The organism is Pseudomonas yamanorum (assembly GCF_013386765.1).
Taxonomy (GTDB): domain Bacteria; phylum Pseudomonadota; class Gammaproteobacteria; order Pseudomonadales; family Pseudomonadaceae; genus Aquipseudomonas; species Aquipseudomonas yamanorum_A.
Genome location: NZ_JACARE010000033.1, coordinates 1 through 56,168 on the forward strand (window position 1 = coordinate 1; position 56,168 = coordinate 56,168).

The following is a 56,168-nucleotide window of genomic DNA, read 5'->3' on the forward strand; positions in this document are numbered from 1 at the left end:
GCCGCCGTTACCTAAATAACAGATATTCACCCATACCACAGGGGTATCAAACCATACCAACCCGATATTAGACGAAAGCAAAACCACCAGAGGAAACTACCCACAATTACAAAAATACCTAAAGAGTATAAAAATGCCCACCCACTCCTCCTGGATCGTACTGTCCATCACCGGTCTCTACATGCTGAGCCTGGCACTGATCAGCTACGGCGTTCGCCGCCACTCCCGCAGCGCCAATAACTACACAACGGGCGGGGGCCACTTCCCGGCGTTCCTGATCGGCTTCCTGATGCTCTCGGAATTCATCGGCACCGCAGTCAGTATCGGCACCGCCCAAACCGGCTTCAAGGTAGGCATCTCCGCCGCATGGAACCTGTTCGCCCTGGCCCTCGGTTTCGTGCTGTTCGCCTGGCTACTGGCGCGCAAGTACAAGGACCTGGGCGACAACACCATCTCCGGCGTACTCGCGCGCAACTACGGCCAGCGCACCCGCTTCGCCACCTCGATCATCACTATCTTTGCCCTGGAGATCGTCGCCGTGTCGATCTACGCCAGCGGCGGCGCGGTGTTGGCCAGCGTGATGCAAGTGGACCGAACCCTGGCGATCGTGATCGTCGGCGTGGTCTCGGTCGCGTACGTCAGCATCGGCGGCATGCGCTCAGTGATCTACACCAACTTCGTCCACGCCGCCTTGAAGTACCTGGGCGTAGGCCTGGCATTGTGGTTCGGCTTGAAGCAGGTCGGCGGCATCAGCCAGTTGCAGGCGCAATTGCCCGCCAGCATGTTTGACTGGACCACCGTGGGCTGGGGCCAGATCATCGCCTGGATGATCGCCGGTATTGGCTCGATATTTTCCACTCAATACGTAATCCAGGCAGTAAACACCGTGAGCCATGCGGGCAAAGCCCAGCGTGCGTGTTTCTACGTGGCCGTGCTGATGGTGCCGTTCGGCATCGGCGCAGCATTGATCGGGATGTGCAGCGCGGTGCTGTTCCCCAACGTTGACTCCCTGCAAGCCTTCCCCACCCTGATCGCCAGCATGGACCAACTGACCGCCGGGCTGGTGGTCGCAGGCCTTGCCGGGTCGCTGTTCGGCACCATCTCGGCAGTAAGCATGGGCTCGGCGACGCTGCTGCTGCGGGACTTCTACGAACCGTGGTTCAACCCGGAAAAAAGCGACGCCAAGTCCCTGCGCTTTGTGCGCCTGGCGACAATCGCCGTCGGCCTGTTGCCGATTGCCCTGGCGCTGACCTCGGACAAGGTGCTGATGATCGCCTTCCTCGGCAAGGCGTTGCGCGCCTCCCTCGCGGTACTGGTGTTGATGGTGTTCTATGCACCGAAATTCGGCACCGCAGCCGGGGCATTCCTGAGCATCATTGCCTCGTTGCTGGCCACCGTGGGCTGGTTCCTCGCCGGTAATCCGTGGGGCATCGACAACGCTTACATCGCCCTGTTTACCCCGCTGATCATCATGGGCATCAGCCATGTGACACGCCGCAAGACTCCGGCAGAACCACTGGTGGCGGCCACCAGCTGAGGTAGGATGGCAGCCCCACCAATAAGGAAGTTGTGAAATGCTGCCGATTCGCACCCCGCTGATCCTGCACCCCGGCCTGTCCACCCCTACCCGGCGCATCTGGCTGAAGCTTGAGAACCTGCAACCCTGTGGCTCGTTCAAGTTGCGCGGGATGACCACGCTGTGCGCCTACGCGGCGAGCCAGGGCAAGACCACCGTGGTGTGCCCCTCCGGCGGCAATGCCGGGCTGGCCACGGCCTTTGCAGCAAGAGGCTTGGGGTTGCAGGCGCGGATCGTGGTGCCCTCCACCACCCCCGAAGCCACCCGCGCGCGTATCCGCCAGGCGGGCGCCGAAGTGGTGGTGCACGGTGATCTGTGGGATCAATCCAACGAGCTGGCGCTGCAACTTTCCGAAGCGCCTGAAGCCCTGTATGTGCCGGCTTTTGACCATCCGTTGTTGTGGGAAGGCCACAGCAGCATGATCGATGAAATTCTCGAAGACTGCCCGCAGGTGGGCGCCATCGTGACCTCCGTGGGTGGCGGTGGATTGCTCGCGGGCGTGCTGACGGGGCTGGAGCGTCATGGACGGTTCGACTGCAAGGTGATTGCCTGTGAAACGGCAGGCGCGGCGTCGTTTGCCGCCGCCGTGGAAGCTGGAAAACCGGTGCGCCTGGCGAAGATCGACACTGTGGCCAAATCGTTGGCGGCCACTCAGGTGGCGGCGTGGCCGGTTGAACATATCGGCCAGTTTGCCCATCAGTGCGTGGTGTTGACTGATGCCGAGGCGATGATGGGCGTGGTGCGGTATGCCGATGATTTACGGCAGTTGGTGGAGCCGGCGTGCGGGGTTTCGTTGGCGGTGGCTTATCTGGAACATGCCGCGATTGCCGGCGTTGAGGATGTGGTGGTGATTGTGTGTGGCGGGGTGAGCATCAGCGCCCAAACGGTTGCTCAGTGGCAAGCACAGCAGCCCTTGTAGGAGCTGGCTTGCCAGCGATGGCGGAGTATCAGTCACATCATTGCTGAATGTGCTGCAGCCATCGCCGGCAAGCCGGCTCCTACAGCTGATGGGGCGCCCTCAGGCATCCTGCAGGATCAGGTCCGCGCCCTTCTCCGCCACCATCAGCACCGCCGCATGGGTATTGCCCGAGGTCACGTTCGGGAAAATCGACGCATCGACAATCCGCAGCCCCTGCAGCCCATGCACCTTCAAGCGCTTGTCCACCACCGACACCTGCGGGTCCGAACCCATGGCGCACGACCCGCACAGGTGATAGATCGAGCCGCTGTTCTCGCGGAAGTACTGCAGCATCTGCTCGTCGGTTTCCACCGCAGCCCCCGGCAACACCTCAGCCACGGTCACGCCCTTGAGCGCCGGGGCCTGCATGATCTTGCGCATCAGCCGGCTTCCCTGGATCACCTCGTCGATGTCCTTCTGGGTGCTCAGGTAGTTGGGGTCGATCAAGGCCGCATCCCGTGGGTTTTTCGAGGCGATGCGGATCGTCCCGCGGCTGGTGGGCCGGCACGGGTTGAAGCACAGCAAAAAGCCTGAATACGGCTCGGGCTTGAGGCTGGCCTTGTTGTTTTTCGGGATCTGGTACGACAGCGGGTTGAAGTACAGCTGCAAGTTCGGATGCGCCTGCTCCGCGTTGCCACGGAAGAACCCGCCGGCCTGGTTGACGCTCATGGCCAGCGCGCCCTTGCGGGTCAGCAGGTACTTGAGCCCCAGCTTGAACTGGCCGAACAGCGAGCTGAGCTGGTCATTCAGGGTCGGGATATTGGCCTTGTAGTAATAGCTGGCGCACAGGTGGTCCTGCAGGTTCTGCCCCACCGCCGGCAGGTCCTTGACCAGCGGGATGTTGTGTTCGGCGAGCAGTTGCTTGTCCGCCACACCCGACAGTTGCAGGATCTTCGGCGTGTCCACCGCGCCCGCACACAGGATCACTTCCTTGCGCGCGGTGAACGTGCGGACCACGCCGTGCTGGGTCACGCTGATGCCGGTGGCGCGCTGCTGGTCGTCGAACAGCACGCGGTCTACCAGCGCATGCAGTTCCACGCTCAGGTTGGGTCGCGCCAACGCCGGATGCAGGTGCGCAAAGCTGCTGGAGCAACGCTCGCCGTTGCGGGTGTTGACGTCGTAGAGGCCCGCGCCTTCGAAGTTCGGCCCGTTGAAGTCATCGCTCAGGCCGTAGCCCAACTGCTCGCAGCCCTTGAGGAACACATCGCAGATGGCGTGGGTCTGGCCTTTCATCGGGGTGATGCTGATGGGGCCGCTGCCGCCGTGGTATTCGGTGTCACCCAGCGGGTGGTTTTCCAGCTTGCGGAAGTACGGCAGCACGTCCTTGAAGCCCCAGCCGTCGTTGCCGTTGGCGGCCCAGTCATTGAAGTCATGGGCCTGGCCGCGCACGTAGATCATGGCGTTGATCGAGCCGGAACCGCCCTGCACTTTGCCGCGCGGGGCGTAGATTTCACGGCCAGCCAGCTGTTTTTGCGGCTGGCTGTAGTACATCCAGTTGAAGGTCGGGTTGTAGTACATCTTGGCAAAACCGACCGGGATCTTGAACCACCAGGAGCTGTCCTTGCCGCCGGCTTCCAGCAGCAACACCGAATGCTCGCCCGAGGCGGAGAGTCGGTTGGCCAGGACGCAACCTGCGGCGCCGGCGCCGGCGATGATGTAGTCGTATGTCATTCACGGTTACCGCATAAGTCGTTTTTTTTAGCCCTTGGCGGGCGAAGTGTCTTTCACGTCAGCCGGCGTAGGCGCCATTTGCAGGTGCAGGCGTTCGCCGGTGTACGGCGTGTGCTTGCGCACCACGTCCATGTTCAGCTCCACCCCAAGGCCCGGCTCGGTGGACGGGATGATGTAGCCGTCCTCCCATTGCAGCGGCTTGGTCAGCACTTCGGCGTGGAAGCCGCCCCAGGTCATGATGCTTTCCTGGATCAGGAAGTTCGGCGTGCACGTGGCCAGCTGGAAACTCGCCGCTGCGCCAATCGGCCCGTTGTACAGGTGCGGGGCGATTTGCGCGTAGTAGGCCTCGGCCATGCTGGCGATTTTCTTGGCTTCCAGCAGGCCGCCGCAGCGGGCCACGTTCATTTGCAGGATCGATGCACCACCGGCCTGCAACAGCTTGAAGAACTCGTACTTGGTGGTCAGCCGCTCGCCGGTGGCGATGGGGATGGTGGTCTTGGCCGCGACCTGGGCCATGGCGTCTTCCTGGCCCGGTGGCACCGGTTCTTCGAACCACAGCGGGTCGTATTTCTCCAGGCGCTTGGCCAGGCGGATTGCCGATGACGGCACCATCTGCCCGTGGGTGCCGAACAGCAGGTCGCACTTGTCTCCCACCGCTTCGCGGATCTTGCGGCAGAAGGTTTCGCAGCGCTCCAGCACTTCCAGGGAAATCTGGTGGCCGGAGTACGCGGTGTACGGGCCTGCCGGGTCGAATTTGACCGCGGTGAAGCCCTTGTTCATGTTCTCGATGGCGCACTCGGCGGCCAGGTCCGGGTCGTCGTAGTCGTACTCGCCCTTGCTGTTGACCGGGTACAGGTAGGTGTAGGAACGCAGGCGTTCGTTGACCTTGCCCCCCAGCAACTCATAGACCGGCTTGTTGGCGGCCTTGCCGATGATGTCCCAGCAGGCCATTTCCAGGCCGCTGACCACGCCCATCATGGTCAGGTCGGGACGCTGGGTGAAACCGCTGGAATACGCCTGGCGGAAGAAACGCTCGATGTGGTGCGGGTCGTGGTTGAGCAGGTAGCGCTCGAACACGTCCTCGATGATCGGCAGCATGGCCTTGGGGCCGAAGGTGGCGGCGTAGATCTCGCCCACGCCTTCGATGCCGCAGTCGGTTTTCAGTTTGACGAACAGCCAGTACATGCCGCCGATGTGCGGTGGCGGTACGGCGACAATATGGGTTTCAAGGGCGACGATTTTCATCTCAGGCACCTGTCTGGTTGAATTTTTTACGATTGATCCGGGCGCGCAAGGTCAGGGCCGCAAGGGTCCCGAGCACGCCGATGAAGGCGATGTAGCCGAAGTACAGGTTGTAGCCGACCTGCCCCGGGTAGGTGTCGGTGAGGTAGCCATTGATCAGCGGGATAAAGGTGTCCGGCAGGTAACCCACCACCGAGACGATGCCGATGGCCAGGCCGGTGATGCGCAGCGGGATGGCGCAGCTGTCGAGGATCGCCCAGTACAGGCCGCGAATCGCGTAGGTCATCAGGCCGATAAAGATCACCGTGCCGATCAGCAAGCCGAGACTGCCGATGGCCGGGAACACGATCAGGCCGACCATCGCCAGAGTCACCAGCACCAGCGCGACGATCAGCACCGAGATATTCGAGAACTTGTCCCCCAGCCAGCCGCCGCCGATCCCGCCGATAGGCCGCATCCACAGTTTGATGGTAGTGATGGTGCCGGCCATCACGGCGGTCATGCCGCTGCCTTGCAGGTAGTCAGAGAAACTGTAGGTGGCCCAGAACATGTGATAACCGCAGAACACAATGGCGGTCACCAGCCACAGCTCGGGGATTTTTACCAGGGTGGCGAGGTCGGTGATCAGGTTGAACTTGCCCTTCTCCACCGCCGCGGTTTCGGCCATGGACTTGGGGTCCTTGAGCAGCACCAGCACACACCCGATGGCGATGCACACGAACGAATACAGGTACACCACATGCTTGAACCCTTCGGCCGCCGTCTGGCTGCGGGTTTCGGTGGCATAGGCGAACAGCCCCAGGGCCACGGTTGCCAGCAAGGCTTCCACCAGGCCACGGCCACCGTCGAGGATGCCGAAGAAACGGCCCTGCTCGCTGTGATGGGCAATCATCTTCACCCGCTTGAGCACCGAGGCCCAGAAGGTCAGGCCGGTGGTCAGGCCCCAGCAGCCGAAGATGATCATCAGGCCGGTCATCGACGGCACGGTGGAGTACCAGATGCCCAGGGCACCGGTGGCTACCAGCGAGAAAAAGATCAGGAAGCGCGGCGGCAGGCGATCGGCCAACCAGCCGCTGGGCAGATAGCTGAGGAGGAAGATCGTACCGAGCATCGAATACAGATAACCCAGCTGGCTGTGGTTGATCTGGAACACCTCGAGCATGGTGGTCTGGTAGACCTGGCGCAGGTAGAGGATCGGGTAGATCGCCCCGGCGGCCAGCACCAGCAACATCAATTGGAAGTAGCGACTGGCTTTGTCGCTTTTGGCCGCGGACACGGCATCGAAACCCTGGGCAACGGGTGCAGGCTTGGACATCTTGTAGACCTCGGGCACCCACTGTGCAGGTGCCCCGATAATTGTTTTTATTGAGGTGAAGCCGGTGGTCGGTGAATCAGTACTTCATGACCACCAAACGGGTCTGGGTGAATTCAAGCATCCCGTGCTTGCCGTCATCGCCGCCCAGCCCTGAGCGTTTCCAGCCGGCGTGGAAGCCCTGGTAAGGGTCCGCCGGGGTGCGATTGACGTACAACTCGCCGGCCTCAATGGCATTGGCGACTTTCATGGCGGTGCGGTAGTTCTCGGTGTAGAGCACCGACGACAGGCCGAACTGGTGGTCGTTGGCCATGGCCAGGGCTTCGTCGATGTCGCGGTACTTGAGCACCGGCAGCACCGGGCCGAAGATTTCTTCCTGGATGATTTCCATGCCTTGGCGGCAGCCGCTGAGCAGGGTCGGCGGGTAGAAATGGCCGGGGCCTTCGGGGACTACGCCGCCAGTTTCCAGTACAGCACCGTCGGCGATGGCGCGCTCGACCATGGCGTGAATATTCTGCCGGGAGCTGGCGTTGACCAGCGGGCCCATCAAGCCTGCGTCAGTGGCGCGGTCACCGAATTTGACGGCGCTGATCTTCGCTTTGAGCAGCGCCAGGAATCGGTCGTAGACGCTTTCCTGCACGTACACGCGCTCTACCGCCGTGCACAGCTGGCCGCAGTGGGTGGTCTTGGACGCGATGATGTCGCTGGCGGCCTTTTCCAGGTCGGCGTCGGCCTCGATGATCGCCGGGGTCTTGCCGCCCAGTTCCAGGGACGGCTTGGCGATGTTGGCCTTGCAGTAATCCAGCACGATGCGCCCGGCGTTGACGCTGCCTGTCAGCGTGATCAAGCCCACGGCTTTGTGGGTGCACAGGGCGGCCGCAGTGGCGTGGTCCATGGTCAGGATGTTGATCACGCCGGCCGGCATGCCCGACTGCTCAACCGCGCGGGCGATTTCGAAAGCGGACAACGGCGTGTTGTTGCTCGGGCGCACCACCACGGTGTTGCCGGCAATCAGCGCCGGGGCGATTTTGCGCAGCAGGGTGTAGACCGGGTAGTTGAACGGGATCAGGCACGCCACGACACCAATCGGCTCGCGTTGCAGGAACAGGTTTTCGTCCGGGGTGTCGCTGGGAATGATCTCGCCTTCGATGCGACGTGCCCATTCGGCGTGGTAACGGGTGATCTGTGCGGCGTAGCGCGCTTCGTTGCTGGCGTCATCCAGGCTTTTGCCGGATTCGCTGGCCAGCGCCTTGCCTATGCTTTCAGCGCAGGTTTCGAGGGCGTCGGCGAACGCCCGCAGGTGTTCGGCGCGCTGGATGCTGGTGAGTTTGCCCCAGGTTTTCTGTGCGGTGGCGGCGGCGTCGACGGCGGCAATGGCTTCGTCAGGGGTGGCGGCGGACACCAGGCCTACCTGGGCCTCGGTCGCGGGGTTGTAGACCGCGATTTGGGTGGCGCTGGCAGGTTCGGCGAAGTGGCCGTTGAAAAAGTTGCGCTCGATTTGCATGTGGTTTTTGCCCAATCGTTGTTGTTTTGCGAGTGACTTGCAGTTTTGTCATTGGGCGGGGGTTGGACAAACGATTTATTGACGGGGGTAACGTGCGAAAAATGCAGGTTAGTGGCTGATCCGTATTAATGACCCGGGTCTGAGTCTGTATTGTTCCGCCCATCCTTCCTACAGTGCCGCCCACTTGGAACCGTGGGAGGACTAAGCATGCAACCAGCATCAACCGCACAGGCCTACAACTACAAGGTCGTGCGTCAATTCGTCATTGCAACCATCGTTTGGGGCGTGGTCGGCATGGCCATGGGCGTGTGGATCGCCTCGCAACTGGTCTGGCCCGAGATGAACCTCGACCTGCCGTGGACCACCTTCGGGCGCCTGCGCCCGCTGCACACAAGCCTGGTGATCTTCGGCTTTGCCGGCAGCGCGCAATTCGCCGCCAGCTACTACGCAGTACAGCGCACCTGCCAGGTACGGCTGTACTCGGACAAGCTCGCGGCCTTTACCTTTTGGGGCTGGCAGTCGGTGATCGTGATCATGTTGGTCAGCCTGCCGCTGGGCTACACCACCACCAAGGAATACGCCGAGATCGAGTTCAGCGGCGCCGTGTGGATGACCGTGGTGTGGGTCGCCTATGCCATCGTGTTCTTCACCACCGTGGTGCAGCGCAAGACCCAGCATATCTACGTCGGCAACTGGTTCTTTGGTGCGTTTATCGTGGTGATCGCCATGCTGCACGTGGTCAATCACCTGTCGATCCCGGTGGACTGGTTCAAGTCCTACCCGGTGTATTCCGGCGCCACCGACGCCATGGTGCAGTGGTGGTACGGGCACAACGCCGTAGGTTTCTTCCTGACCACGGGTTTTCTGGGGATGATGTACTACTTCGTGCCAAAGCAAGTCGGGCGGCCGGTGTATTCCTATCGCCTGTCCATCGTGCACTTCTGGGCGTTGATCACCCTGTACATCTGGGCCGGCCCGCACCACTTGCACTACACCGCGCTGCCGGACTGGGCACAGTCGCTGGGCATGGCGATGTCGCTGATTCTGCTGGCGCCCAGCTGGGGCGGGATGATCAACGGCATGATGACGCTCTCGGGGGCCTGGCATAAATTGCGCACCGACCCGATCCTGCGCTTCCTGGTGCTGTCGCTGGCGTTCTATGGGATGTCCACGTTTGAAGGGCCGATGATGGCGATCAAGACCGTCAACGCCCTGTCCCACTACACCGACTGGACCATCGGCCACGTCCACGCTGGCGCCCTGGGCTGGGTGGCAATGATCACCTTTGGTTCGCTGTACCACATGATCCCGAAAGTGTTCGGGCGCGCGCAGATGCACAGTGTGGGGCTGATCAATATGCACTTCTGGCTGGCGACCATTGGCACGGTGCTGTACATCGCCTCGATGTGGGTCAACGGCATCACCCAGGGTTTGATGTGGCGGGCGGTGAACGACGACGGCACCCTTACCTATTCCTTTGTGGAAGCCTTGCAGGCCAGCCATCCGGGGTTTGTGGTGCGGTTTGTCGGCGGGGTGTTCTTCCTCAGCGGCATGCTGCTGATGGCCTACAACACCTGGCGCACGGTGCGGGTGGCGGATTTGAAGGTGGCGCAGCTTGAAGCGCAGATCGCCTGATGTGGGAGATAGCCTTGAACCTGGCGGCGGTGATCGGCCTGTATGGCGCGGTGGAGTATTGCCTGCGGGGTGAGTCGAGGGAGAGCCTGGATGAGGCCAGCCTGATTCCGTTTGCCGATGACCCGGAGGTGGCGCGGCGGGTGGAGTTGGCGACGGGCAAGCGGGTCAACGCGGTGGCGCCCGAAGAGGCAAAGCCGGGTTGGGGCAATGTCGATATCTGAGAAAGGAATACGATCAATGTGGGAGCTGGCTTGCCTGCGATGCGGGCCACTCGGTGCTAATGAAACACCGCGGTGATGCTATCGCAGGCAAGCCAGCTCCCACAGAAGCCATGACTCAGCCGCGTTCGCGGGGAATCAGGCTCTGCAACTGCAAGGCCAGGAAGTTGGCATCGAAGCCAAAGGTGTCCGGGTCTTTCAAACCATTGGTTTTCTTCCACAACCAGTCGTTTTTGCCCGGCAGCAGCACCAGGGAAATGCTGCCGTAGCGGGCGGCGGTCAAGCCCATCACCGACAGCGAAATCAAGCCACCGGCGCCCATCACGTCCGGCACGAACTCAACCGGTTTGCCGGCGATATGGATGGTCAGTTTCTCGGTCTTGAAGGTGGAGGTCTCCACCGGCACGCTGGGGCCGGAAGCCACGTACGCTTCGCGCTGCACCTCCAGCAAACCGACGGTTTTCACAGGCGCAAGCCATTGCTCGATCTGGCCGAACAACTCGCTGATCTTCTGTGCCCAATGGGCCGATTGCACTTCGAACTGCTGCTTCTTGTGGGCTTCGCTGTCGGCGTAATGACGCAGCATCTCGCCCAGTTGTTGTACATCGTCCATTGCCGTGTTCCTTGGGTGACCCATGTTGCGAACCTTGATCATGGCAGATGCCGCACACCGGCGTATGACTAAAGCGCAGAGCTTGGGTAATGTGGTGCCCTCGCCCGTCCATTTCAGGAGCATCACATGCGCACCATCGGCCTTATCGGCGGCATGAGCTGGGAGTCCAGCGCCGAGTATTACCGCATCATCAACCAGAGCGTGCGCGACCAGCTGGGGCCACTGCGCTCGGCGCAACTGTTGATGTACAGCGTCGACTTCGGCCCGGTGGAGCAGGCCCAGCACGCCGGGCGCTGGGACGACGCGGCATTGATCCTCGAAGACGCCGCCCGCCGCCTGCAAGCCGGTGGCGCCGAATGCATCGTGCTGTGTACCAACACCATGCACCTGGTGGCGCCGCGCATCGAAGCGGCGGTGTCCGTACCGTTTCTGCATATTGCAGACGCGGCCGGCGCGGCGGCGGTAGAGGCCGGCACCCTCACCGTCGGGCTGCTGGGCACCGCGTTTACCATGGAACAGGAGTTTCTCAAGTCACGCCTGGCGGCCCAGGGCTTGACCGTGCTGGTGCCCGACGCGGACGAGCGCCAGGCCGTGCACCGGATCATCTATGAGGAGTTGTGTGTCGGGGTGATCAGCGACGCATCGCGCGAGGTGTATCAACGGGTGATCGAGTCCCTGGCGGCACGTGGTGCCCAGGCCATCATCCTCGGTTGCACAGAAATCAGCCTGTTGATCAAACCGCAGCACAGTGACCTGCCACTGCTGGACACCACCGAGCTGCATGCGCAGGCTGCGGTGGCGTTTGCGTTGCAGGACGACTAGGCAGGCTTGCGGATACGCGCCATGGTCAGGGTGTCGACGAATGCGCCGTCACGCACGGCGTAATCCCGCAGCCGGCCTTCGGTCTCGAAGCCGAACTTGTGGTACAGGCGGTGGGCGGCTTCGTTGTCGGCGTACACCGTCAGTTCCACCCGGTGCAGGTTCATCCAGTTATCCGCCACCTCCAGCGCGGCGCCCAGTAACCGGGAGCCCACGCCCTTGCCCTGCCAGGCGGTGGCCACGCCCATGCCGAACGAACCGACGTGGCTTTGGCGTACGCGCAAATACTGTTCAAGGCCGAGTTGGCCGATGACCTCACCGGCATGCACCGCCACCAGTTGTAGCCGCCGTTCGTTGTCCTGCACCAGGCGTTTGCGCCATGCCTCGGCCGACTGGAAAGGCATTTGCAGCACCTGACGGCACACAGCCGGGTCGTTGTAGAGCGCAGTGACGCCTTCAAGGTGGGTCTCGGTGAAGCGCGTGATAACGATCTTGGGTTCAGGTGTGTGCATGGTGTTTCGTCCTTTGAAAAACACGTGGCCGACCAGTGTAGGCGGCACAGCGGTTTTTTGGCGAGCACAAATCCTGCCGCACATCGTGCATCTGTAGGATAGCGATCGGCTCCCGCAGCGCCGATACTTCACCCAGGCCCTGCCCCGTTTCGGCCTTCAAACCCTGTGACTAGAACAATAAAAAAGTCCCACAGAGGAACGCCCATGAGCCATCTTGATCCCCCCGGCCTGTTACAGGCTTTCAGCACCCTGACGCTTGATCTGCAACGCCTGGCCCAACATCAGGACATCGAACAGTTTCATGGCCATGCCCTGACGCGCATCAGCCAACTGCTGCCCTTCGACAGCGCCTGGTGGGGCCGCGCCGCGATCATCGATGGCCTGCCGGAAGAACACAGCAGCTACCTGCATCACCTACCGCACACGTATCTGGCCGACTGGCAGTCGATCCGCCATGTGGACGTGACGGTCGGGCTGGTGCACGAGGCGCCCGGCCAGGCGGTGATTGTCGACATGCTCGACCCCGCCAACGGCCCGGGCCAGAACTGGTTGGGGCAGCGCTATGACATTGGCGAGTTGTTGTGTGTGATTCACGTCGACCCGCAAACCCGCCTCAGTGACCACTTGAGCCTGTACCGCAAGCCCGGCGCGCCACGGTTCAACCAGGACGACTGCCAACTGCTGAACAACCTGATGCTGCACCTGGTGGCGGCCGTCTCGGCGAACCAGATCCGCACCCTGGTGGCCATGCGCGAAACCCTTACCAGCCCGCGCAATCTGGCCCTGGCAGTCTGCGACCAGCGCGGGGTGTTGCAGTGTGCCGAACGCGGGTTTGTCGACCTGCTGCTCAGTGAGTGGCCGCAATGGAGCGGCCCCGCCCTGCCGGTGCCGTTGAGTCAGCGCGGGCATGAGGGCAAGCACATCCATATCGAAGCCTCGGCCGTGGGCGATCAGTTTCTGTTGGCCGCGCGCCTCAACCGCGCCCTGCCCCAGCTCAGTCCCAGAGAGAACGACGTGGCCCAGGGCTTTGGCGAAGGCAAGACCTACAAGGAAGTCGCCCGCGACCTGGGCTTGTCGCCGAACACCGTGCGCCATCACATCCGCGCCATCTACAGCAAGCTCGGGGTCAAGGACAAGGCGCGCATCGCGCACTTGCTGCACGCCCCGCCCGACTGACCTCACCCCTTAATTCGCTGCTTTTTTGCGCTGTCGTTTTGACGGCCACGGGCGCCCTTTGCCCATTTTCCGCTGCCATCCATCACATTCCATAAGAGATGCCTTGCGATGAATCACTCCACCTTGCGTCACCTGGCCATGCTGCTGGGCGGCACCCTGCTGAGCCTCGACAGCCAGGCCGCCGACCTCAACGCCCGGGACTTTTTCGGCGCGCCGTCCGGCACCAGCCTCGGCGTGCTGTACTTGCCGGCCACGCGCTACGATGATTTCCACGGCCCGGCCGACACCACCGGCAAGGCCGACTTGAAGGTCAACGCCGTGGCGTACCGCCAAGTGTTTTTCACTGACGTCTGCGGCACGCTGTGCACCCCGCAATTTATCCTGCCCTTCGCCGACATCAACGCACGCTTGCCCGGCGCCAGCCAGCACACCGGCGAGAGCGGCTTTGGTGACCCGCAGGTCGGCGGCACGCTGTTTTTCATCAACGACCCGGCCGCACGCACCTACAGCGGGCTGTTGAGCCTGATCACCGTGCCGGTGGGCGAGTACCACAGCAAAAACCCCGACGTGTCCCCCGGGGCCAATCGCTGGGGCGCGACTTTCGTTTACAACTACACCCAGGGCATTGGTGAGAAATGGGTGCTGGAAGCCAACCTCGAAGCCCAGTTGTACGCCACCAATGACGACTATTTCGGCAGCGACCTCAAGCAAGACCCGCTGTACCGCCTGCAAGCCTTCGCCTCCTACGACTTCAGCCCGGCCACCTACGGCGCCCTGCGTTTGATCCACGCCGATGGCGGCGAGCTGCGCATCAACGACCAGCGCATCGACGACACCCACAAGCGCTACACCCAGGTGGGTTTCGAGGTAGGGCATTGGCTCGACCGGCAGAACCAAGTGATGTTCAGCCTTTCGCAAAACGTCGCGGCATCCAACGGCTACGCAGGCACCGACGCCCTGTTGCGGCTGGTCCATGTGTTCTGAATCACTTTCCCGGAGCTTGCCCATGAACACTCAGACCCACGCTGCAACCGCCGGCCTTTCGGCGCGGTCCTGGCCGTTGCTGGCGGCGATCATCCTGTTCGCCGCCATCACCCCGACCATCCTGATGACCGCACCGGCGGTGGCCGCGCAACTGGCCAGCCAATGGCAGTTGAGCCCGTCCCACATCGGCGACCTGTTCTCCACCGAGCTGGGGGCGATGAGCCTGGCCACCCTGCCCGCCTTCTGGTGGCTGAAACGGGTGGACTGGCGCCTGGCAGCCCTGGTCGCCGCCTTGGCATTCATTGCCGCCAACCTGTTGTCGATGCTCGCCGACACCTACGCCACCTTGCTTGCCTTGCGCTTTATGAGTGCCTTGGCGGGCGGTTCGTTGATGATCATCTGCCTGGCCAGCGCGGCCGCCACTGCCGATCCGAGCCGGGTCTACGGCTTGTGGGTGATGGGGCAACTGGTGGTCGGAGCCGTCGGCCTCGGCGTGCTGCCCGGACTGTTTGCGCGCTATGGCCTCGGCGCCTGCTACCTGATTCTTGCGGGACTGATGACGCTGCTGTTGCCACTCGCCCGGTGCTTCCCACCCGGCAGCCCGCCGCGCCAGCAAACCGATGCGGCGCCGATACCTGGCTCCCGGATGAAGGCTGCGCTGGGCATCGCCGGGATCCTGGCTTTCTACATCAGCCTCGGCGGCGTCTGGACCTTTATCGGCGCCATCAGCAGTAGCGCTGCAATCTCCGCGCAACACAGCGGTGAAGTGCTGGCCCTGGCCACCGTGATGGGTATCGTCGGCGCCGGCTGTGCCTCGCTGATCGGTACGCGCCTGCCACGCCTGCTGCTGTTGCTGGTGGGCTACGCCCTGATGGCCGGTGCGGTGCTGTTGCTGAGCGGTACGCCAACACTGCTGCGCTTTGCCCTGGCAGCGCTGCTGTTCAAGTTCACCTGGACCTTCATCCTGCCGCTGATTCTCGCCTGCCTGGCCGACCTCGACCGCAGCGGCAAGCTGATGAACACCTCCAACCTGGTGATCGGTGCGGGCCTGGCCATCGGGCCGGCCATTGCCGGGCGGCTGATCGAAGCCAGCGGCGGGTTTGCCTCGCTGCTGGTGGGCGGCGCCGCCGTCACCCTGTTGTCCCTGGCGCTGATGCTCGGCAGCCGCGCCACGCCTGACGCTGTTTTAACCCGCTGAACTGGAGACTCTGATGAACCGAACCACCGCGTTTTTCTTTGATGAACTAAGCCTCTGGCACAGCGCCGGCGCCCATGCCCTGACCTTGCCGGTGGGCGGTTGGGTGCAGCCGCCTGCCGGCAGCGGGCATGCCGAGTCGCCGGAGACCAAGCGGCGCTTGAAAAGCCTGCTGGACGTGTCCGGGCTGAGCCGTCACCTGCAACAGCACAGCGCAGTTCCGGCCACTGACGAGGACTTGCGACGGGTGCACGGTGCCGACTACCTGCAACGCTTCAAGGCCTTAAGCGATGCCGGCGGTGGCGAGCTGGGCCCACAGGCACCGATCGGCCCGGGCAGCTACGAGATCGCCCGACTCTCCGCGGGGCTGGCCATCGCGGCGGTGGACGCGGTGTTGAGCGGACAGGTCGAGAATGCCTACTCACTGTCGCGGCCACCGGGGCATCACTGCCTGGCGGACGGTGCCATGGGCTTTTGCTTCCTGGCCAATATCGCCATCGCCATCGAGGCCGCCAAGGCCCGTCGCGGATTGGGCAAAGTCGCCGTGATCGACTGGGATGTGCACCATGGCAACGGTACCCAATCCATCTTCGAAGCACGCGGCGATGTGTTGACGATCTCCCTGCACCAGGACGGCTGCTATCCGCCGGGCTACAGCGGTGAACAGGACCGTGGCCGTGGCGACGGCCTGGGCGCGAATATCAATATCCCGTTGCCGCCGGGCGGCGGCCACGAAGCGTATCTGCACGCGATGGAGCGCATCGTGGTGCCGGCCATGGAGCGTTTCGAGCCCGAACTGATCATCGTCGCCTGCGGCTACGACGCCAACGCCGTCGACCCGCTGGCGCGAATGCTGCTGCACAGCGAGTCGTTCCGCCTGATGACCCGCGCGGTGCGCCAGGCCGCCGAGCGGCTGTGCCAGGGGCGCCTGGTGCTGGTGCATGAAGGTGGATACAGCGAGGCCTATGTGCCGTTTTGCGGGCTGGCGGCGCTGGAGGAATTGGCCGGCGTGCGCACGGCGGTGGAAGACCCGATGCTGGAGTTCGTCCAGTTGCAGCAGCCCAAGGACGTACTGCTGGGGTTTCAGCGCCAGTGGATCGACCGACTGGCGCAGGGCTTTGAGGCTTAGACCGCCGGGGCCGACACACGCCAGAGCCGGGCGATGTCCGAGGCGCGCTCGCGCAACAGGCGCGGCGCCTCGCTGCAGGCCTGCTCCAGGGTAGTCGGGCCGGACGGCAAGGCGAATGCGGCATCCACGCCATGGGCGTACATCTGCTCATAACCCTCACCCAACGTGCCGGCGATCACGATCACCGGCACGTTGTGCTGTTTGGCGATCCGCGCCACGCCAAACGGGGTTTTGCCCCGCAGGGTCTGGGCGTCGAAACGGCCTTCGCCGGTGATCACCAGGTCGGCGCCGCGCACGGCGTGTTCAAGGCCCACCAGCTCGGCCACCACTTCCACACCCGCACGAAATTGCGCGCCAAGGAACGCCTTGGCGGCAAAACCCAAGCCACCGGCAGCGCCGCTGCCGGGCTCGTCACGTACATCCTTGGGCAATACCTTGGCGCAGTGATCGGCGAAATGGCCGAGAGCGGCATCCAGTTGTTCGACTTGCCGGGGATTCGCCCCTTTTTGCGGGCCGAAAATCGCCGAGGCACCGTGGGGGCCGCACAGCGGGTTGTTCACGTCGGCAGCGATTTCGAAGCGCACCTCGGCCAGGCGTGGGTCCAGTTGATCCAGGCTGATGCGCGACAGTTTGGCCAGTGCCAGGCCGCCCAAGGGCAATGCGGCACCTTCGGCATCAAACAATTGCACACCGAGGGCCAGCATCGCGCCGGCGCCGCCGTCGTTGGTGGCGCTGCCGCCAATCGCCAGGATGATGCGCCGGGCGCCGGCATCCAGTGCCGCGCGGATCAGCTCGCCAGTGCCAAACGTGCTGCTGGAACAGGCATCGCGTTTGCCCGGCGGCACCAATTGCAGCCCGCTGGCCTCGGCCATTTCGATGATTGCGGTGTGGCTCTCGGCCAACCAGCCCCAATGCGCATCAACGCCGGCGCCCAACGGCCCTTGCACGTTGGTGGTACGCAGCTCGCCCTGGCAGGCGGCGAGTACCGACTCCACCGTACCCTCACCACCGTCCGCCATCGGGCACTTGATCAGCTCGGCGTCGGGCCACACCGTGGCCAACCCCTCGGCAATGGCATTCGCCACGCCTTCAGCACTCAGGCTGTCCTTGAACGAGTCAGGGGCGATGATGATTTTCATGGGCTTTCTCCGGTTTTTATAACGCCCATGCTGCCAGTTGGCACCGGCAATAACGCCGGTCCATTGCACAAGAGTGGCTGGGGTTTGTTGTTCATTTCGACAAAGCCTGGGGCAAGAGCTGTACGCCGAGGTACAACGCGAGCATGCCGTCGAGCGTCAGCGGGTCGACGCCACTCAGCTCGGCGATGCGCTCCATGCGATAGCGCAGGCTGTTGCGGTGGATACCCAGGGCATCGGCGCAGGCCTGGCTTTGGCCGTCGTGATCACACCAACTGCGCAGGGTCGCCAGCAACTGGCCGTTGCTGTCCTTGGCCAGTACCTTGCGCAGCGGGTTGAGGAGTTCGTCGAGGGCGTCGTCGTTGCGGTGGCGCCAGAGCATCACCGGCAGTCGGTAGCGGGTAAGGGTCAGCAAACGTGATTCGGGCAGCACATCGCGGCCATAGGCGAGCAGATCGCCGACGCGTCGGTAACAACGGCGCAGCCCGGCCAGGCCATCCGCTTGCCCGCCGACGGCGACCCGCAGGACGTTCCAGCCCAGGCCGTCGAGTTTTTCCAGCAGGCGCGGGTTGTCGACTTGCACCGAGGCGGGCCTGCACCACAGCAGGGAAAACTGCGCGGAGCTGACGCACCAACTGTCGGGGTAGCGCGAGGTCAGCCAGGTGCTCAAGGCCTCGGCCGACTGGCCGCTGCCCAATTCAAACAGGTACGGCGTACGCGCCAGCTGCGGCTTGAGGCCCAACTGCTGCGCTTCGTCCACCAGGCGCGGTGAATCGCCGGTCTCGGCCAGCAGCAATGCCAACAGGTCATCGCAGCGTTGGCGGCGCCATTGCTGCTCGGCTTGCTGGTGACGCTGGCTCACCAGCATCTCGGCAGTCATGCGCACCAGTTGCGCATAGGTGCGCAGCAACTCCGGTTCGCCGGTAATGCCCAGCACGCCGATCAGGCGCTGATCGTGCAGCAACGGCAGGTTGATCCCGGGTTGCACGCCCTTGAGGTGCTTGGCGGTCTGGCTGTCGATCTCCACCACCCGCACATTCGCCAGCACCAGCTGCGCGCCTTCATGGCGGGTGTTGATGCGTTCGGGTTCGCCGCTGCCGAGGATCAGGCCCTGGCTGTCCATGACGTTGACGTTATAGGGCAGGATCGCCATGGTGCGATTGACGATATCCTGCGCCAGGTCATGATCCAGCTCGAACATGGGGCTAAATTCCTGGAAAGTGGGTTGTTCATAGGCACAGCGCAAACGACGCCTGACTGTGCGCGAGCACAAAGACAGCACCCCTTGAGGTGGCCGAGACTCATTGGGCGATCAACGTTACCCTCGCATCGCGAAAAATCATAATAAAGAGAGACTGCCATGTCACAGAGCGCCGCTGTCACCCAGGCCACCGATGACGATAAAAACGCCGTATACAAGCGCATCACCCTGCGCCTGATCCCCTTCATTTTCATCTGCTACCTGTTCAACTACCTCGACCGCGTCAACGTCGGCTTTGCCAAGTTGCAGATGCTCGACGACCTGAAATTCAGCGAGACCGTGTACGGCCTCGGTGCCGGGATCTTCTTTATCGGCTATGTGCTGTGCGGCGTGCCAAGTAACCTGGCGTTGACCAAATTTGGTCCTCGGCGCTGGATTGCGCTGATGATGATCGTCTGGGGCACCTTGTCCACCTGCCTGCTGTTCGTCACCACGCCTAGCCACTTCTACGGCTTGCGCCTGCTGACCGGCGCGGCTGAAGCCGGGTTCTTCCCGGGTGTGGTGCTGTACCTCTCGCAGTGGTTCCCGACCTTCCGCCGAGGGCGGATCATGGCACTGTTCATGTCGGCGATCCCGGTGTCCGGCTTGCTCGGCAGCCCGTTCTCCGGCTGGATCCTCAACCACTTCGCCGCCGGCCAAGGCGGGCTCGCGGGCTGGCAGTGGATGTTCCTGCTGCAGGGCATCCCGACGGTGATCCTCGGCGCCCTCGCCTACTTCCTGCTCAGCGACAGCTTTGCCAACGCCAAGTGGCTCACACCCCACGAGCGCGCGGTACTGGAAGCCGACCAGGCGACCGACCTGGCCAACAAGCCGAAGACCACCAGCGACTCGTTGCTGGCAGTGTTCAAGAACCCGGCCATCTGGGCGTTCGGCCTGATCTACTTCTGTATCCAGAGCGGCGTGTATGCCATCAACTTCTGGCTGCCGTCGATCATCAAGAACATGGGCTTCAGCGATAACCTGGTGATTGGCTGGTTGAGTGCGATCCCGTATCTGCTGGCGGCGGTGTTCATGTTGCTGGTGGGCCGCTCTGCCGACTTGCGCAAGGAGCGTCGCTGGCACCTGGTGGTGCCGATGCTGATGGGCGCGATCGGGCTGGTGATTGCGGTCAACTTTGCAACCACGCCGGCCATCGCAATCCTCGGCCTGACCATCGCCACCATGGGCGCCCTCACCGGCTTGCCGATGTTCTGGCCGGTGCCCACCGCGATGCTCAGCGCAGGTGCTGCCGCCGGTGGTTTGGCGCTGATCAACTCCATGGGCCAGATGGCGGGTTTCCTCAGCCCGTATATCGTCGGGTTTGTGAAGGATGCCACCGGGTCTACGGACCTGGCGCTGTACTTGCTGGCGGCGGTGATTGTCGCGGGCAGCGTGCTGGCGTTGCGCATGACGCGCACACTCAAGGCCTGACATCAGGGTAAACCGGCGCTGTCGACATCCACGGCGGCGCCGGTGTTTTATAGTCAAAACACCGCCGGTCCCTCGTATTAACTCCAGCACCAAAGCCAAGTAACAAGAAGGCTACAAACCTTACCTAACCTTTACTCTGGCGCCGCGTAATCCCCTCAAAAAGCACTGTCTGAAACGTATGCCCGGGAATATGATTAAAACCGGTTCGATGCATAGGTAGAGGACTTGTCATGATCAGTCGACTCTCAAAAATGAAAGTAGCCATCGTGCTTATTGCCACCCTCGCCATCGCAGGGCAAGCAGAAGCCCGTGGTGGGTACGGCTATGGATGGGGTCACGGTGGTTACCGTGGAGGCTGGGGCTGGGGTGGCCCGGCACTGCTGGGCGCAGTGGTTGGCGGGCTGGTAGTGGGTTCGGTGGTCGCCAACTCCCAGCCTCCGGTCTACGTGCAACAACCGGTTTACGTGCAACCGCAGCCGGTGTACATCCAGCAACCGCCGCCGGTCTACTACCAGGCGCCGCCTCCTCCGGGCTATTACTACCCGCCGCAACCGGTTCCGCAGCCGCGTTATTGATCGCTCACCCTTGCAGGTCCCGCATGAAAGCGGGACCTGTCTGGATTGACCGGCGCTTAGAGTAATCCGCCGCCGTCGACATCAATCACGCTGCCAGTGACAAACCCGTTTTCCATCGCCAGCACATACCCGGCCGCCACTTCTTCGGCCTGCCCCACTCGCCCCACCGGCAATGCCCCGCCCGCCTTGGCAAACATCGCCAGTCGCTGCTCCTCGGACAAGCCAGAATACGCCTCGGTATCGATCACCCCAGGGCTCACAACATTGACCCTGCGTGGCGCCAGTTCCTTGGCCAGTTGCTTGCCGAGCGCCTCAGTCGCCGCATTGATCCCGGTCTTGATGAACTGCCCTGCCACCGTCTTGCGCCCCAATTGCCCCGAAGTCAGGGTAATGCTGCCGCGCTCGTCGAGAAACGGCAGCGCCGACTGGATCGCCCGCAGCGAGCCCCAGAGCTTCACGTTGTAGTTGTCTTGCGCCAGGTTCAGGTCGGTCTCGATCAAGGTCTTGGCCTGTACCGCAGGGCCGGCGGTGTAGACCAGATGGTCAAAACGCCCCACTGTTTCAAACAGGCGCTGCAAGGAGGCGGCGTCGGTCACGTCCACCTGCTCGCTGCGCACACCGTTCTCCACGGCTGAAGACAAGCGTCGCCCGGCCAGCACCACGTGAGCCCCGCGTGCCACAGCCTGTTTGGCCACGGCCGCACCAATACCGCTGCTGCCACCGATGACGATGACGGTTTTGCCGTTGAGGGGAGAAATCATGAAGAAATACCTGGTTGGGAAAATGAGCTTTCATCTTCCCAGCTTGGCAATCATTGAAAAATCCCGGTAAAACGACAAGATCTTTAAAGGATTTTTACAGATGAGCTCAATCCTCGATCTTGAAGTCTTCGTGCGCACCGCCGATACAGGCAGCCTGTCGGCGGCGGCCCGCAGCTTGAGCCTGACCCCGGCAGCCGCGAGCATCGCCCTCAAGCGCTTGGAAACCCGCCTGGGTATCCGGCTGCTGGCGCGCTCCACCCGCAGCATGCGCCTGACCGAGGAAGGCCGGCGCTACCTCGACAGCGTGCGCGTGGCGCTGGAAGCATTGTCGGAGGGCGAGCAGGCGATCAAGCAGCAGGGCCAGAGCTTGAGTGGTTTGCTGCAATTGGCGGCGCCCTCGGATTTCGGGCGCAATGTGCTGCTGGGCTGGCTGGATGAGTTCAAGCTCGAACACCCGAATGTGCGCCTTCAATTGTTGCTCAATGACAGCAATGCCGACCTGTTCCGCGAAACCGTCGACATCGCCCTGCGCTTCGGCGTACCCCGGGATTCCAGCCTGGTGGCACTGCCGGTGGTGCCCGATCACCAGCGCGTGGCCTGCGCCAGCCCAGACTACCTGGCACGCCACGGTACGCCCCGCTCCCCACAGGACCTGGCGCAACACAGCACCCTGCGCTACATGCGCCAGGGCCGGGCGAACAACACCTGGTATTTTCGCCAGGGCTCCGTGCTCCAGGAAGTCGAGGTGAGCGGCGACTACCTGAGCGATGACGGCGAGATCGTGCGGCGCTGGGCGCTGGCCGGGCATGGCATTGCCTATAAAGCACGGCTGGATGTGGCCCGCGATATCAAGGCCGGGCGCCTGGTGCCGTTGCTCACCGACTGGCAAGGCGAGCCGACGCCATTCAATTTGATGTGCCCGCACCGGCTGCAAGTGTCGGAACGGGTCAAGGTGCTGCATCGTTTCCTGCAACTGCGCTGCGCCGAACTATTACCGCAATAACCGTCGCGGGGCTTGTTCCAGAGCCTTGCTCTCTGGTATTGGATAGGCACTGTCTCCCCCTTTTGAGGTGTTCACGATGATTTACCGCACACTGGGCCAGTCCGGGTTGAAGGTCAGCGCACTGACCCTGGGCAGCATGATGTTTGGCGAGCAGACCAGCACCGAGGACTCGCTGCGCATCATCGACAAGGCCTGGGACCAAGGCATCAATTTTATCGACACCGCCGACGTCTACACCGGCGGGCGCTCCGAGGAAATCGTCGGTGAAGCCATCGCCCGCCAGCGTCAGGATTGGGTGCTGGCCTCCAAGGTGGGCATCGGCCCAGTGGATGGCCTGCCAAACCGCAGCGGCTTGAACCGCAAGCGGATTTTCAATGCGCTGGAAGCCAGCCTGACGCGCCTCGACACCGATTACCTGGACATCTACTACCTGCACCGTGAAGACCACAACACGCCGCTGGAAGTGACGATTTCTGCGATTGGCGACTTGATCCGCGAAGGCAAGATCCGCCATTGGGGCCTGTCCAACTACCGCGGCTGGCGTATCGCTGAAGTGATCCGCGTGGCCGAACGCCTGGGGGTAGACAAGCCGATCATCAGCCAGCCGCTGTACAACATCGTCAACCGCCAGGCCGAGGTGGAGCAGATCACCGCCGCCGCCGCGTATGGCCTGGGCGTGGTGCCTTACAGCCCGCTGGCCCGTGGCGTGCTCAGCGGCAAATACGCGCCGGACGTGACCCCTGAAGCCGGCAGCCGCGCCGGGCGCCAGGACAAGCGCATCCTGGAAACCGAATGGCGCGTGGAGTCCCTGCGTATCGCCCAGCAGATCCAGCAGTACACCCAGGGCCGCGGCGTAGGGATTGTCGAGTTCGCGATTGCCTGGGTGCTGAATAACTCGGCGGTCAGCTCGGCGATTGTCGGGCCCCGCACCAAGGCACAGTGGGATGCCTACACCGGCGCGCTGGAGGTGAAGATCACGGCGCAAGATGAGGCATTCATTGATTCGCTGGTCACTCCGGGGCATTCCTCGACGCCGGGTTTCAATGACGTGAGCCACTTCGTGTCGGGGCGGATTGCCCGGCCATAACCACGCTTTACGGGAGGATCCGAGAAATCCTCCCGTAAACTGCCCCAAAACAGCGCAAACATCTCACCTTAAAAGCACTATATTCCCTCCCTGAAATCTTCCCTCTTTTGTATAAATCGGTTTTCGCGAGGACAGCGTGTCTAAAGGTGTTGTGTTATCGGTCTTGGCCTCGGTGTTGTTTGCCGTAATGTATTACTTCACGTCGCTGCTCACGCCCTTGAGCGGCCTGGAGATTTTCGGCTGGCGGATGTTGCTGACGGTGCCTTGCATGACCGTGTTCATGGTCGTCAGTGGCGAGTGGCGCCGTGCCTGGGAGTTGGTGCGTCTGGCCGCAGCCAAACCCACGTTGATTGGCGGGCTGGTGCTGTCTTCGGCCTTGCTGGGGGTGCAGTTGTGGCTGTTCATGTGGGCACCGCTCAACGGGCGCAGCCTGGATGTATCCCTGGGGTATTTCCTGCTGCCGTTGACGATGGTGCTCACCGGACGCCTGGTGTATGGCGAACAGTTGTCGCGCCTGCAAAAGGTCGCGGTGTTTTTTGCAGCCTGCGGCGTGCTTAACGAGCTTTATCAGGTAGGCGGTTTTTCTTGGGCCACGCTGGTGGTGATCATCGGTTACCCGATCTACTTCATCGTGCGCAAACGCCTGAAGACCGACCACCTCGGCGGGCTGTGGCTCGATATGGCGCTGATGTTGCCGGTGGCGTTGTGGTTTGTACAAAGCGGCGAGCAGGGTTTCGCCGTGCTCGACGCCCACAAGGGTTTGTACGCCCTGATCCCGATGCTGGGTTTGATCAGTGCTTCGGCGCTGGTGTGCTACATCGTCGCCAGTCGCTTGTTGGCGTTCAGCCTGTTCGGGCTGCTCAGTTATGTGGAGCCGGTGCTGTTGCTCGGCGTGGCATTGCTGCTGGGGGAAAGCATCAAGGCCGGCGAATGGCTGACGTATATCCCGATCTGGCTGGCGGTGATGGTGCTGGTGTTTGAAGGTTTCAAGCACCTGGTTCGCCAGCGCAAGGCCTGATGTGAACCTGTAGGAGCGAGCTTGCTCGCGAAAAACCTGAGAGCAACGCGTTCATCCAGAATGTACGCGTTTTCGTTAACGTTCTTCGCGAGCAAGCTCGCTCCTACAGAAAGCAGGATCAGTCAGCGGTGAGCACACCACGACGTACCTGGTCACGCTCGATGGATTCGAACAGTGCCTTGAAGTTACCCTCGCCGAAGCCGTCGTCGCCCTTGCGCTGGATGAACTCGAAGAACACCGGGCCCATCAGGGTTTCCGAGAAGATCTGCAGCAGCAGGCGCTTGTCGCCCGCCACTGACGAACCGTCCAGCAGGATGCCCCGCGCTTGCAGCTGGTCCACCGGTTCGCCGTGGTTCGGCAGGCGGCCTTCGAGCATTTCGTAGTAGGTATCCGGTGGCGCGGTCATGAAGCGCATGCCGATTTTCTTCAGCGCGTCCCAGGTCTTGACCAGGTCATCGGTGAGGAACGCCACGTGCTGGATGCCCTCGCCATTGAACTGCATCAGGAACTCTTCGATCTGCCCGGCGCCCTTGGACGATTCTTCGTTCAGCGGGATGCGAATCATGCCGTCCGGGGCGCTCATGGCCTTGGAGGTCAGGCCGGTGTATTCGCCCTTGATGTCGAAGTAGCGAGCTTCACGGAAGTTGAACAGCTTCTCGTAGAAGTTCGCCCAGTAGGCCATGCGCCCGCGGTACACGTTGTGGGTCAGGTGATCGATGACCTTCAGGCCGGCACCCACCGGGTTGCGCTCGACGCCTTCGAGGTAGACGAAGTCGATGTCATAGATCGAGCTGCCCTCGCCGAAGCGGTCGATCAGGTACAGCGGCGCACCACCGATACCCTTGATCGCCGGCAGGTTCAGTTCCATCGGGCCGGTTTCGATATGGATGGGCTGGGCGCCCAGTTCCAGCGCCCGGTTGTAGGCCTGTTGCGAATCCTTGACGCGAAACGCCATGCCGCACACCGACGGGCCGTGCTCGGCCGCAAAGTAGGAAGCAATGCTGTTGGGTTCGTTGTTGAGGATCAGGTTGATCTCGCCCTGACGGAACAGGTGCACGTTCTTGGAGCGGTGGGTCGCGACCTTGGTGAAGCCCATGATCTCGAAGATCGGCTCCAGAATGCCCGGGGTTGGCGATGCGAATTCGATGAACTCAAAGCCCATCAGGCCCATTGGGTTTTCGTACAGGTCTGTCATTTTCGGTGCCTCATCATTCTTGTCATTAACGGATGTCGTTAGTTGCCAGCAAGGATGAGGTGGGAAGGAGGCGCACAGGAGATACCCCGCACGCTGCGGGCGAGGAAGTCACCAAAGATGAGGGGGGACCCGAGTAGCTTCATGGTTACATCAGTCTCTTACGGGCGAGGCTTGCGTTAGCGCAAGTCCTTATTCTTGTATGCGTAAATCGATTCTACACAGCGTAAACAGATTTGTCCGTACTCTTATCAAATCCCCATTGCCCTCGCCCGCGCAAGGGGTTTGTTGCACAGGTAGATGCCCAGCAGGATCACGGCTGCGCCCATCAGCATCGGCGTGGTCAGTTGCTCACCGAGCAGCAAAGCGCCGCAGATGACCGCCGTCACCGGATTGAGGGCGATGAAAACGCCCGCGCGGGTGGCGCCGATACGGCGCAGGCCATCGTAATAGCCGATATAGGCCAGCGCCGAGCCCAGCACGCCGAGGTACAACAAACTCGTCAGTTGGGGCAGATCGATGGCGCTCAGTGCGGCCACCGTCAACCGGCCCGTCGCCAGCGTGGTGATCGTCAGCATCAGCGTGCCCAGCAGGATCGACCAAGTCACGGTTTGCAACGGCCCGAGGTGTTGGTTGAGGCCGCGGGAGAACAGCGAGTACACGCCCCACCCCACCACACAGCCAAAAATCAGCAGGTCACCGATCCAGGCATCCGCCGCGCCCTGCAACAGCTGTGGGTTACGGCTGACAATTACCAGCCCCGCGCCGCCCAGGCACAGCGCGATACCCAGCAGTTTGAGCGGCCCTAAACGCTCCTTGAACAGCAGCCACGACGCCAGGCCAATCACCGCCGGGTTCAACGCCACAATCAGCGATGCCCTCGACGCATTGATGTAATGCAGCCCGTAGAAAAAGCACAGGTTGTAGAAAAAGATCCCGAAAAAACCCAGCACGCTTAATTGCACCCACTGCACGATGGTCGGGCGCACCAGACGAATACGCGCCACGCCCAGGAACACCAGCAACGCCAGGCTGGCCAGCACAAAGCGCACGGTCGCTGCCAGCAGCGGGTCCAGGCCTGCGGCCAGATAGCGCCCGGCAACGAAGGTGCCGCCCCAGATCATGGTCACGGCCGCCAGCTTCAGATAGGTGAGACGGTCAGAGGTCGGGGTCATCAGATTTCTACTCAGGAAACACAGGAATGGCTTATTGTTTGGCTAATCCCTTGTCATCGTAAAATGAGTAAATACTCATGACCCTTACCCAGCTTGAAATCTTTTCACTGGTGGCCGAGCTGCAAGGCTTCACCAGCGCCGCCAATCGCCTGGGCATCAGCCAGTCGGCGGTGTCCCACGCAATCAAATCCCTCGAGCAGGAATTGGGTGTGGAATTGATCCGCCGCCATCAGTCCCAGGTGGAACTCAGTGATATCGGCCAACAGCTGCTGTTGCGCGCCCGGGCCATGCTCGGGTTGGCCAATACGCTGCAACAGGAAGCCGCCGATGCCCGCGGGATGAAGCGCGGGACGTTGCGCATCGGCTCTTTCGGGCCCACTTCGTCGATTCGATTGTTGCCCAGGATTCTGCAGCGCTTTGGCCAGTTGCACCCGGGTATTGAGGTGCATGTCGATGAAGGGCCGGATCGGCAGGTAATGCAGTGGCTGGAAGAGCGGCGCATCGATGTAGCGTTCGTGGTGCTGCCCGAGGAGCGCTTCGATACGTTCCCGTTGGTCGAGGACCAACTGGTGGCCCTTCTGCCCGTGAACCATCCTTCAGCCCATCAACCCTGGATCAGTTTGAAGCAGCTATGCAACACCCCGTTTATCCTGACCCAGGCCGGGTCTGCCGAGCTGGTCTCGCGGCTGTTCCTCGGGGCCGGGCTCAAACCGGATATCCGCTACCGCTGCTCGCAGTTGCTGAGCACGCTGGACACTGTGCGGCGCGGCGATGGTGTGACCATCGTTGCCGAGTTGTCACTGCCGCAGACGAACGAACCAGGTTATTTGAAAAAACCACTGGCACCTGCCGTCAAGCGCCAGGTGGGGCTGGCCGTACTGGATCAACGCCAATCGTCTCCGGCCACCCTGGCGTTCATACAGCTAGCGACAAGGATGGATTACTTGTCGGGCGCCCAATCGGCGTGATGGGTTTGCGTTGCACCGTTATCGTCAAGGACGGTGAAACCTATCCCTGGCTTGGGCTGCGGAGCATTCCCGCTGGCGGTCAAGGGCATGACCACCGTTGAATACGGAGCGAGCATAGGCGGGTCGTCACTACTGTATTCGGTGCCATCAGCGGTCGCCACAACGCTGGACAGCGTAATGTAATAGGCACTGGGGTTGTGCACCTCAGCCCGTAATGACGGCCCCTCCAACCGTCGCCACTTCAAGCCTCCCGGGGCCTTCGCAGGCGAGGATAGTGCCTGCGGACGCAGAAAAAGTTTGATGCGGGTACGAAAGGCCAACTGAACCGAATTCCCCGCACCGTCGGGTTTAGGTGGCACGCCGAGCACATTGAGCCAAAACACCGACTCCCGGTCCGACGCAAGTGCCTTCCCCTCGCGTTGATCGAACGCCAAACGCAGCGCCTTGCCTTGCCCGGCCTCCATACGTGCGATGGGAGGCGTCAGGCTGAAGGGCACATCGCTGATTTCAGCGGCCACCTGAGCATCGCCTTCATCAATCCACGCTTGTACCAACCGTGGTCCCGCCGCCTCGTTTTTCAGGTTGACCGTCACCTCACGAGCCCCCGCAGGATAGACGATACGAGTACGGTCGATCACGATCTCCGCTCGAACGGCATTCGAAAACACCAGCAGCACCAGGCTGAGGGCAAGTGCCCTCGATCGTAAAATCACGGCCATCAGCGATAAGCCATGGTGAAAGTTGCCACCCCGCTCGCGGTGCCTGGCTCGATAGTGGGTGCGGTCTGGATGTAACGCGCGGTCAGCGGGATTTGGAACGTGCCGTTACCCGTTGAGCCTGCCTGCCATTGATTGGCATTGCCGATGCTTGAGGAGTCGGCGCCATAGCGTATGAGCGTGGTCCCGCGCAACAGTTGCAAGGCGACGCCGCGAGCCGTGGAAGCAGAGGTGAGTGACAATACATCCGTACGGTTAGCCGGTTGAGTCTGGTCGGTTAGAGTGACGAATACATCGAGCGAACTGCCATCCCCTCCCGCACAATTGAGGCTGATGTTTTCAGTGGTGCTGCCGGCATGACTGCCGGTCCCTTTGAACGCGCTGATCGCCACTTGCCCCAGCGACATTGATACCGAAGGCGTAGTGACACTACAGGTAGGCTTACGGGGCGCGTTGAACACTATCTTTGGGAGCTTCGTAATGTGAGATCCGGCGGTCGACTCATCCAGAGAAAAAAACGCAAAAAAGCCCCCGTCGTACGTCCCGCCGGTGGTCGGACCTGTGAGTACCAGGTAAACAACGGCCTTAAATCCCCATACTGCAAGCCTGTCAGCCGTTGTATGTAATGGCAGGTTCAGGGATGGGCCAATGGCACGGTAGCTGCCGTTAGGGTCCGCGGCCTTTACCGCGAAACCAACACCGGGTACTCCACTGGAGGTAATTGGCATTGTCAGCCCTGAGTGGGCTAGGGTCTTTCCTGAATCAAAGAGATTCTGCCGGTAGCGGGAGTTGCGAATAAGCCAATCATCATATCCTGTGCACCTTATTGCATTGATGGGGCCGTAACTGTATCCCGCAGGGTCTCCAATGATGTCGCCCGCCTTCGCGTCCGCGGGGATGTTGATCGTCGCCGGTATGGACACCGTGATTTCTTCTGCACGTGTGCACTCCGCTCTCCCATAAACTGCACTGGACAGCAGTGCACCACTGAGCAACAAAAGACTGGACGACAGGCGCACCGTCACGTCACCCGGCCTTTTGCGCCCGTTGGGCCGCGTTATTTGTTTGAATAACCTCATAAACATCGCACAACAAAAACGAGTCAACATTTTCCATATCTCCCGGAATGTCCTTGAACGCTGAATAAACCCGACATGTTCACAATCCGCTCAACGCACGCGTGGCCGGCGCCGTCACTGCCACGCACTGCCCTTGCAGCAAATCTGTGTCGACTTGACGCTCGCCCTTGATCGTCGGTGGCATTTGATAGTTGATGTGGCACTGGCCGTCGGCCGCCTCGCTCCACTTGACCAAAAGCACGCCGCTGTCGGCGATACCCCGGACAAACGCCTTGCTGGCTTGGCCAACCACGCCGACTTCAAGGCCTTGCTCATTGAACACCTGGGCGGCGAACGGCAGGGGCTGACCGTTTTTCTGCGAGGCCTTGAGAACCGCGGCACGCCCGCTGACCGTTTCGAATGTGATCAACGTCACCGCACCCAACGTCGGGGCGACCGTTTGGGTCGACTCCTTCAGCTCCACATCCAGTGAGGTGCCTTCGGGATCGATTTCCACCACGTTGTTCTGGAAGGCTCTGAGGGACGGCACGACGGCATAGCCGCTGCTGTCGATGCGTGTGCCGCCAGAGCCGCCAAGCATGGCGCCCTCGGCATTCGGCGCATGGACCAGTGTCGAGGCCTCGCCCAGACTTTGCGACAAGGTCATGCCACCTGCGTGAGCCACAACAGCGCCATCGGCACTGAACGACAGCTGTGAACTGTCCTTGCTTTGGCCATAACCCATCCGCAGGTTAGCCGCGCGAGTACGGTAGCCGGCGTAGGTATTGACGTCGCTGGAGCTACTTCCTTCACTGGTACTGCGATTACCGGAAATGCCATAGCTGACTTCGGCATTCTCTCCGTACAAGCCGTTAAGCCCCACCTGCTGCTGGGCGCCATGAGACGCACCGGTGTCCCGGGATAACGAGGTGTAGATGCTGGGCGAATTGAAATCGCTGCCCAATGGCATCGACAGGGACAACATAAAGCGATTATCAACGCGTCCCTGCTGCGCGGTACGCCCGAAAAACACCTCGTCTGCCAGTTCACCATCGCTCAACTGGCGGGTGTCTTCGACCCGCGAACGCTGGGCCGATACGTTCCAGGTGACTCTCTTCCAGCTCGATCCGTACCCCACCGTAAACGAGGTTTGCCGCCCCTGCTGCGACCCCCAGTAATCGACCGAGCTGCCATACAGGCTCAACGTTCCGTCCCCCAGTTTTTGACTGACGGTCAGGTCCAGACGGCTTTTCTGGCGGGCATAGTTGTTCGTATCCTCTCGGCGACGTCCGAGCTCACGCACGTTGATCGCATCGGGCAGGCTGAGATAGCCGTCCGACGAAAACCGATAGGCGCCGAGCAAAAAGTGCGTCCCCGAGGTCGGCAGGTTTTTGCTGTAGCCCAGGCCAAAACTGTGGCCTGACAAGTTGCCCTGCCCCTGTACCCCGGTTCGCGAGCCGCTGCCGTCCAGGGAGAACGCGCCGAGGGGCGTACTCACGGCGATGCCTAGCTTGCCCTGGTTATAACCTTGAGAAAATGAACCGCCGCCATACAGCGTCAGCTCGTCTGTTAAACCTCGCTGCAAGGTGCCCTGGAACACCGAAGGAGCGTTGCCTTCGATGCCCCGCTGGCGCACCTCGCCCAAGGTTGCGCTGTACTTGGTGGCGTCGGCGCGCAGCAATTGCGGGGTCACAGAATATGGCACTACAAAGGTGCTCCGACGCCCGTCCACTTCGGTCACGCTGACGGTCAGGTCGCCGCCTGAGCCGGTGGCGAACAAGTCACTGATGACAAAGGGACCTGGCGCGACCTTCGTTTCATAAATGGTGTAGCCGTTTTGGCTAACCGTGACAGTGGCATTGCTGCTTGCCACACCACGAACCTGAGGCGCATACCCTTGTTGCGATTGCGGCAGCATGCGTTCGTCCGATGCCAGGGTCACGCCGCGTACGCGCACGCCGTCCAGAATTTGCCCACTGCTGAAGCTGTCACCGATGGTCAGCTGTGACTTCCAGGGCGCGAGGCTACGCTGCACGTAGGTCGCGGTATTTTGATAAGGCTGCAGACCGCTGCGGGAGTTTTGGCTCAGGGCGCCCTGGTGCCGTAAACGCCAACTGCCCAGGTTGACGCCCGTATTGAGTCCCAGGTAGGTACGATCGTCCACATTCCCCGAAGTGCGGGTCGACGTGCTGAAGTTGTAACTGAGCAAGCCGGCGGTAACCCCGTCATCCCAATACTCAGGATCGACATAACCCCGGGCAGATTGCTTGAGGTATATCTGCGGGACACTGGCCGACCACTCAAGCGTCGACGCATCAAAACTGCTGCTGGCAAGTGGGATCCATTGTCCGAGATCGCCACAGAGCGCGCCATCCAGCCGCCGGCTGGCCATTACGTCCTGGGCGGCACTGCGATCAACCCTGTCCAGTGCAACGCCCAATTGCTCAAGCATGTGCGGAGCGAAGCATGGAACCGCCCCACTCTTTTCATCGAGGGCAATGAAATCAACATCACGGCGCCCCACGCGCTGGCCATTGACGATTACATCAATGCGATAAATGCCCGGGCTCAACACATTGCTGGTATTGAAACGTGACATATCCGCCGTGGACGTCAGTCCACTGGAAAACGCCCCCAGGTCAAAGGTCGGCATGCTCGCAGAAGCCGCCTCGGACGACATCAATACCGCACTGAACAGTCCGCCAAGCATTAACCTTCCAGGCCTGAAGGGCAAAACGGGGGCGCAACGATATACCCGTAGTTGAACGTAATTTGGCATAGTCAAAACTTCAGAAGGGGCTTAGAGCAATCTGTGCGACATCGAGCGATGCGTGCAGCCATCCAACCGACGTCAACAGCCGTCTGTTCACGCTCAAAATTGCAGCGCAGCTCGCTGGGTGGGTGAAAAGGCACCGTAGTCATTGATGTACTTGAAATGCACTTGAGCACTGGGAGGGATGACGGCTACCGCCTCGCGAACCGGCAGGCTCAGCGTGCCGCCTGGCTCGACCATCTGCGCGTCGACCGGGAGCACTCTGGCGCCAGGCCCGGCTCCCATGGCCAAGGCAATTTCATTGAACGTCACGTGGTACGCCGAAGGGTTGTGTACCTGCAGTAACACGCCCTTGGCGCTGCGCTGCAGGGCGAAATGCAGTTGGCCAGGAGCTGTGTCTGCATTGCCGGGCAAACCGGTCGGCCGGAAGAACACCTTGGTGCGTATACGGAAGGCGAATTGCAGGTGATTGCGGTCGCCCTCTTCGGTTACCGGGTCGAATTCGTTAATCCGGGGCGGCACCTCCAACACATTCAACCAGAACAGGGACTCTCGGTCGGCGGGCAATGGAGCCTTGTTGTAGGCCAGGCGCATCGCCTGACTTTTCCCGGCATCCAGGCGAAACACCGGTGGCGAAAGACTAAAGGGGGCTTCGTTCAGCTCACGAGCCTGATGTGCATCACCGCCATCGACCCACGCTTGTACCAGCCGAGGTGTGTGCTGATCATCATTGGTCAACTGGATCGTGATCTCACGGCGCTGCTCTGGATAAACCTGCCGTGTGCCGTTGATGATGACCCCGGCAGAGGCAAGCTGGGTGGCCTGGCTCAGACTGAAACCCAATACAACTCGCATCAGCAAACGGCTGAATGTCGTTGAGAGATTGAACATTGTTTATTCCTTGATAGGCTCTTGTCTGCACCCGGCAATCGCACCGGGTGAGAACTTCAGGCAAAAAACGCAGGGGCAATCAGCCCGGCCTGATCAAGGAAACGTAACGGAGTACTGCACACTGGTACTGACCAACCCAGCGCCCGCGGGCCCACCGGTGGCGATATAGCGTGCTGTGAAAGGCAGCGTCGCCAGGCCGCCGGTGACGGTTGCAGGCGTCGAATTGAGACCGGAGCGCAAGTCGATGGGTGTGTTCACGGCACTGTCGACAATCTGTACTTCTACGTTGGTCGCCGGAGTTGCCGCTGCGACGTTACGTAGATTGCCGGTGCCCGGATTGATGTTCGGGCTGCTTGCCTCGTACAACACAGCAACTACAGTTCCATCCGGGCATGTTGCGTTACCACCGACGTACACGAAGAACGGTTTTGCCCCGGCGGTTTGACCAGCAGCCGCAAGGGCTGAGGTCTGGACGCTTGACAGTACGACGGGGAAGTTGGCTCCCGTACCTGGAGAGGCACCGGTACCGCCGCTGATCGTGCACGTAGTGCCTTTAACCTCACCGGAAATCGTGATGGTTCCGTCCGCCGCAGACACAGCAGTGGCCATTACCCCAGAAGTTGCCAGTAATGCCATTGCCAATAGTTGTTTCTTCATCATCAACGCTTCCTTAAGAAAATGGGCTAACGAAAGCGGCCCAAGACAACGTCGTCCTTTGGTCACACCTCCGTAGCCTTCTGTGGGGAACACGCTGAGATTCGATCCATACAAAGTCTCATCAAATTGTTTCGCGCCTGCGCCTCAACTATTCCGCTGCGGTTTCAACGGGCGCCAGCGCATGGCTCAGGGATGCGCCATTGTCATCGAGGGTCGTGAATTGATCCTCGACCTGCCCTGCCGGCCCTGCGGCGGTGAGCGTCAGCGTAGCGCTGGAGCGCGGTGTCAACATTGGAGGGAGGTCGTTGCGCCAGGTACGGCCTTCGCGGTTCAGCACCACAGAAGACAAGGTGATGAAATAGTCGCCCGGATTGCTCACGTGCAACGAGCGGCCCTGCCACGTCCAACGCAAGGCTGCGGGTGCGTCCGCCACGGCGCCCGGCAAGCTTTCGGGGCGTAAAAACAGCTTGATCCGGGTGCGAAAGGCCAGGCTCAGGTGGTTGCTTTCACCGGCCGGCGGCGCTGGCCGGATCACCAGGACATTGAGCCAGTACAACGACTCCGTGGTGAGGCGTGGCTGATCGGGCTCCGACGTATGGATCAGGCGCAACGCCTGCCCCGCTCCGGCCTCCACCCGCAAGAGGGGCGGCACCACCAGAAACGGCACATCGCTGGACTCAGGCCGCGCCATGGCATCACCCGCGTCGATCCACACCTGCACCAGCCTCGGCTCAAGCGCCTCGTTCGTCAGGCTGAGGGTCATCTCCCGGGCCTGTTGGGGGTATACCACCCGGGTGCGGTCAATGACGACATCTGCCGATGTTTGGGTACTGGCCAACAGGGACGCCGTGACCAGCAATACCCTGATGTTCATCAGCGATAACTCAGGGTGAAGGTCGCAACACCATTGGCGCTGCCCGGAGTGATGTTGTCCCGGGTTTGAATGTAGCGAGCGGTCAGCGGGATACGCAGGGCACCGTTGCCAATGCTGCCCGCCAGCCATTGGTTAGGGTTGCCCTCGGAAGCTGAGTCGGCGCCGTACAGGATCAATTGCCCGCCACTCAATAATTGCAGGCCGACCCCCGTCGCCTTCGACGCAGGCGACAACGACAAAACACCGCTGCGGTTGGTGGGCGCGGTCTGGTCGGTCACGGTAATCAATACATCAGTGGTCCGCTCTTCGGTGGCCCCCGCGCAGTTGATCACCAGGTTATCGGTCACGGAGCCGGCATGGCTGCCAACCCCTTTGAAGTCTCTCCTGGCCACCGCGCCCAACGCCAGGGTGAGCGTCCTGGTGCTGACGCTGCAGGTCGGTTTTATCGGTGCCGCGATCACTGCATTGCCCAGGTTCACGGCGAGAAACCCCGGCCCGCTGACGTCCGCAGGGCTGACCGTAAACCTGGCAATCGTGCGAGGGCCCAGCGTGCCCCCCGACACCTGCCCGGTGACCACCAGGTAGAGGCGCCCCTTCAAGCCCCAGGTTCCCGGCTTGCGCTGAGGCGCAATGTGCAACTTGATCGGGCTATCGGAGATGGCCCTCAACGGCGTGTTCGGGTCTTGTGCCGCAATGGCGAATCCCAGCCCGGGAATGTTGCTCGCAAACACTGGCATAACCAGCCCCAGGGCGCGGTAGGTCTGCCCTGTGGCCGGGCTGTTGACGACGGCCAGGGACGACGCCTCGGCTATCTGGATCAGCCAGTTGGGGTAGGTGCAACCCATGGCATGGGGGGTACCGAAGGGAAACAGGCCGATGGCGTCTCCCACCTTCGCGTCAGCCGGCACCTTGACCGTGGGAAGGGAGAGATTGATGTCGGTACCGGGAGTGCATTGGGCCTTCTCGGCGGCCTGTGACACGCCCATCACACCCAACAAGAACAGGCCGATAAACAGCCTCATGATTGAGTCACCCTGCACTGTCCCTGCACTTGATCCACCTGGCTCTGTCGCCCGCTGCCGGCAGGCGGTAACCGATAAAGGATCGCGCATTGATCAGTGGATTTTTCGCCCCACTTCACAGTCAACGTGCCCTGGTCGGCGATGCCGCGCACAAAGGCCTTGCTGGCCTGGCCGATCACCCCCACTTCGTTGCCCTGCTCATCAAACACCTGCGCGGCAAACGGCAATGGCTCCCCCTGCTCCCGGCGAGCCTTGACCACCACGGCACGCCCGACAACCGTCTTGAAGGTCACCCGCGTCACCGCTCCCAGGGTCGGCACCACGTCCTGTGTGGTCTGCGTCAGTTCCACATCCTGCGCGGTGCCATCGGGGTCGATGCCCACCGTATTGGCCTGGTAGGCGCGCAGCGAAGGCACCACCGCGTAGCCGCGCCGATCGACCCGCACGTTGCCACTGTTCAGCAACGCGCCCTGGGCATCCGGCACATGCACCAGCGCCGCCGCTTCACCCAGGTAGTGGGAGAAGGTCAGGCCACCGTCATGCACAATCAACCCGCCGTCAGCATTGAACGACCATTGGCTGTTGCCGCCCGCCTGCCCATAGCCCATGCGCACATTGGCCGTGCTGGCGTGGTAACCCACGTTGGCACTGGCCGAGCGCTGGGCGCCACCTGCGTCAGCCGCATTACTGGCAGACACCCCGTAGTTGATCGCCCCGGCGTCATCCAGCACACCGCTGATGCCCAGTTGCTGCTGACGGCTTGAGGATTCGCCGCGGCTTGCGGACAAAGTCGTACTCAGGCTTGGCGCACGAACACCGCTGCCCAGCGGCATGGACAACGTCAGCAACAGGCGATTGTCTACCTGGCCGCCGCCGGGTGTGCGCGCATCCCGCAGCCCGGTGTGCTGACGGTACTCCTCGACCCGCGAGCGCTGGGCCGAGAGGTTCCAGCTGACCTGGCGCCAGGCGGCGCCGTAACTCACACTCAGGGACGTTTCACGCCCTTGCCGGCGGTTCCAGTAATCGGTCGAGCTGACGGAAAAGCCCAGCGCGCCGAGGCCGACCTGCTGGCTCACACTCAGGTCAAGCCGGCTTTTCTGCCGGGCATAGGCGTCGATATCCCCTTGCTGGCGGCCCAGTTCGCGCACGTTCATGGCATCCGTCAGGTTCAAGTAACCCACGGTGGAAAAACGATAGGCACCCACCGTGAAATGGGTACCGGTTTGCGTGAGGTTCTTGTTGTAGCTCACACCGAGGTTTTGCCCGGTCAGCACGCCATGCCCGGGAATGTGGGCGCGTGAATCCGTGAGGTCCACGGAAAACGCCCCCCAACCGGTGCCGAACGCCACACCTGCATTGCCCTGGATATAACCCTGGGACAGACTCGCGCCGCCATACACCGTCAAGCGGTCGAGCAGGCCATGCTGGAGCGTGCCCTGAAAGGCCAGTGGCGCACCGCCTTCAATGCCACTGTGACGGACTTCACCCAGCGCCAGGCTGTAGCGCGTGACCTCGCTGCGCAACAGGTGTGGCGCGACGGAAAAGGGCACGGTGTACACGGTTTTGCGGCCATCCACTTCGCTGACCGTGACGGTCAGGTCGCCGCCACTGCCGGTGGGGAACAGGTCATCAATGACAAACGGGCCGGGCGCAACGCTGGTCTCATAGATCGTGTAACCATTCTGACTGACACGCACCGTCGCCTGAGTGTCGGCAATGCCTCGCACCACGGGCGCATACCCTTGCTGCGAGGGCGCGACCATCTGATCGTCACTGCTCAGGCTGATCCCCCGCAGGCGAGTGCTGTCGAGAACCTGGCCACTGCTGAAGCTGTCCCCCAGCGTCAGGCGCGACTGCCACGCCGCAAGGTTGCGTTGCAGGTAGGTCGACGTGTTCTGATACGTCGCCCGCCCGTGGCGGGAGTCCCATGACTGGGCGCCCTGGTGACGCAACCGCCAGTGCCCGAGGTTAAGACCGCTGTTGAGCCCCAGGTAGGCATGATCCTCGCCCGTGCCGCGGGTGGTGGTCGAACTGCTGAAGTTGTAGCTGAGCAAGCCGGCAGTGATGCCCTCGTCCCAGCGGGCCGGATCCACCGCGCCACGGGCGGCGGCGTTCATGTAGACCTGCGGCACACTGATCGCCAGCGTCAGTGCCGCCGAATCAAAGGTGCTGACGGCCATCGGGATTCGACTGCCCAAGTCGCCGCACAGCGGGCCGGGCACAGGCACTGGCTCGACCTTGCCGCGAACCACCCCCAGGCGCTCGAGCAACGGCCAGTCCAGACACGGCACGGCGCCCTCCTGATGCGGCTCGGCGATAAAATCCAACTCGTGACGCCCCGCGCTCTGGCCGTTGATGGCAAGGTCGACACGGTACTGGCCGGGGCCCAGGTTGTTACGACGATTGAAGCGAGACACATCGACGCCAGGGGTCGTTCCCCCCGAAAACGCGTCAAGGTCGAACATCGCCGCAGACGCCGGCACCTTCGGGCAGAACAACAGGCCGCAGATACCACTGAGTACCGCGGGTGCAGAAAGAGAACGGGGTTGGGTTCGGATCCGCATAAATCAGGGCTTCAGGTGACTGTCGTTAAAGGAGGCCTGCCGAGGCGCAGAGAACCCGCCGAAATCATTGATGTACTGAAACTGCACCTGCGCGCCGGTCGGCAACTCGCCCAAGGTGCCGGGCAGTGCCAGATCCAGGCTGGCGTACGGCGCGACCATGCCTTGGTGCTCGGTGGGCATTCGCCCGGCGCCCGTCACCAGCGCCACTTCGTGAAAGGTCACGTAGTAGGGTGTGGGGTTGTGCACCCGCAGCAGCGCCGGGCGGCCTGCCAATACACGCCACTGCAGTTGGTCCGCCGCGTCGTGGGCAGTGCCGGGTAAATCCTGCGGGCGGAAAAACACCTTGGTGCGAATGCGAAACGCAAAGCGCACCTGGTTCGCGTCCGCCTGAGCCCCAGCACCGTTGGGCGGCACTTCCAGCACGTTCAGCCAGAACACGGACTCCCTGTCCGATGGTAATGGCTCGCGGGTGTATGCCAGGCGTATGGCCTGGCTTTTACCCGGGTCGACGCGAAATACCGGCGGGGAAATGCTGAACGGTACCTCGCTGTGTTCGGCGGCGGCCTGGGGGTCGCCACCGTCCATCCACACCTGCACCAGGCGCGGGGCCGATGCATCGTCGTTGGTGACCTGGACGGTGATCTCCTGTCGCGGCTCCGGATAAATCTGCCGGGTGCCATTGATCACAATGCCCGCCTGCGCAACACCCATGGTCAGGCAAAACAGCACGATGCCGGCTGGAAGGCTTGATAGAGCGAACATGGTCGGTCCCCTCGGTCAAGGCAGGTTTACGGGTAAGTCACCCAATACTGCACTTCGGTCTTGAAGGCACCGGGACCCGCCACGCCGCCATGGGCCACGTAACGTGCCGCGAACGGCACCGTCGCCTTGCCTCCGGTAACCGTGGCAACCGTTGAGGCCTGGCCTTTGCCCAGGTCTATGGGGGTGTTCGCCACCGTGTCGATAATTTGCACTTCCACGTTCGCTGCTGCCGGGGCCGCGGCCGTGTTGCTCAAATTACCGGTAACCGGGTTGATGGCCGGGCTGCTGCGCTCAAACAACACCGCGACCTTGGTGTTGTCGGCGCAGGTACCCGCCGCCCCGCCCACAGAGATAAAGAAATCCTTGGATGGGCTTGCCCCGCCGGCCAGAGAGCCGGCCTGGACGTTGTCCAGTGCCACCACAAAGTCTGCACCTGAGCCCGCAGCGCCACTGGTGCCACTGCTAATGGTGCAGGTGCTGGCCTTGATTTCGCCGGTCAGGGTGATCGTTCCATCGGCCGCACTCAGGGAGCCGGAAACAAGCGCAGCGGCCATTAATAAACGGGCCAAGCCGGATACATGTTTTTTCATGACGCAGGTATTCCTCATTCGTTGAAGTAAGTGCCCCGAGTGACCTGACAAACAGGCAGGCGAAGGCCTTGCGCGAAACATTCGATCGCGAGGGCTGCTCAACTGGGGACTGGGGTCGTGGCACGTGCAGAGGCCACACAAAACGCCCGACGTACGTTATTGCAACGCACGACGAGAGCCGTTTGACGTAGGTGCATCCAGGACACGGGATGAACAACGTCACTTTGTTATTAGGCGGGATACAAGTCCGAGCACTTTTGCAACAGACTGGGCACCTGCAGAGGGCGCCAAATATGTTGCAAAGTATGCATCGGTCAAAAAACGCTCACAACTGACCGAATGGCTAGGTGCACCTCAAATTGCCTGCCGAACATGCTTATTTGACCAACGCCATCTATCATCCTGGCTTACTGTCCGTCCCTCACTCGGGGGCTTTTTTCTTTCGCCACAGGCTGCCCCATGCCACTCACCGTCAAAGGCCCGCGAAAAGCCTCCACGCGCCACCTGATCACGTTGCTCAGCGGCGCACTGCCGATCTTGCTGGGCGTGCTTATTCTGTACTGGCAAGCCGGGCGCTCCTTGGAATACAGCACGGCGCAAACCGCCATCGAGGCCGTGCGCCAGTTTGACTTGATGCTCGACAACACCGCCCTCGCTGCCCAAGAGTTGCTGCCGCTGGCCGGCCATGAATGTGATAACCCGACACAACTGGCACTTCGCGAACAAGTCACCCGGCGTCCTTTCGTGCGCGCCACCACCTTGTCCTGGCAGCGAAACATTTATTGCAGTTCGTTGTTTGGCGGCAACTACCAGTCGCCGGTCAACCCTGATGACTATGTCGATGGCCGGCTCTGGCTGATGAAAGGCAACCCGGTCACGCCCGACACTGCCTTGCTGGTGTTCCGCCTCACCGAAGGCGACCGGGGCGCCTTTGCCTCCATCGATGGCTACCACTTGACCAACGCCTTGCGCCTGATCAGTCGCTATGCCGACCTGGTGTTGCAGGTAGGGTCCAACTGGCTGGCATCGGATGGCAAGGTGCACAACACGGCCCTGCCAACGTTTGCCGTGGCCCAGCATCATCTGGATTCCAAGCGGTATACCTACAGCGTGGAAGCCGGGATGCCGGAAGGCGAAACCTGGCGCTACATGAAAGCGCGGTATCCGGCTCTGTTCGTTCTGGTAGTGTTTTTCGGCGTACTGGCGGGCATCCTCGCTCACTGGCTGCAAAAGCGCTCATCCGCGCCGACCCTGGAACTGCAACGTGCCCTGGGCGCCAATGAGTTCGTGCCCTACTACCAGCCAGTGGTGCGGGGTGACAGCATTCGCCAGTGGGCCGGCTGTGAAGTGCTGATGCGCTGGAATCACCCCAAGGAAGGCCTGGTGCGCCCTGACCTGTTCATTCCCCTGGCCGAACATTCCGGCCTGATCGTGCCCATGACCCGCGCCTTGATGCGCCAGACGGCCCTGCAACTGGCACCTCACGCCGCTCAATTCGCTGATGGCTTTCATATCGGCGTCAACATTACCGCGCGCCATTGCCATGACCTGGAACTGGTGGAGGACTGCCGGGAGTTCCTCGCCGCGTTCCCGCCGGGCAAGGTGATCCTGGTGCTTGAGTTGACCGAACGTGAGTTGATCGAGCCCACCGACATCACCCGCCAGTTGTTCCAGGCGCTGCACGAAATGGGGGTGATGATTGCGATCGATGACTTCGGCACCGGCCATTCAAGCCTGGGTTATTTGCGCAACTTCAATGTCGATTACTTGAAGATAGATCAAAGCTTTGTGGCGATGATCGGTGTTGATGCACTCTCGCGGCATATACTCGACAGCATCATTGAACTGTCCGCCAAACTGGACCTGGGCATCGTGGCAGAAGGCGTCGAAACACAAGAGCAATGCGACTATCTTACCGCTCAAGGTGTAGATTTCTTGCAAGGTTACCTGTTTGGCAAGCCTGTCCCTTGTGATGAGTTCATTAGATTCCTGAACGGTCATTGAATAGCCCGCCACTTCTGCGGAAATATTGTTATTTATACAAAAGACATGATTTACTCATGGCTGATTAACTACTACAATTTTTCCTGCCTGTGCTGAATTGGCAGGAGGGCCACTTTCACTGAGTCGCCTTAAGGCTCTTGGCTTATCGCTTTGTTTGCAGTAGATATCAGCCAAATACACTATTGGAGTATAGATTTTGTCCAGACTCGCCGAATTTCGCGCAGCAGAAAAAGCCCTTCAAGAGCAGCTTGCCCAGCTGGAATCCCTGAAGAACGATGCTGGCCTGAAGAAAGAAATCGAATTCGAAGAAAAGCTGCAAGGGCTGATGAAAACCTACGGCAAAAGCCTGCGCGACATCATCTCCATCCTGGATCCTAACCCGGGCAAGTCCGGCGCTTCCGTCGCCGCAGCACCCAAACAGCGCCGTGCACGTGTGGTCAAGGTTTACCACAACCCGCACACTGGCGAACTGATCGAAACCAAAGGCGGCAATCACCGCGGCCTGAAGGCATGGAAAGAACAGTACGGCGCAGCCACTGTAGATTCCTGGCTTCGCGGCTAATGCTTTCCAGCTAGTACAAACGCACTAACCAAAGCCCCGCAGATGCGGGGCTTTTTTGTTTGCAGGCATCAACATTGAAACAAAATAGTACGGAAGCACCTTCAAAAACGAACTTTAAATAACATTTCACTTTGTTCAATCGACTAATTTCCAGCCCTTCCTACAGCACTCAAAGTTTAAGGCTGTCGCGCACCGAACTGACTTCGTCCTTGCTTGATTCGTAAGCTTCAGCCTGGCCTGCGTATGAAAAAACATAGGCCTTATCCGTATCGACCGCCCCGACCAACGTTTGCGACAGCACGTGCCGACCGTTCTCGGTGATTACACAGGTAGTTTCCAGCGCCTCGAGCCGGCTCAATGTAGTGGGATGCATCTTGGTGCACACACTTTGATAACCGCCTTGGGCAAAGTCCTTCTGGATGGATTTGCGCATTTCCAGTAGCACGCCCTGGAGGTTGACCGTATGCCCCGCTTCAATTGGGGTTCCCGTCAACTCCATGACCATCAGGGTCGCACCATTTTCATCGTTCTTTATCGCGCGCTGACGGGACACTGCCGAGGGCTGCGCCGGGGCTTGATCGTCCGGCACCACCTCCTCCACCTGCCAGCCGCTGGGCCAATGAATTTCAGGGTCGGCCGCCCATACGGCGGTGCTGCCCAACAACAGGCCCAGGGTACTTAACAGCGGTGCGCGAAATCCGATCATTGCGAAAAACACTCAAGGTTCAAGCGACAAAGTTTGGGCCCCGACGCCCGCTGCCCGCAAGGGCTGCGTGACCTTTTTCATTTGGCGCAGCAGGCCGGGCTGCGTATCATGGACCGGCTGCACGGATGCCAGCCGCAAGCCAAGGGATGCTCCAACCGGAGCCACGTTTGCCCCATTTTTCTCTGGAGGGCCCATGAGCCTGCACGAACTGAACACTTTCCCGGGCGTCACTGCCCAACCTGACACCGCCACCGCGAACTTCGTGTTCAACCACACCATGCTGCGGGTCAAGGACATCACCAAGTCGCTGGATTTCTACACCCGCGTCCTGGGTTTTTCCCTGGTTGAGAAACGTGACTTCCCGGAAGCCGAATTCAGCCTGTACTTCCTGGCCCTGGTCGACAAGTCCCAGATCCCGGCGGACGCCGCCGCCCGCACCCAGTGGATGAAGTCGATTCCGGGCATCCTCGAACTGACCCACAACCACGGCACCGAAAACGACGCCGACTTTGCCTATCACAACGGCAATACCGACCCGCGTGGCTTTGGCCATATCTGCATCTCGGTACCGGACATTGTCGCCGCCTGCGCACGCTTTGAAGAGCTGGGCTGCGACTTCCAGAAGCGCCTGTCTGACGGCCGCATGAAAAGCCTGGCCTTCGTGAAAGACCCGGACGCGTACTGGGTTGAAATCATTCAGCCAACGCCGCTGTAAGGTTTCACAAGCAATAAAAAACCCCATGATCACTCATGGGGTTTTTCATTTCCGGGCCAGTATTTACGCCGGGGCGGAAGTGCGGATCAAGTGATCGAAAGCACTCAGGGAAGCCTTGGCGCCCTCGCCTACTGCGATCACGATCTGCTTGTACGGCACAGTCGTTACGTCGCCGGCGGCAAAAACGCCTGGCAGCGACGTCTCGCCACGGGCATCGACAATGATCTCGCCACGTGGAGTCAGTTCCACAGTGCCTTTGAGCCAGTCGGTGTTGGGCAGCAAGCCGATCTGTACAAAGATGCCTTCCAGGTCGATCGTCTTGAACTCACCGCTGTCGCGATCCTTGTAGGCCAGGCCGGTAACTTTCTGGCCATCGCCCTTGACTTCACTGGTCAGCGCGCTGGTGATCACATCAACGTTCGGCAGGCTGTACAGCTTGCGCTGCAACACGGCGTCGGCGCGCAGCTTGCTGTCAAACTCAAGCAAGGTCACGTGGCTGACGATACCGGCCAGGTCGATGGCTGCTTCAACGCCAGAGTTACCGCCGCCGATTACCGCCACACGCTTGCCCTTGAACAGCGGACCGTCGCAGTGCGGGCAGAAGCACACGCCCTTGGCTTTGTATTCCTGCTCGCCCGGCACACCCATTTCACGCCAGCGGGCGCCGGTAGCCAGGATCACGGTCTTGGACTTGAGGGTCGCACCGCTTTCAAAACGGATTTCGTGCAGTTCACCAGCGTTCTTCGCCGGGACCAGCGCAGTGGCGCGCTGCAGGTTCATGATATCCACGTCGTACTGACGCACGTGGGCTTCCAGGGCGCTGGCCAATTTCGGTCCTTCGGTTTCCTGTACCGAGATAAAGTTCTCGATCGACATGGTGTCCAGCACCTGCCCGCCGAAGCGCTCAGCTGCAACACCGGTGCGGATGCCTTTACGTGCAGCGTAGATAGCAGCTGCCGAACCCGCTGGGCCACCGCCGACGACAAGCACGTCAAACGCGTCTTTGGCGCTGATTTTCTCGGCAGCTTTTTCGATGCCGCTGGTGTCGAGCTTGGCGAGGATTTCTTCCAGGCCCATGCGGCCCTGGCCGAAGTTCACACCGTTCAGGTAAACGCTTGGCACGGCCATGACCTGACGATCATCGACTTCGGCCTGGAACAACGCACCGTCGATAGCGACGTGACGGATATTCGGGTTCAGTACCGCCATCAGGTTCAGCGCCTGGACCACGTCAGGGCAGTTCTGGCACGACAGCGAGAAGTAAGTCTCGAAGCTGAACTCGCCTTTGAGGGCGCGGATCTGTTCAATCACTTCGACACTGGCCTTCGAGGGGTGGCCGCCGACTTGCAGCAGCGCCAGCACCAACGAAGTAAATTCGTGGCCCATCGGGATGCCGGCGAAACGCAGGCTGATATCGGCACCCGGGCGGTTGATGGAGAACGATGGCTTGCGCGCATCATTGCCATCTGTTTTCAGGGTAATCAGCGTGGTGAGGCTGGTTACGTCCTGCAAGAGAGCAAGCATTTCCTGGGATTTCGCACCGTCGTCGAGGGAGGCGACGATCTCGATCGGCTGGGTGACCCGTTCCAGGTATGACTTCAACTGAGCTTTAAGATTGGCGTCCAACATACGGGCGATTTCCTATTAATTCGGTTTATTGCAGACAAAAAAACGCCCGAGCGAATCTCGCCCGGGCGTTTTGAGGGCGGATGCAGCTTACTTAAGTGCGGTAACCCGCCCTTGGGACTTCACAGACTTAGATCTTGCCGACCAGGTCCAGGGACGGAGCCAGGGTGGCTTCGCCTTCTTTCCACTTGGCTGGGCACACTTCGCCCGGGTGAGCAGCAACGTACTGAGCGGCCTTGATTTTGCGCAGCAGCTCGGAAGCGTCACGGCCAACGCCGCCATCGTTCAGTTCAACGATTTTGATCTGGCCTTCAGGGTTGATCACGAAGGTGCCACGGTCTGCCAGGCCAGCTTCTTCGATCAGTACGTCGAAGTTGCGGGAGATGGTCAGGGTCGGGTCGCCGATCATGGTGTACTGGATTTTGCCGATGGCTGGCGAGGTGTTGTGCCAGGCAGCGTGGGCAAAGTGGGTGTCGGTGGAAACGCTGTAGATTTCGACGCCCAGCTTCTGGAATTCGGCGTAGTTGTCAGCCAGGTCTTCCAGTTCGGTTGGGCAGACGAAGGTGAAGTCGGCTGGGTAGAAGAAGACGACAGACCATTTGCCTTTCAGGTCAGCATCAGTCACGTCTACGAAGTTGCCGTTTTTGTAGGCGGTAGCTTTGAACGGTTTTACTTGGCTGTTGATGATAGGCATCGTTGACTCTCCGTCAGGTTTTGTAGAAGGGCTTAGTAAGTTGATGGGGTGAATCCTACCCACTCTCCCGGCCGATGGCTCATTGGCAAACCTGATGCTGACGATTGGTTTTCACTATTAGGCGACTGTATTAATAGAAGAAACCTTCAATCACTCAAGGGACGCGCGGGTCATGCCGAGAAAGGGCGTCGCCTCAACATAGCGCATGGCAGATTTCATGTCTTTCCAGCCGACGTAAGTCATCAGCGACTTCAAGTCCCAGCCGCTGCGATGGGCCCAAGTGGCGAAGCCCCGGCGCAGGGAATGGCTGGTGTATTGATCGGCCGCAATGCCGGCACGCTCCAGGGCCTGGCGCAGCAGCGGGATCACGCTGTTGGGGTGCAGGCCCTCCTCACCCAGGTTGCCCCAGCGGTCAATCCCGCGAAACACCGGGCCGCGCACCAGCGCCGAGGCACTGAGCCATTCGCTGTAGGCCTGGACCGGACACAGGCGTAACAGTGCCGGTGTCTGATAGGTGCGGCCGAGATTTTCCCGGTCGCTTTTACTGCGCGGCAGATACAGGGTGATGCCTGAGCCGGGCACCGCCTGCACATGCTCGATATTCAAGCGGCACAACTCATCGCTACGAAAGCCACGCCAGAAACCCAGCAGGATCAACGCCGCGTCACGCTTCGCCCGCAGCCACCGGGGATGATCTTCGGCGCTTCGAGCATCGCGACCTTCCTGTTCGAGAAACTGAATAACCTGCTCCAGGTGCTGTAGCTGTAACGGCTCAGCCTGTTTTTCCTGGGCCGGATGCACGGCACGAATCCCTTTCAACACTTTGCGCACCACCGGCGCCTTGGTCGGATCGGGAAACCCCTGGCTGGTATGCCATTGGGCCAGGGCCGACAAGCGCAGTTTCAGCGTGTTGACCGACAGCACACCCGCATGCGCCACCAGGTAGCGCGCCACGCTGTCGCTGGTCGCCGGCAGGAACCCACCCCAATTCACCTCGAAATGCTCGATCGCCGCGCGATAGCTACGGCGGGTGTTATCGCGGGTGGCCGCATTCAGATAACGGTCCAGCTCACTCATGCCTGTACTGCCATTGGAGGTTGCCCACTTCAAAACCTTGATCACACGGGATAATACGCCAATATCCCATCTGTTAAATCATCAATTTCAGGTGAAATTAAATCGTGATATAGTACGTATATACATACTACGTACCACAGTACTAAATCGACGGAGACTCCATGGCTCGCGGCGGCATCAATAAAGCAGTAGTTCAAACGGCACGCCTGGCGATTCTCGCCCGCGGCGAAAACCCCAGCATCGACGCAGTACGCATCGAGATGGGCAATACCGGCTCGAAAACCACGATTCATCGCTATTTGAAGGAGCTGGACGAAAGCGAAACCCGCCAGACCATCACCGAAGCGCCCATCGACGACGAGCTGGGTGAATTGGTGGCACGCCTGGCCCAGCGCCTGAAGGAGAAGGCTCAGGAGCCTATCGACCTGGCCCTGGCGCAGTTCCAGCAACAGAAAGCCGCCCTGCTCGCCCAGGCCGAAGAGCTGGAAGCCGCCCATAGCCAACTCAAGCAACAGTTCGATATCCAGGCGGCCGCCCTGGCCGATGAAAGCGCAACCCTGCAAAGCACCCGTTCCAGCCTGCAAACCGAGCAAACCCGCAACGCTGGCCTGAGCCAGGCCTGCAGCGATTACGAACTGCGGATCAACGACAAGGACGAGCAGATTCGCTCACTGGAAGAGAAACACCTGCATGCCCGGGATGCCCTTGAGCATTACCGCAACGCGATCAAGGACCAGCGCGAACAGGAACAGCGCCGCCACGAAGGCCAGTTGCAGCAGGTACAGACAGAACTGCGCCAGGCCCAGCAGAGCGCGATGGTGCGCCAGGATGAAATCACCCAGTTGCATCGCGATAACGAGCGCCTGCTGATTGAGCACCGGGTTACGGTGAAAGAATTGAGTGCACTGCAGGAACAGGCTCGCCAGGACCGCGAACAGCAGCGTCAGTTGAGCGAACAGGTGAATGTGATCGACAGCGAGCGCACCCTGTTGCAGGAACGCTTGCGGGTTGCGCAGTTGGAGAATCAGGCACGCCAGGAAGCGCTGGCCGAGCACCAGCAGGCCAACAAAGCCCTGGAGCTGGACCTGGTCAAGGCCCAGGCCAGCATCGAGGCGCTGCGCCTGGCGGCCGTCGTTGCGACGACGCCAGAGGCAACTACCGAGGGCTGATTACTGCGCCACCGGCGTGCGCATGGTGACGAACTCTTCCGCCGCCGTAGGGTGCACGCCGATGGTTTCGTCGAAATGCTGCTTGGTCGCGCCCGCCTTGAGCGCGATCGCCAGGCCCTGCACGATCTCGCCGGCGTCGGGGCCCACCATGTGGCAACCCAGGACCTTGTCGGTCTCGGCGTCGACCACCAGCTTCATCAGGGTCTTTTCCTGGCATTCAGTCAGGGTCAGCTTCATCGGCCGGAAGCGGCTTTCAAAAACCTGCACCTTGTGGCCGTCTGCCCGGGCCTGCTCTTCGCTGAGGCCCACGGTGCCGATGTTCGGCAGGCTGAACACCGCCGTAGGGATCATTGCGTAGTCCACCGGGCGATATTGCTCAGGCTTGAACAGTCGACGCGCCACAGCCATGCCTTCGGCCAGCGCCACCGGCGTCAGCTGCACGCGACCGATCACATCGCCAATCGCCAGGATCGACGGTTCGGCGGTCTGGTAGAGGTCATCCACTTCGACAAAGCCACGCTTGTCCAGCTTGACGCCAGTGTTCTCCAGCCCCAGATTGTCGAGCATCGGACGGCGGCCGGTGGCGTAGAACACGCAATCGGTTTCCAGCACGCGACCGTCTTTCAAGGTGGCCTTGAGGCTGCCATCGGCTTGCTTGTCGATGCGCTCGATGTCAGCATTGAATTGCAGGTCGAGGCCGCGCTTGGTCAGCTCTTCCTTCAAGTGCGTGCGCACCGAGCCGTCAAAGCCGCGCAGGAACAAATCGCCGCGGTACAGCAGCGACGTCTGCGCGCCCAGGCCATGGAAAATCCCGGCAAACTCGACGGCGATGTAACCGCCACCGACTACCAGCACACGCTTGGGCAGCTCTTTGAGGAAGAACGCCTCGTTGGAACCGATCGCGTGCTCGCGCCCCGGGATTTCCGGGATCTGCGGCCAGCCACCAGTGGCCACCAGGATGTGTTTGGCGGTGAAGCGCTCACCGTTGATTTCCACCTGGTGCGGGTCTACCAGCCGCGCATGCCCTTCGTGCAGGGTCACGCCGCTGTTGACCAGCAAATTGCGGTAGATGCCATTAAGACGGTTGATCTCGCGATCCTTGTTGGCGATCAGGGTCGCCCAGTCAAAGTTCGCTTCACCCAGTGACCAGCCAAAACCGCTGGCTTGCTCGAAGTCTTCGGCGAAATGCGCGCCGTACACCAAGAGCTTCTTCGGCACGCAGCCCACGTTCACGCAGGTACCGCCCAGGTAGCGGCTTTCAGCCACCGCCACCTTGGCGCCAAAACCGGCAGCAAATCGTGCAGCGCGCACACCGCCGGAACCGGCGCCAATTACATAAAGGTCAAAATCGTAGGCCATTTCACTCTCCTCGGCAGGACAACAGCATACCTGCTTACATGGGGCCGAAAAACGAAAAAGCCACCCGAAGGTGGCTTTCTCAGATCAAGCAGGCAACGATGAATCAGTAAGCCTTGCCAGTCTTGTAGAAGTGCTCGTAGCAGAAGTTGGTCGCTTCGATGTAGCCTTCAGCGCCACCGCAGTCAAAGCGACGACCCTTGAACTTGTAGGCAATCACGCAACCATCTTTAGCCTGCTTCAACAGGGCGTCGGTGATCTGGATCTCGCCACCCTTGCCCGGCTCGGTTTCTTCGATCAGCTTGAAGATGTCCGGAGTCAGGATGTAGCGACCGATGATCGCCAGGTTCGACGGAGCATCTTCCGGCGCCGGCTTTTCAACCATGTCGCGCACGCGGATCAGGCCATCACCAATATCGTCGCCGGCGATTACGCCGTACTTGTTGGTTTCCTGAGGGTCAACCTCTTGAACTGCAACGATGGTGCAGCGGTACTTCTGGTACAGCTTGACCATCTGGGTCAGGACGCCGTCGCCTTCCAGGTTTACGCAAAGGTCGTCGGCCAGTACCACGGCGAACGGTTCGTCACCGATCAGCGGGCGACCGGTCAGGATCGCGTGGCCCAGACCTTTCATTTGGGTCTGGCGGGTGTAGGAGAACGAGCACTCGTCGAGCAGTTTACGGATGCCGACCAGGTATTTTTCCTTGTCGGTGCCCTTGATCTGGTTTTCCAGCTCGTAGCTGATGTCGAAGTGGTCTTCCAGGGCGCGTTTGCCACGACCAGTCACGATGGAGATTTCGTTCAGACCGGCATCCAGTGCCTCTTCAACGCCGTACTGGATCAGTGGCTTGTTCACCACCGGCAGCATCTCTTTGGGCATGGCCTTGGTCGCTGGCAGGAAGCGAGTGCCGTAACCGGCTGCTGGGAACAAGCATTTCTTGATCATATGAGTCCTTACAAAGGGCTGTGCGTACGAAATTCGGCGCAGTCTAATCAGGCCGCAGTCACCTTACAATGGGTCCTGCTGGCGTTGCGATGTCAACATAGAGAAAAAATGTCGGCGTAAGTTCCGCCGGCATTCAATCAAGTGCCTTCGACGCTGTTAAAAATCGTCGGCTTGCGCCCGTCATTCAAAGGGCTTCAACCTTTTTAGCACGCTTTATGGCGATCGGCACTGACCTGCAACAACTTGCGCCGCCCTACGCCGTTTGGCGCTATCATTGCAGCCTGAACCAAACAACGAGATTGATAGATGTCAGAACCAAAAGGCGTGAACGGCTACCTGATCACCAAGCGAGCGGACGGCTGGCACTTGATCAACTTCCACGGCGACAGCGTTGCCGGGGCATTCGCGAGCGAAGCCCAAGCCTGTGCTGTGGCCGAAGTGTTTGTGGATGAAGCAGGCCACGCGTCGAGCAAACGTCCCAAGACCAAGTAATACCCGCAGTAACGCCAATCAAGCCTCGTTTAACGGGGCTTTTTTGTGTTTGTCTGTACGTTGATGGCGGTTCGCTATAATCTCGCCTGAAACGCCCCACGACAGTGTCCGCGCCCCCCCTCCAACACCCTGATGACGACTCCTACATGAACAAGATCCTGGCACTGATTGCGGTACTGGCGCTTACCGGTGGCTGCACCACCACCTCCGACACCGTCCTGAAAAATGGCGAACAAGGGCTGGCCATCGATTGCTCCGGCGAAGCCAACTCCTGGGCCAGCTGCTATGAAAAGGCGGATGCGTCCTGCGCGGGCACCGGCTACCGGATTGTCGGCACCGAAGGCACGCCGGCCCTGAAAGAAAGCGACAAGACCCTGGGCAAGGATGTGGGCAACTATAAAACCCGCAGCGTGACCGTCGTCTGCAAATAATTACATGTGAATTTCGGCGAACTTGATCCCCAGGCCGCGAATGGTCTCGATCAGGTCGTCCAGGCGAGAAAAGGATTCGACTTCGTCCTGGTCATCCACCAGGAAATAGCTGCGGCCGCCGCTCTTCTTGAAGAATACGATCCACTCGCCCGTATCCGCGGGATTTTGAATCACATGGGTCGCAGAAATATGCCCCCCTGCATGTCGCTCTCTGACTTGCTCACGCTTCATGACTGAACTTCCGAAAAGACAATGCCGCTGTTTCAGCGGCATTTTTTGTGTGGATTATCGACAGTTTAACGGATGCCTTGGCCGATCAGCACGCCATCGACCGTCTGCCCGTAAAGATTGACGCCATCATTGGCGTGAAACTTCACCCGGGTTTTCTCCACGGAGCCCTCCACCAGGCGCGGATCCTGAGGCCGCTCGTGGCTGTTCACATAGCCCGCTACGTCCCACGCCTGCTGATCGGTCAGGCTGCCGCCCTGGCCCAGGGGCATGTTGTGCTTGATGAAGGACGCTGCCGTGTTGATCCGGTGCATACCGGCCCCCCAGTTGTAGGAGTCTTTACCCCAGAGCGGCGGCATCACATAGCTGTCACCGACTTTCTGGCCCTGGCCTTCGGCACCATGGCACACCGCGCACTGGCCTTTGTAGACCTCCGCGCCCTGGGCCAGGTTGTAACCCTTGGCGGGAGTCGGCACATCCGGATAGCCACGCCCCGGCAACTCGACACCCAAAGGCGCCTTGCTCGCCAGCCAGTAGGCATACACCGACAGCGCGGTAATCTCCGGGCTGTCTGCAGCCGGTGGCGTACCGCCATTCATGCTGAACTGGAAACAGCCCTGCAGGCGCTCGGCAAAGGTGTTGACCTTGTCGTTCTTTTTTCGATAGGCCGGGTACATCGGGTAGGCCCCCCACAGCGGCGCCGAATTGGCCAGGCGACCCTGGTCCAGGTGGCAGTTGCTGCAATTAAGGCCATTACCGACAAACTGCGGCGCCAGGCGCTTGGTGTCGACAAACAGCGCGTAACCCTGTTTCACCAGTTTGCCGTAGGCATTGTCCGGCAGTTCACTCTCTTTCGGCGGCCAGAACTGCGCTGCAGCGGGGTGAGCGGCTGGCTGCAACTGTGACTGGTCCTCCATGGCGATGGTCGCGGCATGGGTCGGCACACTGATCAGGGTTCCCAGCAACGCAGCAAACAAAAAGCGCTTCATGGCTTGGCCTCCTGGCCGCTCAACGACGCAAAATAGGTGGCCACGGCCTGCACTTCTTCAGCGCTGAGGGATTTGGCGACATGCCCCATCAGATCGTTCGGATCGTTATGGCGTGTACCACTGCGCCAGGCGTTCAACTGCCCCGCCAGGTAGGCTGCCGATTGGCCGGCCAAGGGTGGAAACGCATCGCCGACACCCACGCCGGCCGGCCCATGACAACTGACGCAAGCCGGAATCTGGCGCTCCCATGCGCCTTGCAGGGCGATTTTTTGCGCAGCGTCAGTGGGCAAATCGCTGCGGTGCACCGGGGCAGGCGCCGGCGCGGGCATTGCCGCCAGCGCCTGGGTCACGGCGCTGATTTCTTCTTCCGTCAGTGCGCTGGCCAGCGGTTGCATCACGGGACTGTTGCGCGTGCCGCTTTTGAAATCCTGTAGTTGCTTGCGCAAATAACCCGCAGGCAAACCGGCCAAGCGCGGAAAACCCGCCGCCGCCAGCCCCAGGCCATCAGCCCCGTGGCAAGCCACACAGGGCGCCGCTCCCGGCTGGGAACCGCCCTGAGTAAACACGTTTTTTCCCTCTAGCGCGTGGGCATTGCCCAATAACAGCAGTAACGCGCCACCCATCAGAACTCGTTCCAGAGACATCATCACGACTCCATTTTTATAGTTATATGCTTAGGCGAATTAGGCATAAGCCTACAAATGGTAGGGTAATGGTCCGATAGCTACAACACTCAAAACCTACAGAAAGGGACTACGCACAAAAAACACGCACAAAAAACCCGACACTGCGATTGCAGGCCGGGCTTTTTGAGCGGATTCGAAAGTGGGCGGCTTACAGGCTCAACCGGAAATGCAAGCCTCCCCCGCTGCCTTCACGTCACCTGGGCGAATAGGCACATTGGACATGCTCTCGTAGAGCTTGATGCTGCTGCCGCTGGAGCGCTCTTCAATTTCGAAGATAGCCGACGGATCAGCAGAGAACTTCTGCGGCACAATCACTTGCACACCATCCTTGTGGGGCTCAATCTGCGATGGCCGGCGGGTTTTGGACAGTTTCTGGACCACACACGCCGCGTATTCCTGCGGCTTTTTGCCAGAGATCACTGCCAGCGTCGGTGGGGTCTGCTTGATATCCGCCACCGAAGCACATCCACCCAACGCCAGGGCCAGAACCAACACACTCCACTTCATATAAAAAACCTCCGATAAAGACCCTACGACAGCGGGGAAGGTATTTTTCTCCCGCCCACGTTGGATTTATCCCTGATAACTCGGTAAATAACTGTTTTAAATTGTCGAAGTCGTCGACGACGGTCCGATAATAAACGTGCTGGGGCTGATAAACTCTATCTTAACCTACGTATCGTTCTGATTTTTCAGAAAAAGCCCTTCTGGAGACACCCCATGAAATTCATCCACCAGCGCGAACACCTTAATGAGGGAGACATTGTCGTCATTGAATGTTCGCAAACCTGCAACATCCGCCTGATGAGCGACGCCAACTTTCGCAGCTTCAAGAACGGCGGCCGCCATACCTACCACGGCGGCGCGTTTGACAAGTTCCCGGCAAAAATCACCGCGCCGAGCACCGGGTTCTGGAACATTACCCTGGACGTCGTGACCCGCCGCGCCATCAGTGTGACCAAGAAGCCGACCTTGTCCCACAAGATCCGCATCGTGCGCCGTACCAATTCGAAACTGAGCTGACAGGAATGCCCGTGACTACCACCAAATATGTGATCAAGTACAAACTCAACGGTGAGCGCCGTTTCGAATTCGCCCAGCTGCAAGCTGGCAGCATCGAGGAGGCCAAGGAAGCCCTGGCGAAAATCCACGATGCCAGCGATGAAATCACTGATATCAATGTAAGCAAGGCCCTGTAATTCGAGCGCAAGCATCGGAGTGTCCTGAGACGGGTGACTTCCTAGACTGGCCGCCTTTATCCGCTGCCACAGGAACTCGTCGATGTCTTCTACCCCACTGCAAGAGCGCCTGGCCAATCTGGACTGGCGCGCGATCGAGCGGGATCTCGATCAACAGGGCAACGCACTGATTCCTGCCTTGCTGAATCAGCATGAGTGCGCTGAACTGAGCGGCCACTATCCCCGACACGACCTGTTTCGCTCCCATGTGCTGATGGCCAGGCACGGCTTTGGCCGGGGCGAGTACAAGTATTTCCGCTATCCGCTGCCACCACCGATCAGCGAGCTGCGTGAACAGCTGTATGGGTACCTGGCGCCCCAGGCCAATCGCTGGAACGAACAGATGAACCTGCCCATCACCTACCCGGCCGATCATGCCCGGTTCATCGCCCGTTGCCACGCTGCCGGCCAGCAGCGCCCTACCCCGTTATTGCTGCAATACGGCCCGGGCGACTACAACTGCCTGCACCAGGATCTGTATGGGGAACACGTGTTTCCCCTGCAAGTTGCCATCCTGTTGTCCCAGCCGGGAGAGGACTTTCGTGGCGGGGAGCTGGTATTGACGGAACAACGCCCAAGAATGCAATCCCGGGCGCAGGTGGTCCCGCTGAACAGGGGCGACGCGGTGATCTTCGCGGTCAACCAGCGGCCGATGCCCAGCGTGAGGGGGTTTCATCGGGTGACCTTGCGTCATGGGGTCAGTGTTCTGCACAGTGGCACGCGGCATACCTTGGGAGTGATTTTTCACGATGCGCAGTAAGACCCATCCCGGCACCACCGCCGATCTGTTTGCCGACGAGGCCTTGCAGCAGCCCTCGGGCCGCGAACAAATCGGTGAACAGTCCTACGTCCTCAGGGGTTATGCCCTGCCCTGGGTCGAGCGTTTGCTGCCGGAACTGCGACGCGTATTGGCTCAATCGCCGTTCCGGCAAATGGTCACGCCGGGCGGCTTTACCATGTCGGCGGCGTTGAGCAGTTGCGGCGAGTTGGGCTGGACAACCGACCCTACCGGCTATCGCTACTCTGCGATTGACCCCAACAACCAACAACCCTGGCCAGCCCTGCCTGCCACATTGCGCCAACTCGCCGTGATGGCGGCGGCAGATGCGGGTTTCGATGACTTTGAGCCGGATGCCTGCCTGATCAACCGGTATGTGCCCGGGGCCAAAATGTCCCTGCACCAGGACAAGAACGAGCGCCGCTACGCAGCCC

Annotated in this window: 56 protein-coding genes (1 of these 56 running past the window's edge); 25 read left to right on the forward strand and 31 right to left on the reverse strand. The window is 60.9% G+C overall.

Features of this window, described 5'->3' with window-relative positions:
• Positions 1–133: 133 nt before the first annotated feature.
• Entirely contained in the window at positions 134–1,537 is a 1,404-nt protein-coding gene (locus HX875_RS24300; protein WP_177046342.1) for a sodium:solute symporter family protein, read from the forward strand.
• 37 nt (positions 1,538–1,574) lie between these two features.
• Positions 1,575–2,495: a pyridoxal-phosphate dependent enzyme gene (locus tag HX875_RS24305; protein ID WP_177046344.1), complete on the forward strand. Its 921-nt coding sequence runs from the start codon at positions 1,575–1,577 to the stop codon at positions 2,493–2,495.
• Positions 2,496–2,594: 99 nt separating this feature from the next.
• Here HX875_RS24305 and HX875_RS24310 read toward each other — a convergent pair whose 3' ends face one another.
• The 4 genes from HX875_RS24310 to aldA form a co-directional block, all read right to left on the reverse strand.
• Positions 2,595–4,205: a GMC family oxidoreductase gene (locus tag HX875_RS24310; protein WP_177046346.1), complete on the reverse strand. Its 1,611-nt coding sequence runs from the start codon at positions 4,203–4,205 to the stop codon at positions 2,595–2,597.
• 27 nt (positions 4,206–4,232) lie between these two features.
• The gene (locus tag HX875_RS24315; protein ID WP_177046347.1) at positions 4,233–5,450 is read right to left on the reverse strand and encodes a mandelate racemase/muconate lactonizing enzyme family protein; all 1,218 of its coding nucleotides are present in this window, start codon (positions 5,448–5,450) and stop codon (positions 4,233–4,235) included.
• Between the two features lies 1 nt (position 5,451).
• Positions 5,452–6,762: an MFS transporter gene (locus HX875_RS24320; RefSeq protein ID WP_177046349.1), complete on the reverse strand. Its 1,311-nt coding sequence runs from the start codon at positions 6,760–6,762 to the stop codon at positions 5,452–5,454.
• A gap of 76 nt (positions 6,763–6,838) precedes the next feature.
• Entirely contained in the window at positions 6,839–8,263 is a 1,425-nt protein-coding gene (aldA, locus tag HX875_RS24325) for an aldehyde dehydrogenase (protein WP_177046351.1), read from the reverse strand.
• A 207-nt stretch (positions 8,264–8,470) separates the two neighbouring features.
• Here aldA and ccoN point away from each other — a divergent pair, with 207 nt between their 5' ends.
• Positions 8,471–9,898, forward strand: a complete 1,428-nt coding sequence (gene ccoN, locus HX875_RS24330; protein WP_177046353.1) for a cytochrome-c oxidase, cbb3-type subunit I — start codon at positions 8,471–8,473, stop codon at positions 9,896–9,898.
• On the forward strand, positions 9,898–10,119 hold the full coding sequence (locus HX875_RS24335) for a cbb3-type cytochrome c oxidase subunit 3 (protein WP_177046355.1): 222 nt from the start codon (positions 9,898–9,900) through the stop codon (positions 10,117–10,119). The genes ccoN and HX875_RS24335 overlap by 1 nt, the downstream gene beginning before the upstream one ends.
• A 115-nt stretch (positions 10,120–10,234) precedes the next feature.
• Here HX875_RS24335 and HX875_RS24340 read toward each other — a convergent pair whose 3' ends face one another.
• Entirely contained in the window at positions 10,235–10,729 is a 495-nt protein-coding gene (locus HX875_RS24340; RefSeq protein ID WP_177046357.1) for a hypothetical protein, read from the reverse strand.
• Positions 10,730–10,855: 126 nt separating this feature from the next.
• Here HX875_RS24340 and HX875_RS24345 point away from each other — a divergent pair, with 126 nt between their 5' ends.
• Positions 10,856–11,551 (forward strand): aspartate/glutamate racemase family protein, encoded by a 696-nt coding sequence (locus HX875_RS24345; protein ID WP_177046359.1) that lies wholly within the window; start codon positions 10,856–10,858, stop codon positions 11,549–11,551.
• Here the strand turns inward: HX875_RS24345 and HX875_RS24350 are convergent.
• On the reverse strand, positions 11,548–12,060 hold the full coding sequence (locus tag HX875_RS24350) for a GNAT family N-acetyltransferase (protein WP_177046361.1): 513 nt from the start codon (positions 12,058–12,060) through the stop codon (positions 11,548–11,550). The genes HX875_RS24345 and HX875_RS24350 overlap by 4 nt on opposite strands.
• Positions 12,061–12,264: 204 nt before the next feature.
• On the opposite strand from HX875_RS24350, the gene HX875_RS24355 reads away from it, so the two are divergent.
• The 4 genes from HX875_RS24355 to HX875_RS24370 all read left to right on the forward strand — a co-directional run bounded on the left by HX875_RS24355 (position 12,265) and on the right by HX875_RS24370 (position 16,544).
• Positions 12,265–13,236 (forward strand): helix-turn-helix transcriptional regulator, encoded by a 972-nt coding sequence (locus HX875_RS24355; RefSeq protein WP_177046363.1) that lies wholly within the window; start codon positions 12,265–12,267, stop codon positions 13,234–13,236.
• A gap of 138 nt (positions 13,237–13,374) precedes the next feature.
• On the forward strand, positions 13,375–14,220 hold the full coding sequence (locus tag HX875_RS24360) for a transporter (protein ID WP_371321496.1): 846 nt from the start codon (positions 13,375–13,377) through the stop codon (positions 14,218–14,220).
• Positions 14,221–14,242: 22 nt separating this feature from the next.
• Positions 14,243–15,418 carry an MFS transporter gene (locus HX875_RS24365; RefSeq protein WP_177046367.1) on the forward strand — a complete coding sequence of 392 codons (1,176 nt, stop codon included), beginning with the start codon at positions 14,243–14,245 and terminating at the stop codon, positions 15,416–15,418.
• A gap of 13 nt (positions 15,419–15,431) precedes the next feature.
• Positions 15,432–16,544 carry a class II histone deacetylase gene (locus HX875_RS24370; RefSeq protein WP_177046369.1) on the forward strand — a complete coding sequence of 371 codons (1,113 nt, stop codon included), beginning with the start codon at positions 15,432–15,434 and terminating at the stop codon, positions 16,542–16,544.
• Here HX875_RS24370 and HX875_RS24375 read toward each other — a convergent pair.
• Complete coding sequence (locus HX875_RS24375) at positions 16,541–17,683, reverse strand: glycerate kinase (RefSeq protein WP_177046371.1); 1,143 nt, start codon at positions 17,681–17,683, stop codon at positions 16,541–16,543. The genes HX875_RS24370 and HX875_RS24375 overlap by 4 nt on opposite strands.
• A gap of 91 nt (positions 17,684–17,774) precedes the next feature.
• Entirely contained in the window at positions 17,775–18,881 is a 1,107-nt protein-coding gene (locus HX875_RS24380) for a sugar diacid recognition domain-containing protein (protein ID WP_177046372.1), read from the reverse strand.
• A 159-nt stretch (positions 18,882–19,040) separates the two neighbouring features.
• On the opposite strand from HX875_RS24380, the gene HX875_RS24385 reads away from it, so the two are divergent.
• Together HX875_RS24385 and HX875_RS24390 are read left to right on the forward strand one after the other, a co-directional pair.
• On the forward strand, positions 19,041–20,351 hold the full coding sequence (locus HX875_RS24385) for an MFS transporter (RefSeq protein ID WP_177046374.1): 1,311 nt from the start codon (positions 19,041–19,043) through the stop codon (positions 20,349–20,351).
• Positions 20,352–20,581: 230 nt separating this feature from the next.
• Entirely contained in the window at positions 20,582–20,926 is a 345-nt protein-coding gene (locus HX875_RS24390) for a hypothetical protein (RefSeq protein WP_256348161.1), read from the forward strand.
• Between the two features lie 56 nt (positions 20,927–20,982).
• Here HX875_RS24390 and HX875_RS24395 read toward each other — a convergent pair whose 3' ends face one another.
• The gene (locus HX875_RS24395; RefSeq protein ID WP_177046376.1) at positions 20,983–21,687 is read right to left on the reverse strand and encodes an SDR family oxidoreductase; all 705 of its coding nucleotides are present in this window, start codon (positions 21,685–21,687) and stop codon (positions 20,983–20,985) included.
• Positions 21,688–21,787: 100 nt separating this feature from the next.
• Between HX875_RS24395 and HX875_RS24400 the strand changes: the two genes are divergently transcribed.
• From HX875_RS24400 to rarD, 3 genes are all read left to right on the forward strand, one after another.
• On the forward strand, positions 21,788–22,690 hold the full coding sequence (locus tag HX875_RS24400; protein ID WP_177046378.1) for a LysR family transcriptional regulator: 903 nt from the start codon (positions 21,788–21,790) through the stop codon (positions 22,688–22,690).
• Positions 22,691–22,766: 76 nt separating this feature from the next.
• On the forward strand, positions 22,767–23,777 hold the full coding sequence (locus tag HX875_RS24405) for an aldo/keto reductase (RefSeq protein WP_177046380.1): 1,011 nt from the start codon (positions 22,767–22,769) through the stop codon (positions 23,775–23,777).
• A 136-nt stretch (positions 23,778–23,913) separates the two neighbouring features.
• Positions 23,914–24,795 (forward strand): EamA family transporter RarD, encoded by an 882-nt coding sequence (gene rarD / locus HX875_RS24410; RefSeq protein WP_177046382.1) that lies wholly within the window; start codon positions 23,914–23,916, stop codon positions 24,793–24,795.
• Between the two features lie 118 nt (positions 24,796–24,913).
• On the opposite strand, the gene hppD is transcribed toward rarD, so the two are convergent.
• Positions 24,914–25,990 carry a 4-hydroxyphenylpyruvate dioxygenase gene (gene hppD, locus HX875_RS24415; RefSeq protein ID WP_177046384.1) on the reverse strand — a complete coding sequence of 359 codons (1,077 nt, stop codon included), beginning with the start codon at positions 25,988–25,990 and terminating at the stop codon, positions 24,914–24,916.
• Positions 25,991–26,238: 248 nt separating this feature from the next.
• The gene (locus HX875_RS24420; RefSeq protein ID WP_177046386.1) at positions 26,239–27,162 is read right to left on the reverse strand and encodes a DMT family transporter; all 924 of its coding nucleotides are present in this window, start codon (positions 27,160–27,162) and stop codon (positions 26,239–26,241) included.
• A 77-nt stretch (positions 27,163–27,239) separates the two neighbouring features.
• On the opposite strand from HX875_RS24420, the gene HX875_RS24425 reads away from it, so the two are divergent.
• Positions 27,240–28,130 (forward strand): LysR family transcriptional regulator, encoded by an 891-nt coding sequence (locus tag HX875_RS24425; protein WP_177046388.1) that lies wholly within the window; start codon positions 27,240–27,242, stop codon positions 28,128–28,130.
• On the opposite strand, the gene HX875_RS24430 is transcribed toward HX875_RS24425, so the two are convergent.
• The 10 genes from HX875_RS24430 to HX875_RS24475 all read right to left on the reverse strand — a co-directional run bounded on the left by HX875_RS24430 (position 28,103) and on the right by HX875_RS24475 (position 40,037).
• Positions 28,103–28,849: a fimbrial biogenesis chaperone gene (locus HX875_RS24430; protein ID WP_177046390.1), complete on the reverse strand. Its 747-nt coding sequence runs from the start codon at positions 28,847–28,849 to the stop codon at positions 28,103–28,105. The genes HX875_RS24425 and HX875_RS24430 overlap by 28 nt on opposite strands.
• Positions 28,849–29,955 (reverse strand): fimbrial protein, encoded by a 1,107-nt coding sequence (locus HX875_RS24435; RefSeq protein ID WP_177046392.1) that lies wholly within the window; start codon positions 29,953–29,955, stop codon positions 28,849–28,851. Before HX875_RS24435 ends, HX875_RS24430 begins: the two co-directional genes overlap by 1 nt.
• A gap of 49 nt (positions 29,956–30,004) precedes the next feature.
• Positions 30,005–32,614: a fimbria/pilus outer membrane usher protein gene (locus HX875_RS24440; RefSeq protein ID WP_256348162.1), complete on the reverse strand. Its 2,610-nt coding sequence runs from the start codon at positions 32,612–32,614 to the stop codon at positions 30,005–30,007.
• 162 nt (positions 32,615–32,776) lie between these two features.
• Positions 32,777–33,568: a fimbrial biogenesis chaperone gene (locus HX875_RS24445; protein WP_256348163.1), complete on the reverse strand. Its 792-nt coding sequence runs from the start codon at positions 33,566–33,568 to the stop codon at positions 32,777–32,779.
• A gap of 93 nt (positions 33,569–33,661) precedes the next feature.
• On the reverse strand, positions 33,662–34,228 hold the full coding sequence (locus HX875_RS24450; RefSeq protein ID WP_177046397.1) for a fimbrial protein: 567 nt from the start codon (positions 34,226–34,228) through the stop codon (positions 33,662–33,664).
• Positions 34,229–34,373: 145 nt separating this feature from the next.
• Positions 34,374–35,099 carry a fimbrial biogenesis chaperone gene (locus HX875_RS24455; RefSeq protein ID WP_177046399.1) on the reverse strand — a complete coding sequence of 242 codons (726 nt, stop codon included), beginning with the start codon at positions 35,097–35,099 and terminating at the stop codon, positions 34,374–34,376.
• A complete protein-coding gene (locus HX875_RS24460; RefSeq protein WP_177046400.1) occupies positions 35,099–36,121 on the reverse strand; it encodes a fimbrial protein in 1,023 nt (340 codons plus the stop codon). The genes HX875_RS24455 and HX875_RS24460 overlap by 1 nt, the downstream gene beginning before the upstream one ends.
• On the reverse strand, positions 36,118–38,685 hold the full coding sequence (locus HX875_RS24465; RefSeq protein ID WP_177046403.1) for a fimbria/pilus outer membrane usher protein: 2,568 nt from the start codon (positions 38,683–38,685) through the stop codon (positions 36,118–36,120). Before HX875_RS24465 ends, HX875_RS24460 begins: the two co-directional genes overlap by 4 nt.
• A 3-nt stretch (positions 38,686–38,688) precedes the next feature.
• Complete coding sequence (locus tag HX875_RS24470; RefSeq protein ID WP_177046405.1) at positions 38,689–39,447, reverse strand: fimbrial biogenesis chaperone; 759 nt, start codon at positions 39,445–39,447, stop codon at positions 38,689–38,691.
• Between the two features lie 26 nt (positions 39,448–39,473).
• Positions 39,474–40,037, reverse strand: a complete 564-nt coding sequence (locus HX875_RS24475) for a fimbrial protein (protein WP_177046407.1) — start codon at positions 40,035–40,037, stop codon at positions 39,474–39,476.
• 459 nt (positions 40,038–40,496) lie between these two features.
• Here HX875_RS24475 and HX875_RS24480 point away from each other — a divergent pair, with 459 nt between their 5' ends.
• Positions 40,497–42,041 (forward strand): EAL domain-containing protein, encoded by a 1,545-nt coding sequence (locus HX875_RS24480; protein WP_177046409.1) that lies wholly within the window; start codon positions 40,497–40,499, stop codon positions 42,039–42,041.
• 196 nt (positions 42,042–42,237) lie between these two features.
• Positions 42,238–42,603: a histone-like nucleoid-structuring protein, MvaT/MvaU family gene (locus HX875_RS24485; RefSeq protein WP_003212570.1), complete on the forward strand. Its 366-nt coding sequence runs from the start codon at positions 42,238–42,240 to the stop codon at positions 42,601–42,603.
• 169 nt (positions 42,604–42,772) lie between these two features.
• Here HX875_RS24485 and HX875_RS24490 read toward each other — a convergent pair whose 3' ends face one another.
• Positions 42,773–43,309 (reverse strand): DUF4946 domain-containing protein, encoded by a 537-nt coding sequence (locus HX875_RS24490; RefSeq protein WP_177046411.1) that lies wholly within the window; start codon positions 43,307–43,309, stop codon positions 42,773–42,775.
• A 193-nt stretch (positions 43,310–43,502) separates the two neighbouring features.
• Between HX875_RS24490 and gloA the strand changes: the two genes are divergently transcribed.
• Positions 43,503–44,024, forward strand: a complete 522-nt coding sequence (gene gloA, locus HX875_RS24495; protein ID WP_177046413.1) for a lactoylglutathione lyase — start codon at positions 43,503–43,505, stop codon at positions 44,022–44,024.
• Between the two features lie 63 nt (positions 44,025–44,087).
• Here gloA and ahpF read toward each other — a convergent pair whose 3' ends face one another.
• From ahpF to HX875_RS24510, 3 genes are all read right to left on the reverse strand, one after another.
• On the reverse strand, positions 44,088–45,653 hold the full coding sequence (gene ahpF / locus HX875_RS24500; RefSeq protein ID WP_177046415.1) for an alkyl hydroperoxide reductase subunit F: 1,566 nt from the start codon (positions 45,651–45,653) through the stop codon (positions 44,088–44,090).
• A gap of 127 nt (positions 45,654–45,780) precedes the next feature.
• The gene (gene ahpC / locus HX875_RS24505) at positions 45,781–46,344 is read right to left on the reverse strand and encodes an alkyl hydroperoxide reductase subunit C (protein ID WP_003173835.1); all 564 of its coding nucleotides are present in this window, start codon (positions 46,342–46,344) and stop codon (positions 45,781–45,783) included.
• 150 nt (positions 46,345–46,494) lie between these two features.
• A complete protein-coding gene (locus HX875_RS24510) occupies positions 46,495–47,421 on the reverse strand; it encodes a site-specific integrase (protein WP_177046417.1) in 927 nt (308 codons plus the stop codon).
• Between the two features lie 161 nt (positions 47,422–47,582).
• Between HX875_RS24510 and HX875_RS24515 the strand changes: the two genes are divergently transcribed.
• On the forward strand, positions 47,583–48,590 hold the full coding sequence (locus tag HX875_RS24515) for a DNA-binding protein (RefSeq protein WP_177046419.1): 1,008 nt from the start codon (positions 47,583–47,585) through the stop codon (positions 48,588–48,590).
• Here HX875_RS24515 and gorA read toward each other — a convergent pair whose 3' ends face one another.
• The gene (gorA, locus tag HX875_RS24520; RefSeq protein ID WP_177046421.1) at positions 48,591–49,949 is read right to left on the reverse strand and encodes a glutathione-disulfide reductase; all 1,359 of its coding nucleotides are present in this window, start codon (positions 49,947–49,949) and stop codon (positions 48,591–48,593) included. It abuts the gene before it with no gap.
• A gap of 103 nt (positions 49,950–50,052) precedes the next feature.
• Complete coding sequence (galU, locus tag HX875_RS24525) at positions 50,053–50,892, reverse strand: UTP--glucose-1-phosphate uridylyltransferase GalU (protein ID WP_003212579.1); 840 nt, start codon at positions 50,890–50,892, stop codon at positions 50,053–50,055.
• 306 nt (positions 50,893–51,198) lie between these two features.
• Between galU and HX875_RS24530 the strand changes: the two genes are divergently transcribed.
• Positions 51,199–51,384: a hypothetical protein gene (locus HX875_RS24530; protein WP_177046423.1), complete on the forward strand. Its 186-nt coding sequence runs from the start codon at positions 51,199–51,201 to the stop codon at positions 51,382–51,384.
• 146 nt (positions 51,385–51,530) lie between these two features.
• On the forward strand, positions 51,531–51,815 hold the full coding sequence (locus tag HX875_RS24535) for a hypothetical protein (RefSeq protein ID WP_003212581.1): 285 nt from the start codon (positions 51,531–51,533) through the stop codon (positions 51,813–51,815).
• On the opposite strand, the gene HX875_RS24540 is transcribed toward HX875_RS24535, so the two are convergent.
• The 4 genes from HX875_RS24540 to HX875_RS24555 all read right to left on the reverse strand — a co-directional run bounded on the left by HX875_RS24540 (position 51,816) and on the right by HX875_RS24555 (position 54,225).
• Positions 51,816–52,046: a hypothetical protein gene (locus HX875_RS24540; RefSeq protein ID WP_010171395.1), complete on the reverse strand. Its 231-nt coding sequence runs from the start codon at positions 52,044–52,046 to the stop codon at positions 51,816–51,818. It lies immediately after the preceding gene.
• Between the two features lie 65 nt (positions 52,047–52,111).
• Complete coding sequence (locus HX875_RS24545; protein ID WP_177046431.1) at positions 52,112–53,032, reverse strand: c-type cytochrome; 921 nt, start codon at positions 53,030–53,032, stop codon at positions 52,112–52,114.
• A complete protein-coding gene (locus HX875_RS24550; protein ID WP_177046433.1) occupies positions 53,029–53,679 on the reverse strand; it encodes a c-type cytochrome in 651 nt (216 codons plus the stop codon). The genes HX875_RS24545 and HX875_RS24550 overlap by 4 nt, the downstream gene beginning before the upstream one ends.
• A 195-nt stretch (positions 53,680–53,874) precedes the next feature.
• Positions 53,875–54,225 carry a hypothetical protein gene (locus HX875_RS24555; RefSeq protein ID WP_003212585.1) on the reverse strand — a complete coding sequence of 117 codons (351 nt, stop codon included), beginning with the start codon at positions 54,223–54,225 and terminating at the stop codon, positions 53,875–53,877.
• A gap of 213 nt (positions 54,226–54,438) precedes the next feature.
• Here HX875_RS24555 and HX875_RS24560 point away from each other — a divergent pair, with 213 nt between their 5' ends.
• The 4 genes from HX875_RS24560 to alkB all read left to right on the forward strand — a co-directional run.
• Positions 54,439–54,741, forward strand: a complete 303-nt coding sequence (locus HX875_RS24560) for a DUF1883 domain-containing protein (RefSeq protein WP_003212586.1) — start codon at positions 54,439–54,441, stop codon at positions 54,739–54,741.
• 11 nt (positions 54,742–54,752) lie between these two features.
• Entirely contained in the window at positions 54,753–54,917 is a 165-nt protein-coding gene (locus HX875_RS24565; protein ID WP_177046340.1) for a hypothetical protein, read from the forward strand.
• A gap of 82 nt (positions 54,918–54,999) precedes the next feature.
• Entirely contained in the window at positions 55,000–55,716 is a 717-nt protein-coding gene (locus tag HX875_RS24570) for a 2OG-Fe(II) oxygenase (RefSeq protein WP_177046435.1), read from the forward strand.
• Positions 55,706–56,168 carry the 5' portion of a DNA oxidative demethylase AlkB gene (gene alkB / locus HX875_RS24575; protein WP_177046437.1) on the forward strand. It continues 218 nt past the right edge of the window, so only the first 463 of its 681 coding nucleotides appear in the window; it begins with the start codon at positions 55,706–55,708; its stop codon lies beyond the right edge, outside the window. Before HX875_RS24570 ends, alkB begins: the two co-directional genes overlap by 11 nt.

Coding starts and splice junctions, on each gene's coding strand:
- HX875_RS24300 (WP_177046342.1), top strand. CDS start 134: ATGCCCACCCACTCCTCCTGGATCGTACTGTCCATCACCGGTCTCTAC.
- HX875_RS24305 (WP_177046344.1), top strand. CDS start 1,575: ATGCTGCCGATTCGCACCCCGCTGATCCTGCACCCCGGCCTGTCCACC.
- HX875_RS24310 (WP_177046346.1), bottom strand. CDS start 4,205: ATGACATACGACTACATCATCGCCGGCGCCGGCGCCGCAGGTTGCGTC.
- HX875_RS24315 (WP_177046347.1), bottom strand. CDS start 5,450: ATGAAAATCGTCGCCCTTGAAACCCATATTGTCGCCGTACCGCCACCG.
- HX875_RS24320 (WP_177046349.1), bottom strand. CDS start 6,762: ATGTCCAAGCCTGCACCCGTTGCCCAGGGTTTCGATGCCGTGTCCGCG.
- aldA (WP_177046351.1), bottom strand. CDS start 8,263: ATGCAAATCGAGCGCAACTTTTTCAACGGCCACTTCGCCGAACCTGCC.
- ccoN (WP_177046353.1), top strand. CDS start 8,471: ATGCAACCAGCATCAACCGCACAGGCCTACAACTACAAGGTCGTGCGT.
- HX875_RS24335 (WP_177046355.1), top strand. CDS start 9,898: ATGTGGGAGATAGCCTTGAACCTGGCGGCGGTGATCGGCCTGTATGGC.
- HX875_RS24340 (WP_177046357.1), bottom strand. CDS start 10,729: ATGGACGATGTACAACAACTGGGCGAGATGCTGCGTCATTACGCCGAC.
- HX875_RS24345 (WP_177046359.1), top strand. CDS start 10,856: ATGCGCACCATCGGCCTTATCGGCGGCATGAGCTGGGAGTCCAGCGCC.
- HX875_RS24350 (WP_177046361.1), bottom strand. CDS start 12,060: ATGCACACACCTGAACCCAAGATCGTTATCACGCGCTTCACCGAGACC.
- HX875_RS24355 (WP_177046363.1), top strand. CDS start 12,265: ATGAGCCATCTTGATCCCCCCGGCCTGTTACAGGCTTTCAGCACCCTG.
- HX875_RS24360 (WP_371321496.1), top strand. CDS start 13,375: ATGCTGCTGGGCGGCACCCTGCTGAGCCTCGACAGCCAGGCCGCCGAC.
- HX875_RS24365 (WP_177046367.1), top strand. CDS start 14,243: ATGAACACTCAGACCCACGCTGCAACCGCCGGCCTTTCGGCGCGGTCC.
- HX875_RS24370 (WP_177046369.1), top strand. CDS start 15,432: ATGAACCGAACCACCGCGTTTTTCTTTGATGAACTAAGCCTCTGGCAC.
- HX875_RS24375 (WP_177046371.1), bottom strand. CDS start 17,683: ATGAAAATCATCATCGCCCCTGACTCGTTCAAGGACAGCCTGAGTGCT.
- HX875_RS24380 (WP_177046372.1), bottom strand. CDS start 18,881: ATGTTCGAGCTGGATCATGACCTGGCGCAGGATATCGTCAATCGCACC.
- HX875_RS24385 (WP_177046374.1), top strand. CDS start 19,041: ATGTCACAGAGCGCCGCTGTCACCCAGGCCACCGATGACGATAAAAAC.
- HX875_RS24390 (WP_256348161.1), top strand. CDS start 20,582: ATGATCAGTCGACTCTCAAAAATGAAAGTAGCCATCGTGCTTATTGCC.
- HX875_RS24395 (WP_177046376.1), bottom strand. CDS start 21,687: ATGATTTCTCCCCTCAACGGCAAAACCGTCATCGTCATCGGTGGCAGC.
- HX875_RS24400 (WP_177046378.1), top strand. CDS start 21,788: ATGAGCTCAATCCTCGATCTTGAAGTCTTCGTGCGCACCGCCGATACA.
- HX875_RS24405 (WP_177046380.1), top strand. CDS start 22,767: ATGATTTACCGCACACTGGGCCAGTCCGGGTTGAAGGTCAGCGCACTG.
- hppD (WP_177046384.1), bottom strand. CDS start 25,990: ATGACAGACCTGTACGAAAACCCAATGGGCCTGATGGGCTTTGAGTTC.
- HX875_RS24420 (WP_177046386.1), bottom strand. CDS start 27,162: ATGACCCCGACCTCTGACCGTCTCACCTATCTGAAGCTGGCGGCCGTG.
- HX875_RS24425 (WP_177046388.1), top strand. CDS start 27,240: ATGACCCTTACCCAGCTTGAAATCTTTTCACTGGTGGCCGAGCTGCAA.
- HX875_RS24430 (WP_177046390.1), bottom strand. CDS start 28,849: ATGGCCGTGATTTTACGATCGAGGGCACTTGCCCTCAGCCTGGTGCTG.
- HX875_RS24435 (WP_177046392.1), bottom strand. CDS start 29,955: ATGTTGACTCGTTTTTGTTGTGCGATGTTTATGAGGTTATTCAAACAA.
- HX875_RS24440 (WP_256348162.1), bottom strand. CDS start 32,614: ATGCTTGGCGGACTGTTCAGTGCGGTATTGATGTCGTCCGAGGCGGCT.
- HX875_RS24445 (WP_256348163.1), bottom strand. CDS start 33,568: ATGTTCAATCTCTCAACGACATTCAGCCGTTTGCTGATGCGAGTTGTA.
- HX875_RS24450 (WP_177046397.1), bottom strand. CDS start 34,228: ATGATGAAGAAACAACTATTGGCAATGGCATTACTGGCAACTTCTGGG.
- HX875_RS24455 (WP_177046399.1), bottom strand. CDS start 35,099: ATGAACATCAGGGTATTGCTGGTCACGGCGTCCCTGTTGGCCAGTACC.
- HX875_RS24460 (WP_177046400.1), bottom strand. CDS start 36,121: ATGAGGCTGTTTATCGGCCTGTTCTTGTTGGGTGTGATGGGCGTGTCA.
- HX875_RS24465 (WP_177046403.1), bottom strand. CDS start 38,685: ATGCGGATCCGAACCCAACCCCGTTCTCTTTCTGCACCCGCGGTACTC.
- HX875_RS24470 (WP_177046405.1), bottom strand. CDS start 39,447: ATGTTCGCTCTATCAAGCCTTCCAGCCGGCATCGTGCTGTTTTGCCTG.
- HX875_RS24475 (WP_177046407.1), bottom strand. CDS start 40,037: ATGAAAAAACATGTATCCGGCTTGGCCCGTTTATTAATGGCCGCTGCG.
- HX875_RS24480 (WP_177046409.1), top strand. CDS start 40,497: ATGCCACTCACCGTCAAAGGCCCGCGAAAAGCCTCCACGCGCCACCTG.
- HX875_RS24490 (WP_177046411.1), bottom strand. CDS start 43,309: ATGATCGGATTTCGCGCACCGCTGTTAAGTACCCTGGGCCTGTTGTTG.
- gloA (WP_177046413.1), top strand. CDS start 43,503: ATGAGCCTGCACGAACTGAACACTTTCCCGGGCGTCACTGCCCAACCT.
- ahpF (WP_177046415.1), bottom strand. CDS start 45,653: ATGTTGGACGCCAATCTTAAAGCTCAGTTGAAGTCATACCTGGAACGG.
- ahpC (WP_003173835.1), bottom strand. CDS start 46,344: ATGCCTATCATCAACAGCCAAGTAAAACCGTTCAAAGCTACCGCCTAC.
- HX875_RS24510 (WP_177046417.1), bottom strand. CDS start 47,421: ATGAGTGAGCTGGACCGTTATCTGAATGCGGCCACCCGCGATAACACC.
- HX875_RS24515 (WP_177046419.1), top strand. CDS start 47,583: ATGGCTCGCGGCGGCATCAATAAAGCAGTAGTTCAAACGGCACGCCTG.
- gorA (WP_177046421.1), bottom strand. CDS start 49,949: ATGGCCTACGATTTTGACCTTTATGTAATTGGCGCCGGTTCCGGCGGT.
- galU (WP_003212579.1), bottom strand. CDS start 50,892: ATGATCAAGAAATGCTTGTTCCCAGCAGCCGGTTACGGCACTCGCTTC.
- HX875_RS24530 (WP_177046423.1), top strand. CDS start 51,199: ATGTCAGAACCAAAAGGCGTGAACGGCTACCTGATCACCAAGCGAGCG.
- HX875_RS24535 (WP_003212581.1), top strand. CDS start 51,531: ATGAACAAGATCCTGGCACTGATTGCGGTACTGGCGCTTACCGGTGGC.
- HX875_RS24540 (WP_010171395.1), bottom strand. CDS start 52,046: ATGAAGCGTGAGCAAGTCAGAGAGCGACATGCAGGGGGGCATATTTCT.
- HX875_RS24545 (WP_177046431.1), bottom strand. CDS start 53,032: ATGAAGCGCTTTTTGTTTGCTGCGTTGCTGGGAACCCTGATCAGTGTG.
- HX875_RS24550 (WP_177046433.1), bottom strand. CDS start 53,679: ATGATGTCTCTGGAACGAGTTCTGATGGGTGGCGCGTTACTGCTGTTA.
- HX875_RS24555 (WP_003212585.1), bottom strand. CDS start 54,225: ATGAAGTGGAGTGTGTTGGTTCTGGCCCTGGCGTTGGGTGGATGTGCT.
- HX875_RS24560 (WP_003212586.1), top strand. CDS start 54,439: ATGAAATTCATCCACCAGCGCGAACACCTTAATGAGGGAGACATTGTC.
- HX875_RS24570 (WP_177046435.1), top strand. CDS start 55,000: ATGTCTTCTACCCCACTGCAAGAGCGCCTGGCCAATCTGGACTGGCGC.